This is a genomic window from Streptomyces cupreus (assembly GCF_014257025.1).
Lineage (GTDB): Bacteria > Actinomycetota > Actinomycetes > Streptomycetales > Streptomycetaceae > Streptomyces > Streptomyces cupreus.
On record NZ_JACMSF010000001.1, the window covers coordinates 170754 to 227087 of the forward strand.

Annotated in this window: 52 protein-coding genes and 1 pseudogene (2 of these 53 running past the window's edge); 27 read left to right on the forward strand and 26 right to left on the reverse strand. The window is 72.0% G+C overall.

Annotated elements, in window-relative coordinates:
- The 3 genes in view from H4N64_RS00695 to H4N64_RS00705 are tightly spaced (at most 54 nt apart) and all read left to right on the forward strand, a layout consistent with a single transcriptional unit that may run on beyond the window.
- A protein-coding gene (locus H4N64_RS00695) for a hypothetical protein (protein ID WP_186279850.1) crosses the window boundary here: on the forward strand, positions 1 to 1696 show its 3' portion. It extends 428 nt beyond the left edge of the window; the window shows 1696 of its 2124 coding nt (coding positions 429–2124); its start codon lies beyond the left edge, outside the window; the stop codon is at positions 1694 to 1696.
- A gap of 54 nt (positions 1697 to 1750) precedes the next feature.
- On the forward strand, positions 1751 to 3298 hold the full coding sequence (locus tag H4N64_RS00700) for a DUF6519 domain-containing protein (RefSeq protein ID WP_186279852.1): 1548 nt from the start codon (positions 1751 to 1753) through the stop codon (positions 3296 to 3298).
- Positions 3298 to 4185, forward strand: coding sequence for a peptidoglycan-binding protein (locus H4N64_RS00705; protein WP_186279854.1), 888 nt, complete (start codon positions 3298 to 3300; stop codon positions 4183 to 4185). Before H4N64_RS00700 ends, H4N64_RS00705 begins: the two co-directional genes overlap by 1 nt.
- A gap of 1 nt (position 4186) precedes the next feature.
- On the opposite strand, the gene paaK is transcribed toward H4N64_RS00705, so the two are convergent.
- Positions 4187 to 5500 carry a phenylacetate--CoA ligase PaaK gene (gene paaK, locus H4N64_RS00710; protein ID WP_186279856.1) on the reverse strand — a complete coding sequence of 438 codons (1314 nt, stop codon included), beginning with the start codon at positions 5498 to 5500 and terminating at the stop codon, positions 4187 to 4189.
- 214 nt (positions 5501 to 5714) lie between these two features.
- On the opposite strand from paaK, the gene paaA reads away from it, so the two are divergent.
- The 5 genes from paaA to paaE are packed head-to-tail and all read left to right on the forward strand — an operon-like array spanning position 5715 to position 9428.
- Complete coding sequence (paaA, locus tag H4N64_RS00715) at positions 5715 to 6701, forward strand: 1,2-phenylacetyl-CoA epoxidase subunit PaaA (RefSeq protein WP_186279858.1); 987 nt, start codon at positions 5715 to 5717, stop codon at positions 6699 to 6701.
- Positions 6698 to 6985 (forward strand): 1,2-phenylacetyl-CoA epoxidase subunit PaaB, encoded by a 288-nt coding sequence (paaB, locus tag H4N64_RS00720; protein ID WP_186279861.1) that lies wholly within the window; start codon positions 6698 to 6700, stop codon positions 6983 to 6985. Before paaA ends, paaB begins: the two co-directional genes overlap by 4 nt.
- A 9-nt stretch (positions 6986 to 6994) precedes the next feature.
- A complete protein-coding gene (gene paaC, locus H4N64_RS00725; protein WP_186279863.1) occupies positions 6995 to 7822 on the forward strand; it encodes a 1,2-phenylacetyl-CoA epoxidase subunit PaaC in 828 nt (275 codons plus the stop codon).
- On the forward strand, positions 7816 to 8322 hold the full coding sequence (gene paaD, locus H4N64_RS00730) for a 1,2-phenylacetyl-CoA epoxidase subunit PaaD (RefSeq protein WP_186279865.1): 507 nt from the start codon (positions 7816 to 7818) through the stop codon (positions 8320 to 8322). The genes paaC and paaD overlap by 7 nt, the downstream gene beginning before the upstream one ends.
- Positions 8322 to 9428, forward strand: a complete 1107-nt coding sequence (paaE, locus tag H4N64_RS00735; RefSeq protein ID WP_186279867.1) for a 1,2-phenylacetyl-CoA epoxidase subunit PaaE — start codon at positions 8322 to 8324, stop codon at positions 9426 to 9428. Before paaD ends, paaE begins: the two co-directional genes overlap by 1 nt.
- Positions 9429 to 9571: 143 nt before the next feature.
- Here the strand turns inward: paaE and H4N64_RS00740 are convergent, their stop codons facing one another.
- Together H4N64_RS00740 and H4N64_RS00745 are read right to left on the reverse strand one after the other, a co-directional pair.
- Positions 9572 to 11746: a TerD family protein gene (locus H4N64_RS00740; RefSeq protein WP_186279869.1), complete on the reverse strand. Its 2175-nt coding sequence runs from the start codon at positions 11744 to 11746 to the stop codon at positions 9572 to 9574.
- Positions 11747 to 11835: 89 nt separating this feature from the next.
- Positions 11836 to 12222, reverse strand: a complete 387-nt coding sequence (locus H4N64_RS00745) for a DUF5997 family protein (protein WP_186279870.1) — start codon at positions 12220 to 12222, stop codon at positions 11836 to 11838.
- 57 nt (positions 12223 to 12279) lie between these two features.
- Here H4N64_RS00745 and H4N64_RS00750 point away from each other — a divergent pair, with 57 nt between their 5' ends.
- Positions 12280 to 13014, forward strand: coding sequence for a LysR substrate-binding domain-containing protein (locus H4N64_RS00750; RefSeq protein WP_186279872.1), 735 nt, complete (start codon positions 12280 to 12282; stop codon positions 13012 to 13014).
- A 221-nt stretch (positions 13015 to 13235) separates the two neighbouring features.
- Here the strand turns inward: H4N64_RS00750 and H4N64_RS00755 are convergent, their stop codons facing one another.
- The 4 genes from H4N64_RS00755 to H4N64_RS00770 all read right to left on the reverse strand — a co-directional run bounded on the left by H4N64_RS00755 (position 13236) and on the right by H4N64_RS00770 (position 17861).
- Positions 13236 to 16058, reverse strand: a complete 2823-nt coding sequence (locus H4N64_RS00755) for a beta-L-arabinofuranosidase domain-containing protein (RefSeq protein ID WP_186279874.1) — start codon at positions 16056 to 16058, stop codon at positions 13236 to 13238.
- A gap of 132 nt (positions 16059 to 16190) precedes the next feature.
- On the reverse strand, positions 16191 to 16949 hold the full coding sequence (locus H4N64_RS00760; protein ID WP_186279875.1) for a hypothetical protein: 759 nt from the start codon (positions 16947 to 16949) through the stop codon (positions 16191 to 16193).
- 59 nt (positions 16950 to 17008) lie between these two features.
- Positions 17009 to 17482 carry an HAD family hydrolase gene (locus H4N64_RS00765; RefSeq protein ID WP_336246606.1) on the reverse strand — a complete coding sequence of 158 codons (474 nt, stop codon included), beginning with the start codon at positions 17480 to 17482 and terminating at the stop codon, positions 17009 to 17011.
- Positions 17385 to 17861 (reverse strand): Lrp/AsnC family transcriptional regulator, encoded by a 477-nt coding sequence (locus H4N64_RS00770; protein ID WP_186279876.1) that lies wholly within the window; start codon positions 17859 to 17861, stop codon positions 17385 to 17387. The genes H4N64_RS00765 and H4N64_RS00770 overlap by 98 nt, the downstream gene beginning before the upstream one ends.
- A gap of 195 nt (positions 17862 to 18056) precedes the next feature.
- Here H4N64_RS00770 and H4N64_RS00775 point away from each other — a divergent pair, with 195 nt between their 5' ends.
- The gene (locus tag H4N64_RS00775; protein WP_186279878.1) at positions 18057 to 19553 is read left to right on the forward strand and encodes an FUSC family protein; all 1497 of its coding nucleotides are present in this window, start codon (positions 18057 to 18059) and stop codon (positions 19551 to 19553) included.
- A gap of 15 nt (positions 19554 to 19568) precedes the next feature.
- On the opposite strand, the gene H4N64_RS00780 is transcribed toward H4N64_RS00775, so the two are convergent.
- Positions 19569 to 20654, reverse strand: coding sequence for a helix-turn-helix domain-containing protein (locus H4N64_RS00780; RefSeq protein WP_186279881.1), 1086 nt, complete (start codon positions 20652 to 20654; stop codon positions 19569 to 19571).
- A 100-nt stretch (positions 20655 to 20754) separates the two neighbouring features.
- Between H4N64_RS00780 and H4N64_RS00785 the strand changes: the two are divergent.
- Positions 20755 to 21989: pseudogene (locus tag H4N64_RS00785) on the forward strand (MFS transporter).
- Positions 21990 to 22047: 58 nt separating this feature from the next.
- Positions 22048 to 23076 carry a beta-propeller fold lactonase family protein gene (locus tag H4N64_RS00790; protein WP_186279883.1) on the forward strand — a complete coding sequence of 343 codons (1029 nt, stop codon included), beginning with the start codon at positions 22048 to 22050 and terminating at the stop codon, positions 23074 to 23076.
- A gap of 74 nt (positions 23077 to 23150) precedes the next feature.
- On the opposite strand, the gene H4N64_RS00795 is transcribed toward H4N64_RS00790, so the two are convergent.
- The 4 genes from H4N64_RS00795 to H4N64_RS00810 form a co-directional block, all read right to left on the reverse strand.
- Entirely contained in the window at positions 23151 to 24074 is a 924-nt protein-coding gene (locus H4N64_RS00795; RefSeq protein ID WP_186279885.1) for a sirohydrochlorin chelatase, read from the reverse strand.
- A 118-nt stretch (positions 24075 to 24192) separates the two neighbouring features.
- The gene (locus tag H4N64_RS00800) at positions 24193 to 25170 is read right to left on the reverse strand and encodes a BadF/BadG/BcrA/BcrD ATPase family protein (RefSeq protein ID WP_186279887.1); all 978 of its coding nucleotides are present in this window, start codon (positions 25168 to 25170) and stop codon (positions 24193 to 24195) included.
- On the reverse strand, positions 25167 to 25844 hold the full coding sequence (locus tag H4N64_RS00805) for a uracil-DNA glycosylase (protein ID WP_186279889.1): 678 nt from the start codon (positions 25842 to 25844) through the stop codon (positions 25167 to 25169). The genes H4N64_RS00800 and H4N64_RS00805 overlap by 4 nt, the downstream gene beginning before the upstream one ends.
- Before the next feature lie 73 nt (positions 25845 to 25917).
- Positions 25918 to 27003: a WD40/YVTN/BNR-like repeat-containing protein gene (locus H4N64_RS00810; protein ID WP_186279891.1), complete on the reverse strand. Its 1086-nt coding sequence runs from the start codon at positions 27001 to 27003 to the stop codon at positions 25918 to 25920.
- Between the two features lie 268 nt (positions 27004 to 27271).
- On the opposite strand from H4N64_RS00810, the gene H4N64_RS00815 reads away from it, so the two are divergent.
- Positions 27272 to 27835 (forward strand): Rv1733c family protein, encoded by a 564-nt coding sequence (locus H4N64_RS00815; protein WP_186279893.1) that lies wholly within the window; start codon positions 27272 to 27274, stop codon positions 27833 to 27835.
- Between the two features lie 8 nt (positions 27836 to 27843).
- On the opposite strand, the gene H4N64_RS00820 is transcribed toward H4N64_RS00815, so the two are convergent.
- Positions 27844 to 29799 carry a HEAT repeat domain-containing protein gene (locus H4N64_RS00820; protein WP_186279895.1) on the reverse strand — a complete coding sequence of 652 codons (1956 nt, stop codon included), beginning with the start codon at positions 29797 to 29799 and terminating at the stop codon, positions 27844 to 27846.
- Positions 29800 to 29892: 93 nt separating this feature from the next.
- Positions 29893 to 31557: an acyl-CoA dehydrogenase family protein gene (locus tag H4N64_RS00825; protein WP_186279897.1), complete on the reverse strand. Its 1665-nt coding sequence runs from the start codon at positions 31555 to 31557 to the stop codon at positions 29893 to 29895.
- A gap of 75 nt (positions 31558 to 31632) precedes the next feature.
- Here H4N64_RS00825 and H4N64_RS00830 point away from each other — a divergent pair, with 75 nt between their 5' ends.
- On the forward strand, positions 31633 to 32391 hold the full coding sequence (locus tag H4N64_RS00830) for a PaaX family transcriptional regulator C-terminal domain-containing protein (RefSeq protein ID WP_186279899.1): 759 nt from the start codon (positions 31633 to 31635) through the stop codon (positions 32389 to 32391).
- Positions 32392 to 32454: 63 nt separating this feature from the next.
- Here H4N64_RS00830 and H4N64_RS00835 read toward each other — a convergent pair whose 3' ends face one another.
- Positions 32455 to 33228 (reverse strand): pectate lyase, encoded by a 774-nt coding sequence (locus H4N64_RS00835; RefSeq protein ID WP_186279901.1) that lies wholly within the window; start codon positions 33226 to 33228, stop codon positions 32455 to 32457.
- 333 nt (positions 33229 to 33561) lie between these two features.
- Here H4N64_RS00835 and H4N64_RS00840 point away from each other — a divergent pair, with 333 nt between their 5' ends.
- The 3 genes from H4N64_RS00840 (at position 33562) to H4N64_RS00850 (ending at position 39748) form a co-directional block, all read left to right on the forward strand.
- Positions 33562 to 34854, forward strand: coding sequence for an extracellular catalytic domain type 1 short-chain-length polyhydroxyalkanoate depolymerase (locus tag H4N64_RS00840; protein WP_186279903.1), 1293 nt, complete (start codon positions 33562 to 33564; stop codon positions 34852 to 34854).
- Between the two features lie 146 nt (positions 34855 to 35000).
- A complete protein-coding gene (locus H4N64_RS00845; protein ID WP_186279904.1) occupies positions 35001 to 35465 on the forward strand; it encodes a hypothetical protein in 465 nt (154 codons plus the stop codon).
- 8 nt (positions 35466 to 35473) lie between these two features.
- Entirely contained in the window at positions 35474 to 39748 is a 4275-nt protein-coding gene (locus H4N64_RS00850; RefSeq protein ID WP_186279906.1) for a cation-translocating P-type ATPase, read from the forward strand.
- Here H4N64_RS00850 and H4N64_RS00855 read toward each other — a convergent pair.
- Complete coding sequence (locus tag H4N64_RS00855; protein WP_186279908.1) at positions 39745 to 41073, reverse strand: nucleobase:cation symporter-2 family protein; 1329 nt, start codon at positions 41071 to 41073, stop codon at positions 39745 to 39747. The two genes, H4N64_RS00850 and H4N64_RS00855, sit on opposite strands and share 4 nt — an antisense overlap.
- Before the next feature lie 133 nt (positions 41074 to 41206).
- Complete coding sequence (locus H4N64_RS00860; protein WP_186279910.1) at positions 41207 to 42550, reverse strand: FAD-dependent oxidoreductase; 1344 nt, start codon at positions 42548 to 42550, stop codon at positions 41207 to 41209.
- A gap of 199 nt (positions 42551 to 42749) precedes the next feature.
- Here H4N64_RS00860 and H4N64_RS00865 point away from each other — a divergent pair, with 199 nt between their 5' ends.
- The gene (locus H4N64_RS00865; protein WP_186279912.1) at positions 42750 to 43229 is read left to right on the forward strand and encodes a DUF6214 family protein; all 480 of its coding nucleotides are present in this window, start codon (positions 42750 to 42752) and stop codon (positions 43227 to 43229) included.
- Between the two features lie 10 nt (positions 43230 to 43239).
- Here H4N64_RS00865 and H4N64_RS00870 read toward each other — a convergent pair whose 3' ends face one another.
- The 5 genes from H4N64_RS00870 to H4N64_RS00890 form a co-directional block, all read right to left on the reverse strand.
- Complete coding sequence (locus H4N64_RS00870; RefSeq protein ID WP_186279914.1) at positions 43240 to 43908, reverse strand: TetR/AcrR family transcriptional regulator; 669 nt, start codon at positions 43906 to 43908, stop codon at positions 43240 to 43242.
- A gap of 158 nt (positions 43909 to 44066) precedes the next feature.
- Entirely contained in the window at positions 44067 to 44789 is a 723-nt protein-coding gene (locus H4N64_RS00875; RefSeq protein ID WP_186279916.1) for an HAD family hydrolase, read from the reverse strand.
- A gap of 9 nt (positions 44790 to 44798) precedes the next feature.
- Complete coding sequence (locus tag H4N64_RS00880) at positions 44799 to 45521, reverse strand: phosphatase PAP2 family protein (RefSeq protein ID WP_186279918.1); 723 nt, start codon at positions 45519 to 45521, stop codon at positions 44799 to 44801.
- 79 nt (positions 45522 to 45600) lie between these two features.
- On the reverse strand, positions 45601 to 46128 hold the full coding sequence (locus H4N64_RS00885; protein WP_186279920.1) for a DUF5134 domain-containing protein: 528 nt from the start codon (positions 46126 to 46128) through the stop codon (positions 45601 to 45603).
- Positions 46129 to 46309: 181 nt separating this feature from the next.
- Entirely contained in the window at positions 46310 to 46477 is a 168-nt protein-coding gene (locus H4N64_RS00890; protein WP_186279921.1) for a hypothetical protein, read from the reverse strand.
- A gap of 53 nt (positions 46478 to 46530) precedes the next feature.
- Between H4N64_RS00890 and H4N64_RS00895 the strand changes: the two genes are divergently transcribed.
- A complete protein-coding gene (locus tag H4N64_RS00895; RefSeq protein ID WP_186279923.1) occupies positions 46531 to 47070 on the forward strand; it encodes a MarR family winged helix-turn-helix transcriptional regulator in 540 nt (179 codons plus the stop codon).
- A gap of 22 nt (positions 47071 to 47092) precedes the next feature.
- On the opposite strand, the gene H4N64_RS00900 is transcribed toward H4N64_RS00895, so the two are convergent.
- Complete coding sequence (locus H4N64_RS00900; protein WP_186279925.1) at positions 47093 to 47857, reverse strand: VOC family protein; 765 nt, start codon at positions 47855 to 47857, stop codon at positions 47093 to 47095.
- Positions 47858 to 47934: 77 nt separating this feature from the next.
- On the reverse strand, positions 47935 to 48327 hold the full coding sequence (locus H4N64_RS00905; protein ID WP_186279927.1) for a VOC family protein: 393 nt from the start codon (positions 48325 to 48327) through the stop codon (positions 47935 to 47937).
- Between the two features lie 73 nt (positions 48328 to 48400).
- Here H4N64_RS00905 and H4N64_RS00910 point away from each other — a divergent pair, with 73 nt between their 5' ends.
- Positions 48401 to 48937 carry a GNAT family N-acetyltransferase gene (locus H4N64_RS00910; protein ID WP_186279929.1) on the forward strand — a complete coding sequence of 179 codons (537 nt, stop codon included), beginning with the start codon at positions 48401 to 48403 and terminating at the stop codon, positions 48935 to 48937.
- Between the two features lie 3 nt (positions 48938 to 48940).
- On the opposite strand, the gene H4N64_RS00915 is transcribed toward H4N64_RS00910, so the two are convergent.
- A complete protein-coding gene (locus H4N64_RS00915; protein WP_186279931.1) occupies positions 48941 to 49624 on the reverse strand; it encodes a glycerophosphodiester phosphodiesterase in 684 nt (227 codons plus the stop codon).
- Between the two features lie 392 nt (positions 49625 to 50016).
- Here H4N64_RS00915 and H4N64_RS00920 point away from each other — a divergent pair, with 392 nt between their 5' ends.
- The 5 genes from H4N64_RS00920 (at position 50017) to H4N64_RS00940 (ending at position 54615) form a co-directional block, all read left to right on the forward strand.
- A complete protein-coding gene (locus H4N64_RS00920; RefSeq protein WP_186279933.1) occupies positions 50017 to 51414 on the forward strand; it encodes a DUF6421 family protein in 1398 nt (465 codons plus the stop codon).
- Between the two features lie 35 nt (positions 51415 to 51449).
- Positions 51450 to 52202 (forward strand): SDR family oxidoreductase, encoded by a 753-nt coding sequence (locus H4N64_RS00925; protein WP_186280240.1) that lies wholly within the window; start codon positions 51450 to 51452, stop codon positions 52200 to 52202.
- On the forward strand, positions 52199 to 53269 hold the full coding sequence (locus H4N64_RS00930) for an aminotransferase class V-fold PLP-dependent enzyme (protein ID WP_186279935.1): 1071 nt from the start codon (positions 52199 to 52201) through the stop codon (positions 53267 to 53269). The genes H4N64_RS00925 and H4N64_RS00930 overlap by 4 nt, the downstream gene beginning before the upstream one ends.
- 73 nt (positions 53270 to 53342) lie before the next feature.
- A complete protein-coding gene (locus H4N64_RS00935; RefSeq protein ID WP_186279937.1) occupies positions 53343 to 53915 on the forward strand; it encodes a transglutaminase domain-containing protein in 573 nt (190 codons plus the stop codon).
- A gap of 13 nt (positions 53916 to 53928) precedes the next feature.
- Positions 53929 to 54615, forward strand: coding sequence for a B3/B4 domain-containing protein (locus tag H4N64_RS00940; RefSeq protein ID WP_186279939.1), 687 nt, complete (start codon positions 53929 to 53931; stop codon positions 54613 to 54615).
- A 33-nt stretch (positions 54616 to 54648) separates the two neighbouring features.
- Here the strand turns inward: H4N64_RS00940 and H4N64_RS00945 are convergent, their stop codons facing one another.
- Positions 54649 to 55377: a lysophospholipid acyltransferase family protein gene (locus H4N64_RS00945; protein ID WP_186279941.1), complete on the reverse strand. Its 729-nt coding sequence runs from the start codon at positions 55375 to 55377 to the stop codon at positions 54649 to 54651.
- Positions 55378 to 55573: 196 nt separating this feature from the next.
- Here H4N64_RS00945 and H4N64_RS00950 point away from each other — a divergent pair, with 196 nt between their 5' ends.
- On the forward strand, positions 55574 to 55939 hold the full coding sequence (locus tag H4N64_RS00950; protein ID WP_186280242.1) for a thioredoxin family protein: 366 nt from the start codon (positions 55574 to 55576) through the stop codon (positions 55937 to 55939).
- A 115-nt stretch (positions 55940 to 56054) separates the two neighbouring features.
- On the forward strand, positions 56055 to 56334 hold the 5' portion of the coding sequence (locus H4N64_RS00955; RefSeq protein ID WP_186279943.1) for a flavin reductase family protein. It continues 230 nt past the right edge of the window; only the first 280 of its 510 coding nucleotides appear in the window; its start codon is at positions 56055 to 56057; its stop codon lies off the right edge, out of view.

The window sequence follows — 56334 nt, forward strand, 5'->3', positions numbered from 1 at the left end:
TGTGGAGCTGTCCCGGCTGGTCGCCCACAACCAGTCCGTGAAGCTCCACCGGGACACGGGCCGGGGGCGGCTTCTGGACCTCCGCGACAACTCCGCGCTGGATCTTGCGGGCGGCCCGTTCGGTTCGACGGCCCACACGGTCGATGTTCGGCGGGCCAACTCAAACAAAAGCAAGGGCGGTTGGACGCCCGCCGGAGTCGCCCTCTTCGTCTGGCGGCTCAAGGCCCACTCGCTGACCTCGTCCCCGGCGTACTGCGTCGACCGAGCCCGCAACCTCTACACCTTCTCGATTCTCGGCAACGACACCCCGCTGGTCACCAAGCCCTTCCCGGAACCGTCGCCCACCCACATCGCCACGATCGACAACGTCCCGGCGTTCGTCCGCCGCCGCCAACTCCACGACCGGCTGCTGGACTACTACGGCCCCGGCAAGAGCTTCGTCATCCGGCGCGACGGCGAGGACAAGCCCGTACCGCCCTCCGACATCGTGGTCGCCGACCTGTCCGACTGGCGCTATCGGCCCAGGCGGGGGCAGGTGGCCGTCGACCCCGAACTCGGCCGGATCGCCTTCGGCGCCCGCTCCGCGCCCCGGCAGGGCGTGTGGGTGGACTACCACTACGCGTCCGCCGCGGACATGGGCGGCGGCGAGTACGACCGCCACGACCGGGTGCCGCGTCCCGACGCCGTTGTCTACCGCGTCGGGCCGGGACAGCCGTACCGGCAGATCATGGACGCCTATCGGGCGTGGCAGAGCGAGCGCGGTCCGGAGCGTGCCGGCGTCATCGAGATCACCCACAGCGGCGCCTACCAGGAGCAGTTGGACTTCGACCTCGACCCCGGTGACCGTCTCGAACTGCGGGCGGCGGAGGGGGCGCGGCCGGTGATCCGGCTGCTGGACTGGTACAGCAACCGGCCCGACGCCCTCAACATCCGTGCGGTGGGCGACAGTTGCGCCCCGCACGAGCGTCCGCGGATCACTCTCGACGGACTCCTTGTCGCCGGGCGCGGCATCAACGTCACCGGGCCCATGGGTGCCGTGGTCGTACGCCACTCGACGCTCGTGCCCGGCTGGTCCCTTGAGCCGGAGTGCGCCCCGCACTCGCCGGAGGAGCCCAGCATCGTCCTGGAGCGCACCACCGCCTGTCTCCAGGTCGAGCACAGCATCCTCGGCACCATCGAGGTCATCGGCGACGAGGTGAGCGAGGACCCCCTCGACATCCATCTGCGCGACAGCGTCCTCGACGCCACAGGACACGACCGGGAGGCGCTCTCGGCACCCGACTGCCGGCACGCCCACGCGGTCCTCCATCTGCACCGCACCACCGTGATCGGCGAGATCCACACCCACGCCGTGCGGATCGCCGAGAACTCGATCCTCACCGGCAGGCTGCACGTGGCCCGCCGCGGCATCGGCTGCTTCCGCCACTCGTACGTCCCCGCCGGGTCCCGTACGCCCCGCAGGTACCGATGCGTCACGGACGTACGGCCGTTGTTCGTCTCCGAGCGCTACGGCACGCCCTGGTACGGGCTGCCCGCGGACCGGTGCCCCGAGGAGATCAGGCGCGGCTGCGACGACGGCGCCGAGATGGGCGCCTTCCACGACCTGTACCGGCCCCAGCGCGAGGACGGTCTGCGGGCGCGGCTCGCGGAGTACACGCCGGCCGGCACGGACGCCGGGATCTTCTTCGTGACGTGAGCCGCACCGACACCGACGTGAACCGCACATTCCTGAACCAGGGGGACCCCCTTCATGCACGCTGACCTCTCCCGCCTCATGTTCCGCCCGGAGCGGCACTACTCGGCGGTGATCGCCCAGCAGGGCCGTGTCCAGCTCGACGCCGACACCAATGAGCAGACCGCGATCCAGCTCCACCAGGCCCGTACCCTCGCCGCCGACCTGATCGGGCGGCACGGCGGGCCGCGCGACGCCGCCGGCTTCCGTATCGAGTACGTGGGCGGACGGCACGAGATCGACACCCTGTTCATCCACGGCGGCCGCTACTACGTGGACGGCATCCTGTGCGACGCCGACCGCCCCGCGCCCGGAGTGCCGGTGCCCGACGAGCACGCCGAGGAGCAGGAGACCGCAGCGCCGCCCACGCACTGGACGTACTGGGACCAGCCCGACGCCCACCTGGACCCGGAGCGTCCCGGCGACCGGCTGCCCTCGCCCGCCCAGGCGCCCTTCGTCGTCTACCTGAAGGTGTGGGAGCGCTCGGTGAGCGCCGCCGAGGACCCGGCGCTGCGCGAGGTCGCCCTCGGCGCCGCCCTGCCGGACACGACCGCCCGAGTGAAGATCGTCTGGCAGGTGCTGCCCCTGTCGCTGGCCGCGCTGGACATCGAGGACGCCGAGCCGTCCAGGGAGGTCGTGCGCGCCGCCTTCGACAAGTGGGCCGCCCGCCGGTCCGCCCCCTCCGCCCACCTCGCCGCCCGCAGCGAACGGCCCGACCACGCCGACGAGGACCCCTGCCTGGTCAAGCCGGACGCCCGCTACCGGGGCCCGGAGAACCAGCTGTACCGCGTCGAGATCCACGCCGGGGGAGCCGCGAAGGACGCCACCTTCAAGTGGTCCCGCGAGAACGGCTCGGTGGTCTTCCCGGTCGACGAACTCGACGGCACCTGGGTCCAGTTGGCCTCTCTCGGCCACGACGCCAAGTTGGACCTGGACGTCGGCGACCTCGTGGAGTTCACGGACACCGCCAGTGCCTCGCGCCTGGAGGCCCTTCCCCTGCTGCGCGTCGAAGAGCTCGACCTGCCCGGCCGCCGTGTCCGTCTCTCCGCCGAACCGGAGCCCGGTGTCGGCCGCCTGCCCCACCTGCACCCCTTCCTGCGACGCTGGGACCACCACGAGGGCCCGAAGCGCAAAGGCCGCACGTCCGTTCTCAAGGACGGCGCCATGAAGATCGAAGAGGGCGAGTGGCTGCCGCTGGAGGACGGTGTCGAGGTCTACTTCGCCAAGGACGGCGCCTACCGCACCGGCGACCACTGGATCATCCCGGCCCGCACCGCCACTGGCAGCGTCGAGTGGCCCCTCGACCCGGCCCGCCGCCCGCTGCTCCAGGCGCCCACCGGCATCGCCCGCCACTACGCGCCCCTCGCCCTGGTCAAGGGCGAGCACGGCGCCGTCGATCTGCGTCTCGCCTTCGGCCCGCTGGCCAGCAGCGTCCCGGCGGCCGACGAGGCGGCGCTCGCGGCGGAGGAACAGGCCCGCCGCGAGGAACAGGCCGCGGAGGATCCCTCCGGCGGACGGTCGCAGACCACGGCCGAGGCCGAGGCCGCGGCGGAAGGAGACGAGTGATGGCCAGGCCGCTGAGCGCGTCCAAGATGGTGGAGATCCTGCGCGCGGAGGGCCTGACGGTTCACGAGGTGCGCAGTTGGCGCACCCACAACCGCAACAGCAAGGGCCCCTGGGGCCCGGTGAACGGCGTGATGATCCACCACACCGTCACCTCCGGCACCAACGCCTCCGTCGACATCTGCTACGACGGCTACTCCGGCCTGCCGGGGCCGCTGTGCCACGGCGTCATCGACAAGAAGGGCCATATCCACCTGGTCGGCAACGGCCGCGCCAACCACGCCGGACTCGGCGACAGCGACGTCCTGCGCGCCGTGATCAACGAGTCCAGGCTGCCCGCCGACAACGAGGCCGACACCGACGGCAACCGGCACTTCTACGGCTTCGAGTGCATCAACCTCGGTGACGGCAGGGACCCTTGGCCCGAGGCGCAGAAGGAGGCCATCGAGAAGGTGGCGGCCGCGATCTGCCGCCACCACGGCTGGAGCGAGCGGTCCGTCATCGGGCACAAGGAGTGGCAGCCGGGCAAGCAGGACCCGCGCGGCTTCACGATGGACGGCATGCGCAAGCGGATCGCCGGGCGCCTGGGCGGCAAGACCCCGGCGCCCGACCCCAAGCCGGCGCCGCCGAAGCCGTCGTACGAGCCCTTCCCGGGCAGCGGCTTCTTCCACATCGGGCAGCACTCGCCGATCATCACGGCGATGGGGCGTCGGCTGGTCGCCGAGGGGTGCGGCCGGTACGAGGAGGGCCCCGGTCCGGAGTGGACCGAGGCCGACCGTCGCTCCTACGCCGCCTGGCAGCAGAAGCAGGGCTTCAAGGGCAAGGACGCGGACGGCATTCCCGGCCGGGTGAGCTGGGAGCGCCTGAAGGTGCCGAACGGGCCCAACTGAGCTACTCCTGGCGGAGATCCTTGACGCGCTTGAGCTTGCCGAGCGAGCGCTCCAGGGTCTCCGGCTCGACGATCTCCACGTCGACGCTGACCCCGACGCCGTCCTTCACCCCCTGGGCGATGGCCCCGGCGGCCGCCCGCCGCTGCTCGGGGCCGGCGTCGGGGCGGGCCTCGACGCGGACGGTCATATGGTCCATCCGGCCGCGCCGGGTGAGTTGGATCTGGAAGTGCGGGGCCACCGCGGGGGTGCGCAGCACGATCTCCTCGATCTGGGTGGGGAAGACGTTCACCCCGCGCAGGATGATCATGTCGTCGCAGCGTCCGGTGACCTTCCGCATCCGCCGGAAGGCGGGCCGTGCGGTGCCGGGCAGCAGCCGGGTCAGATCACGGGTGCGGTACCGGATGATCGGCAGCGCCTCCTTGGTGAGCGAGGTGAACACGATCTCGCCCTCCTCGCCTTCGGCCATGATCTCGTGCGTGACCGGGTCGACCACCTCCGGGTAGAAGTGGTCCTCCCACACATGCAGCCCGTCCTTGGTCTCCACGCACTCCTGCGCCACACCGGGACCGATCACCTCGGACAGCCCGTATATGTCCACGGCGTGGATCGCGGTGCGCTCCTCGATCTCGCGGCGCATCTCCTCCGTCCACGGCTCGGCGCCGAAGATGCCCACCTTCAGGGAGGTCCCCCGTGGATCGACGCCCTGCTTCTCGAACTCGTCGAGCAGGGTGAGCATGTAGGACGGGGTGACCATGATGATCTCGGGCCGGAAGTCCTGGATGATCTGCACCTGGCGTGCCGTCATGCCGCCGGAGGCGGGGATCACCGTGCAGCCGGCCCGTTCGGCGCCGTAGTGCGCGCCGAGTCCGCCGGTGAACAGGCCGTAGCCGTAGGAGATGTGCACCTTGTGGCCGGGACGGCCGCCGGCGGCCCGGATCGAGCGGGCGACCACGTCCGACCACATCGACAGGTCGTTCTCGGTGTAGCCGACGACTGTGGGGCGGCCCGTGGTCCCACTGGAGGCGTGCACACGGCGGACCTGGTCCATGGGGACCGCGAACATGCCGAAGGGGTAGGTGTCCCTGAGGTCGGCCTTGGTGGTGAAGGGGAATCGGGCGAGGTCCTCCAGCGCCCGGCAGTCGTCGGGGGTGACCCCGGCCTCGTCGAACTTCTTGCGATACAGCTCGACATGGTCGTAGGCATGGCGCAAGGTCGCCCGCAGCCGGTCGAGTTGGAGCTCCCTGAGCTGGTCGCGGGTGAGCCTTTCGCCGTCGTCCAGCAGGTCGTGGGGGAGGGGTTCGCCCAGGTTGCTCATCGCGACTCCTTCGTTGTGTCCTGGACCGTGCGGCTGCGGCCCCGGAACTCCGCCACCATCCTGTGTCCCAACCGACCATTCGGTCTGCATTCGGTGCACAGGCCAAACAATCAGCCGTGTCACCCTCTGTCAAGGGTGGCGAAGGGTCTTGCCGAGGGCCCGGAAAGGCGTCACACTGGTACCGAACGAATGGTCGGTTGGGGAGCTGGCGCAGATGACCACGACACACCACGCCGAGGCCTCGCCCCCGGAGTCCCCGGAGTCTCCGGAGACGCTCCAGGAGCACTTCGACGCCACGATCGCGCGCGACCAGCGGATCGAGCCGCGCGACTGGATGCCGGACGGCTACCGCAAGACGCTGGTCCGGCAGATCGCGCAGCACGCCCACTCGGAGATCATCGGCATGCAGCCCGAGGGCGAGTGGATCAGCCGCGCGCCGTCGCTGCGCCGCAAGGCCATCCTGTTCGCCAAGGTGCAGGACGAGGCGGGACACGGCCTGTATCTGTACTCGGCCGCGGAGACGCTCGGCGCGGATCGCGCGGACCTCACCGACCGGCTGATCGAGGGCCGCCAGAAGTACTCGTCGATCTTCAACTACCCGACGCTGAGCTTTGCCGACGTCGGCGTGATCGGCTGGTTCGTGGACGGCGCCGCGATCTGCAACCAGGTCCCGCTGTGCCGCAGCTCCTACGGCCCCTACGCGCGCGCGATGGTCCGGATCTGCAAGGAGGAGTCCTTCCACCAGCGGCAGGGCTACGAACTGCTGATGACGATGATGCGCGGCACCGACGCCCAGCGCGAGATGGTCCAGGACGCGGTGGACCGCTGGTGGTGGCCCTCGCTGATGATGTTCGGCCCGCCCGACGACGCCTCCCCCAACTCGGCGCAGTCGATGGCCTGGAAGATCAAGCGGCACAGCAACGACGAACTGCGTCAGCGCTTCGTCGACATGACCGTCCCGCAGGCCGACAAGCTCGGTGTGACGCTGCCCGACCCGGAGCTGAAGTGGAACGCCGAGCGCGGTCGGCACGACTTCGGCACCCCGGACTGGGACGAGCTGATGCGGGTCATCAAGGGCGACGGACCCTGTAACGACCAGCGGATGGAACGGCGCAGAAGCGCCCACGAGGAAGGCGCGTGGGTGCGCGAGGCGGCCACCGCCCACGCGGCCAAGCGGGCCCGGAAGGAACCGGCGGCATGAGCAACGAGAGCTGGCCTCTGTACGAGGTGTTCGTGCGCGGCAAGCGCGGCCTGAACCACGTCCATGTGGGCTCGCTGCACGCCGCCGACGACGCGATGGCCCTCACCCACGCCCGCGACCTGTACACCCGGCGCAACGAAGGCGTGTCGATCTGGGTCGTGCGCTCCGAGCACATCGCCGCCTCCACCCGCGACGAGAAGGACCCCTTCTTCGCCCCCAGCGCGGACAAGGTCTACCGCCATCCGACGTTCTACGACATCCCCGACGATGTCCCGCACATTTAGGAGCCGGGGATGAGTGAGGACCACGTCTACCTGACCCTCGCCGAGGGGCACGAGGACGACGCCCGCTGGGCGTACGGCACCGGTTTCGAGGACCCCCTGCACGGCGTCGACACCACCGTGCCCGAGGGTGTCGACGCGAGCGAACTGGCCGCGTCCTGCGTCGCGTTGGCCGACGACGCGCTCGTCTCGGCCCAGCGCCTCGCCGAGTGGATCACCCGCGCCCCCGAGCTGGAGGAGGAGGTCGCGCTCGCCAACATCGGCCTCGACCTGCTCGGCCAGGCCCGTCTGCTCTACTCCCGCGCCGGACAGGCCGACGGCACCGGCCGCGACGAGGACGCCTACGCCTACTTCCGCGACGCCGACGACTTCCGCAACGTCCGGCTCGCCGAACTCCCCAACGGCGACTTCGCGTTCTCCATCGTGCGGCTCCTGGTCCTGTCCAGTTGGCGGCTCGCCCACTTCGAGCGGCTGGTCTCCCACCCCGACCCGGTGCTCGCCGCCGTCGCCGCCAAGGGCGTCAAGGAACTGGCCTACCACCGGCAGTACGCCGCCGAGTGGGCGGTCCGCCTGGGCGACGGCACCGAGGAGTCCCACCGCCGGATGCGCAAGGCCATCGAGCAGATCGCCCCCTACATCGGCGAGTTGTTCACCGCCTACGACGTACGCGCCGAAGTCGTCGCCGTGCTGCGTCAGGTGACCGAGGAGGCCGGACTGCCCATGCCGGCCTACCGGCCGTCCGCCGGCTGCGGCCGCGACGGCGAGCACACCGAGCATCTCGCCCCCCTGCTCGCCGAGTTGCAGAGCGTGGCCCGCGCCCACCCGGAGGCGACATGGTGACCCTCCAGCTCGACGCACGGCACGCCCGGCACATCGCCGAGCGGGTGCCCGACCCCGAGCTGCCCATGCTGACCCTCGCCGACCTGGGCGTCCTGCGCGAGGTGACGCTCACCGAGGACGGCGCCGTCGTCGCCGACCTCACCCCCACCTACTCGGGCTGCCCCGCCATGGCCGAGATGCGCGCCGACGTCGCCGCCCGGCTCCGCGAGGCCGGGTACACGCGCGTGGAGATCCGCACCGTCCTGAACCCGCCGTGGACCAGCGACTGGATCACCCCCGAAGGCCGCCGCAAGCTCGCCGAGCACGGCATCGCCCCGCCCGGCGCCGCCCCGCGCGGCCCGGTGCCGCTGACCCTGTCGCCCACCCGGCGCACGGTGCCCTGCCCGCGCTGCGGATCCGCGGACACCGAGGAGACCTCCCGGTTCGCCGCCACCTCCTGCAAGGCGCTCTGGCGCTGCCGCGCCTGCCGTGAGCCGTTCGAGTACGTCAAGGAGATCTGATGGCCCCGACCGCCCCCGCCGAGGCCGTGAAGCCGCGCCCGCGCCGCCGTCCGGTCTTCCATCCGCTGCGGGTCGCCGCGGTGCAGCCGCTGTGCGAGGACGCCGCCGCCGTAGGCTTCGAGATCCCGCCCGAGCTGGCCGAGGAGTTCGCCTTCGCGCCCGGCCAGTCCCTGACCCTGCGGCGCGAGATCGACGGCCGCGACGAGCGTCGCTCGTACTCGATCTGCACGCCCGCCGGAACGGCCCCGCGCATCGGCGTCCGGGTGGTGCCGGGTGGCCTGTTCTCCTCCTGGCTGGTCAACGAGGTGCGCCCCGGTGACACGGTCGAAGTCATGGCCCCCACCGGCAACTTCACCCCCGACCTGACCACCCCCGGCCACCATGTGCTGCTCGCCGCCGGCTCCGGCATCACCCCCATGCTGTCCATCGCCGAGTCCGTCCTGGCCGCCGACTCCCGCTCCCGGGTCACCCTCTTCTACGGCAACCGCCGCACCGGCACGGTGATGTTCGCCGACGAACTGGCCGACCTGAAGGACCTGTACCCGAGCCGCTTCCAGCTCGCCCACGTCCTGTCCCGCGAGCCCCGGGAGGCCGAGGTGCTCTCCGGGCGCCTCGACGCCGACCGGCTCTCGGCGCTCATCGACGGCCTGATCGATGTCGAGGCGGCCGACCACTGGTGGCTGTGCGGCCCGCACGGCATGGTCCGTGACGCCCAGCGGGTCCTCGACGGACTCGGCGTCCCGGCCGACCGCGTCCACCAGGAGCTCTTCTACGCCGACGACGAGCCCGTGCGCGAGGTGCACCACTCGGAGTCCGGGCCGACCGGCCCCGTCAGCCAGGTCACCGTCGTCCTCGACGGCCGCTCCACCACCTCCGCCCTGCCCCGCGAGCGGACCATCCTCGACGGCGCCCAACGCACCCGCCCCGACCTGCCGTTCGCCTGCAAGGGCGGTGTCTGCGGCACCTGCCGCGCCCTGGTCACCGACGGCAAGGCCGACATGCGACGCAACTTCGCCCTCGAACCGGCGGAGGTCGACGCGGGGTACGTCCTGACCTGCCAGTCGTACCCGGTGTCCGAGACGCTGACGGTGGACTACGACAGCTGAAAAGGCCTCCGGCCGTCCCCCGTGAGGGGACGGCCGGAGGCCTCAAGCCGAGGGCGAGGAAAGCGAAGGGACTATCATCGAATCCGTTTTCGCGGAGGTAGAAGGAAGCCCCCTCATGGCCTCGCCACGGCTCACGCTATCAGTCACCCCGGGATCATGTCGCGCAGATTTTCGAGGGTCACGATCCGCGAGTCCGGATGCAGCCCCTCGGGCCGCTGGAGCCCGATGTAGGTGACCGGATGGTCCGGGACCTCCTCGCCGTCCCACGCCGTCACGGCACCGCCCGCCATCAGCTCCGTCAGGTAACGCACCGTCAACTGCTCCCGCTCGACGATGCCCCGCAGCAGCGTCGCCACCGAGACCTGGTTGCCCTCGACCCGGTTGGACGTCGGCGTGCCCCTCAGATACAGGTGCAGCCACTTGGCCCGCCACCGACCGTCGGCCCCGCGCAGGAAGGCGAGCGGCAGCGCCACCCGGCCCGGCCCGCGCAGCTCCGACTTCATCCGCACGGTCCGCGGCTCGAACGGCCGCCCCTTCTGCTCGCCCTCCCGCAGCATGAACCCGAAGAAGGACTCCTCGACCTCCTCGAAGCCCTCCCCGGAGTAGAGGTTGACCTGCGGCACGACGAACGTCCCGCGCACCGCACCCAGCCGGAGGTTGATGAACTCCGAGGCCCCGTGGGGCGCTTCGGTGATGTCTCCGGAGTGCTCGCCCTCCACCTCCGTGAGGTTGGTGTACGACAGCCAGCAGACGGTCGCGTAGTCGTCGTCCAGCATCAGCGCCGACAGGTCGTAGTCGGTGTCACGGCGCCGCTGCTTCCAGTACACGAAGAACCGCAGCAGCTCGCCCTCGACCGGCGAGAGGGAACCGCGGGGCAGCACACCGAGCCCGGCCGCCGTGGCCCGCCCGCTGAGCGGCAGCGCCACGTCCAGGACGTCCGGGTCGACGAGCAGCTGCCCCGGGTCCGGCAGTCGGCGCCGGATCTCGGCGTCCAGCGCCGCGATCAGACGCTCGCGCTCGGCCGCCGGCACGGGCGCGCGCAGATCGTCCGTCACCCAGGCACGGCCGAGCCGGTTGATGAACACCCGGCGCCGGCCCGTCTCTTCGGCCCGGTTGTGCAGATGCTCGCGCACCGACAGCAGGACGCGCGCCGACACCTCCGGGGCGACCGCTTCGGCGGCGGCCACGACGGCGTCCCGCTCCTCCTGCGCACCGCAGGTACGCAGCAGCCGGTCCAGCGACCGGAACAGCCGCCCGGGCGCGCCCTTCAGCAGCTCCGCGGCCCCGGCGACATCGTCCGCGCCGAGCAGTTCCTCGACCCGGCGGTCGAAGGACGGCGCCTTCCGCTCGCCGCGTGCGACCGCGAACACCTCGGCGGCGTGCGGCCACCGCGGATACTCGTGCGGGTGCAGCCGCTCACCGAGCCGCTTGAACGCCTCGCGGTGCACGGGTACGTCGGCGAGCTTGCCGGGCGCGTCCGCCACGACGGAGTCGAGCCCCGCGAGCAGTGCGCGGCGCGCCGGACGGGACAGCGCCCGGAACCGGGTCGGCTCCTGGAGGGTGACATCACCGTCGGACAGCGCGCAGGCCAGCCGTAGTACGTCCGTGACCGTGTCCAGCAGCAGCCCGGCCCCCGCCTCCAGACGCGCCCGGTTGACCACGGCCCGGTTCTCCCGCACCGGGATCGCCTCGGGCTGCGGCCCGTCGGCGCAGATCCCGGCGAGGATCGCGAGATCGGCGAGGTGCTCGTCGCCCAGCGGGGTGGTGGACCCCGCGAGCGCCCGATACAGGCCGCCGACCTCGTCCGCGAGTTCGCCGCCCAGGTGCAGCACGGTCACCCGGTCACCGCCGGCGGCGATCAGCTCGTCGTGGGCGGCGAGCATCTCGGCGTAGGAGTGCTGGTAGCGGCCGTACGAAGGGAGGGTGAGCAGGTTCACCACACCGCTGCTCAGCTGGGCGAGGATCTTCGGCCGTACCGACTCGTCGGCGAGGGCCTTGACGATGCAGTCCCGCCAGAAGTCGAGGGTGTCCGGCACGTTCGCCGGGAAGTCGACGAAGTAGACGTTGTGCCGGACGTGGTCGCCCACCATCTTCCGGACGGTGTCGAGCGTGCGCTCGGCGGTGGCGGCGACCGTGTCAGCGGACAGCCCCGACAGGTGCTCCAGCAGTTCCGCGGAGAGCTTGAAGCCCACGGACATCAGAGCGGCGTCGAACTGCCGCGCCACGACATCGCCCCGCACCGAGGACCCCGCGGGTTCCGAGGGCCGGGGGAGACGGTGGGTGTGCCGGACGACCAGCGATTCCAGGCTGCGATCCATGCCGGGATGCTCCCAGAACCGCACGCGTGCACGCATGCGGGTTTTTCCCGGCAGGGACCCGCCCGTGGGTCGGCGACCCGTCCCGTCGGTCAGGACTCCCGGCGCTCGGCGTCCCGCTTCTTCAGGCGCGCGGCCTCCTTGCGGACCTCCGCCTGGGTGGCGCGCTCCTTCTGCAGCCACTCCGGCTGCTCCTGCTTCAGCGCCTCGATCTGCTCGGTGGTGAGCGGCTCGGTGACCCCGCCCCGGGCGAGGCCCGCGATGGACACACCGAGCTTCGCCGCGACCACCGGACGGGGGTGCGGGCCCTTGGCGCGCAGCTCACGCAGCCACTGGGGCGGTTCCGCCTGGAGCGCGTTCAGTTCGGCTCGCGAGACGACACCCTCCTGGAACTCCGCGGGGGTGGCCTCAAGGTACACACCCAGCTTCTTGGCGGCGGTGGCCGGCTTCATCGTCTGGGTGGTCTGGTGCGACGTCATGCCTCAAGGGTATCGAGTGGGTGAACGACCGCCGACCACGGCCGGTAACCTGGCCAGGTGACAGGCTCGGAAGCACCCCCATCGTTCCGGCTCGCGTACGTTCCCGGAGTGACACCCTCGAAGTGGGTGCGGATCTGGAACGAGCGCTACCCCGATGTCCCCCTGGAGCTCCTCTCGGTCACCGCGGCCGAGGCGCCCGAGGTACTGAGGGACGGCGGCGCCGACGCCGGTTTCGTCCGGCTCCCGGTCGACCGTACGTTCTTCAGCGCGATCCCCCTCTACACCGAGACCACGGTCGTCGTGGTCCCCAAGGACCACGCCGTGGCCGCCGTCGAGGAGGTCACCGCCGAGGATCTCGCCGACGAGGTCGTCTTCCATCCGCTGGACGACGTCATCGGGTGGGAGCGGCCGCCCGGACAGCCCGGCTTCGAGCGCCCCGCCACCACCGCGGACGCGATCGAGCTGGTCGCGGCCAACGTCGGCCTGCTCGTCGTGCCCCAGTCGCTGGCCCGTCTCCATCACCGCAAGGACCTCACCTACCGCACCCTGGTGGACGCCCCCCAGTCGAGCATCGCCCTGTCCTGGCCGGAGGAGGCCACGACCGACCAGGTCGAGGACTTCATCGGCGTCGTCCGCGGCCGCACCGTCAACAGCACCCGCGGCCGATCGGCACCGCAGGCCCAGGAGCAGCCCAAGCGCAAGCGCCCCGAGGCCACGTCAGCCCGCCGCAAGCCGACCCCGGCCAAGAAGAGCACCCCCACCCGCCGCGGCAAGCCCCGCCGCAGGTCCTAGCCCGCCTCCAGCTGGCGGGCCATGAGGGGTGCCGCAAGGCGGGCGAGGCCGCCCGGGCCGCCCCGGACACCATGTCGAGCAGCCAGGGCATGTCGTACGCCGCCATCCGCTCGGGAGGGAGCGGGATGACACGTTCCACGGACACGCCGATCGTCATGGGGCCTCCAGGATCCCCGTGCCGGGCGGCGGACGCACCCGATGCGCGCCCGCCGCCCGCGGGGTCAGGCGGCGAAGGTGGCCCGCTCCGCCGTACGCACCACCGTCCGCCCGTCGGCCGCGCCCAGCAGCCCCGCCGTGACCCACGCGTCCACGGTGGACCGCACCCGCGCGAGCAGCGCGCTCTTGCCGCCGAACGGTGCCCCGGCCCAGATCTCGTCCAGGAGGGTGGTGCCGTCGGACCGTGCCGGGTTGGCGACGCCGGAGTCGGTGTTGCCGAAGACCACCCCGGGTTCCGCGCGCCGGAAGTAGGCGTGCGTCGGGTCCTCGGTCCCCTCGAAGAACGGGGCGAACTCGGTTCCGTTCAGGGTGTAGTGCAGCGGTTTGCCGGTCACCGGGGTGAGGGAGGGAAGCAGGTCGCCGGAGAGACCGGCGTTGCGGTAGAGCCCCAACTCCAGGTAGCCGGTGGCGGAGTTACGGCCGACCAGGTTCACCGGGCCGTAGAACAGCGTCTGCAACGACGGGTCGTCGAGGGCCTTCTCCACCCGGAGCCGGAAGGGGACGGCGATCCGGACGACATCGCCGCCGCGCCAGGTGCGGGACACCGTGACGTAGCCGCCGGGGGTCGGAGTGCCGGACACCGCACGGCCGTTGACGGTGACGCGGAACCCGGCCGTCGCCCAGGACGGCACCCTGAGCTTCAGCTCGAAGGCCGCGCTTCCGCCCGAGAGGGTCAGGGTGGTCCCCTGCTCCCTGGGGTAGTTGGTGGTCTGGGTGACCGTGAGGCCCTTCTCCGCCCAGGTCAGCGTCGACGGGCTGTACAGGTTGACGTAGAGGGCGCTGCCGTCGGCCTTCCGGAAGTACACCGAGTCCTGGTACTTGGTGGCGCTCTCCATGCCGGTGCCCTCGCAGCAGGTGGTGCCCTGCTTGGGCGTGTAGTCCCGCACATGACCGGGCGTCAGCCCGATGAAGTAGGTGACGAGCGGTTTCTCCGCGTCGGCCTTGTCCTGCTTGGAACCGAGCACCTGGTTGTACAGCGCCCGCTCGTAGTAGTCCATGTACTTCGGCGCCTGATCATGGAAGAACAGCGTGCGGCTCAGCTTGAGCATGTTGTACGCGCAGCAAGTCTCCGCCGTCGTGGCACTGATCGTCCCCGCGATGACGTCCCGCGCCTTCCAGAACTCGCCCGTGCTGGTGCCGCCGATGCCGTACATACGGTGCGGTACGACCATGTCCCAGAAGTTCCTGGCGGCGTCGAGGTAGCGCCGCTCGCCGGTCGCGTCGTACAGCCTCAGATACCCGGTGAAGATCGGTATGTGCTGGTTGGCGTGCAGGCCGTCCAGGATGTCGGTGTTCGCGGCGCAGGAGTCGATCAGCCGGTCCAGGTCGAACAGCTGGGCCAGTGCGAGGTGTTCGGCCTTGCCGGTGATCGCGTGCAGATCGCAGACGGCCTCGACGATGCCGCCGAACTCGCCGCTGGAGAACAGGCCCCACATGCGTTGCCGCGTGGACTCCGGCAGCTTGGACAGCCGCGAGTACATCCAGCCGCACATGCCGGACGCGAGGTCGAGGGCGCGGGCGTCGTCCGTGGCGAGGTAGGCGTCGAGCACACCTCTGAGGATCTTGTGCGCGGTGTAGTACGGCGCCCACACCTTCGTGTAGTCGCTGCTGGTCCTCGACTCCAGGTCGATGAACTGCGTCTCCGGGTAGGCCGCCAGGAAACCGGCATGGCTGGGCCCGCCCCAGGTGCGGCGCAGCGTGGCCGTGAGGTTCCGGCCGGAGGCATCCGCGAAGGTCCCGCCGGACGTCTCGTCGAAGGCGTACGCCGCCAAGTCGCCGCGTCCGGCGGAGGAGTCGGTGGCACGCCCGCTCTGCAACTCGGTGATCTCGGCGGCCGTCAGGGCCCGCGACCAGATGTTGAACTCGTCGTAGGCGCCCGCGAAGACGGGGTCGGCGGCGTAGTTCGAGCGGCCGAGCCAGTTGTTCACGGGGGTGCCGAGCGCGGCCGGGGTGAGGGTCATCGCGGTGTTGCGGGCGACCTCGGTGCCGTTGACGTGGAGGATGCCGGTGCCGCCCGCGATGGTGACGGCGAGGTGGCTCCACTGGTTCAGCGGGAGCGCGGCGGTGCCGTTCAGGCCCTGCTCGGCGCCCGGGCCCGAGGTGGTGATGGCGAACCGCGGTACGCCGTCGGCATTGCGGGCGGCCAGGTACATGTACCGGGTGGTGTTGTCGCCGAAGTCGAAGACCCGGGCCCAGTTGCCGTCGTGGGTGGGCTTCACCCACGCGGACAGGGTCACCGCGGATGTGCCGCCGAGGACGCCGGAGGGCAGGTCGACGTACTGGTAGGAGCCGCGCACGTTCTCGGCGGCCGTACCGAACCTCCCTGCTGTGCTGAGCACGACCGGGTCCTTGCGCAGCGCCTCGCGCACCTCGGTGAGCGCGCCGACCATCGTGCGGAGTCGATCGGCGAAGACCTGCTCGCCGGTGCCGGCCCAGGCCTGGGCGAGCATCGTTATGAAGTGGCCGGTGTAGTGCCCGCGGAGATTGCCGTTGGCCTCCCCGTCCAGGCCCTCCCAGCCGCCGGGGGCGACCGCGTCTGCGGTGGGCAGACCGGCGTTGGCGCGGAAGACCTGGAGCAGCCGGTTGACGTCGTAGCCGCGGGCGTGGTCGAGCATCAGTTTGCGTTTGTCGGCGAAGACGCCCTGGCCGAGGGTGACTTGGTCGAGTGCGAAGGGCTGTACGGTCCAGGCGGCCGGGGCGGCCGTGGCGGCTGGTGCCTCGGCAACGGCCGCCGCGGCGCGGGCCGTTGGGGCGAGGGAGACCGCGGGTGCGGCCACGGCGAGGGCCGCGGTCTGGAGAAGGGATCGTCTGGAGAGGGGCGGTGCCATGTGTGCTCCTCCACGAGTCCACGTCGTAATCTACAGGTGGTCGATATATCGAACGCTGTGCGAATAGTCGACCAGACGATAGGAACGGGGCGCGTGGGGGTCAACGGGTCTGGAGCGGTCAGTTCCGGCCGTTCAGTCGGAAGAGACGCTCGGGATGTTCGTGGCGACCTTGTTCACGGGCGCGATGAGCAGCCATATCGCGGCCAGGGCGACGAGTGCGCCGGCCCAGATCTCGTAACTGCCCGACAGCCACGGCACGGAGAGCAGGAACGGCACCCCGTAGACCCTCAGCCAGCCCACGGCCCCGCGCGGTGTCCAGCACTCCTCCGTCTCGGCGCCGAAGCCGACGGACAGACCGCCGATGATCCCGCCCATGAGCCCGGTCAGCAGCAGAGCGCCCCCGGTCAGCGGCCAGCGCACCACGGGCACCCACTTCTCGATGTCCTCCAGCGACCCGGCGGCGCCAAGACCCATGACAAGACCGGCGATCGGGACGCCCATCAGGACCAGGTTCGCGATCCGCAGCGTGTTCCACAGCCACTCGGGATCGCCCCAGCCGTCGGGTGCCAGACCAGCAACCCTCGGCGGTTCACTCCCGGCGTCGGCGATCATGCCGCCGCGCAGCCATCGCGCGGCCCGCCACAACAGCACCGCCCACAGCACCCCGCAGGCCAGCGCCGCACCACCGACCGCCAGCGCCTGCCGCAGCCCGGCCGGGTCGGGCTGCCACCACAGCAGGCCCCCCGCCAGCCACCCGAGCAACACCGCGGCACCCGCGGCCAGTCGGGCGGCCATGGTGAACAGTCGGCCGGTCCGCTCCGCACGTTCACGGCTCGTGTGCAGTCGTCTGAGCTGATAGAGGTGGATCAGCTCGCCTTGCCGCGCCTTCATCGGCGCAGGCCGAGGGCGTTGAGTATCCGGGACACGCAATCATGACCAGCGAGACCGGCTCAGGGTTGCCCGGCACCGGCCGGCCACTCGTACGCCGCCCGCGCCGTGAACTCCGGCTGACCGCCGCGCAGCAGGAGCCCGGCCGTCGCGAACTCGGGGGCGTCGGCCTGCGCGGCGACGTACGGGATCGCGATGCAGCGCATCCCGGCCGCGTGCGCGGCGGCGCCCGGGGCGGCGTCCTCCAGGACCACGCAGTCGGCGGGCTCGGCGCCCAGGCGGCGGGCGGCCTCCAGGAAGACGTCGGGGGCGGGCTTGCCGTGGTCGAACTCGTCGGCGGAGTTCTTGGCGGCGAGGAGCTCCTCGACCGAGGCCCGCGGTCCATAGCGGGCCTTCCAGTGCCGCCGAGAGTGCCCATGGGATCCAGCATGCCCAGAGTCATGTGCGGGCCGAGCGGCCCACCGACTCCACCAGCGGCAGCAGCCGGTGCGCCACCCGCTCGCGCAGTGCCACCTCGGTCCGGGTGCGGACCACACCGGGCAGGCTGATCAGCTTCTGGATCACGTCCTCCAGATGCGCGTTGTCACGCGCCACCACCCGGGTCAGCAGATCCCCGCCGCCCGTGATCGAGAATGCCTCCACGATCTCCGGTACGGCGGCCAGCGCGTCGCCCACGTCGTCCAGGTGGCCCTGGGTCACCTCGATGTGCACGAACGCGAGGACCGGGTGGCCGAGGGCGCCGGGGGACAGGGTGGGCCCGGTGCCGGTGATCACACCGTCCCGTTCCAGACGGTCGAGCCGGGCCTGGAGGGTGCCTCGGGCGATCCCGAGGATGCGGGCGTACTCGCGCACGCTGGTGCGCGGCTGCTCCAGCAGCAGCCGCAGGATGCGGGTGTCGAGCTCGTCCACGGCCATCGGGCCGGCCTCCTCGCGCATGGTCCGTTGGCCCGCCCCTGGGCGGCCCCGGACCGAACCGTATGTGCCAATGGCCCAGCCTATTCGACACGACTTGAGCCAGCAGCCGGGCGGATGCTGCAATGAAACCGTCGATGGCGCTGCGGACCCCGCGGCGCCTTTTTCATGCCATGTCCGAGCAGGGGGCGGGAAGCAGTGCTGAAGAGGGTGTTCATGGCGCCGGACCCGGGCCGTGCGCGGCTGCGCTTCGCCGTGCGGGCCGTCGTCGGCATCGGTCTCGCGGTCGTCGTCTGCGGCCTCGCCGGACACTCCCTCGTCGGCGCCGTCACCGGCGGCCTCGCCGCGCTGCTCGCCCTGTTCACGGTCACGGACTCCACGGTCCGCGGCCAGGCGGTCACCACCGCGCTGCTGCCGCTCGTCGGCCTGCCCGTGCTCGCCGCGGCGGCCGAGCTGCACGACCAGCCGCTCGCCCGCGACGTCACCTTCCTCGCGGTCGTCGGCGCGGGCGTGTACGCCCGCCGCTGGGGCCCGCGCGGCCACAGCCTCGGCGTCTTCGCGTTCATGACGTACTTCGTGGCGCAGTTCCTCCAGGCGACCCCGCGCCACCTCCCCGAGCTCTACGCCGCCGTACTCCTGTCCCTGCTCGTCGCCTTCGGCGTGCGCTTCGGACTGTGGTGCTACGAGCGCCGACTGCCCCCCGCCCCCGCCCTCGTGCCCGCCGCGCCCGGCGGCACCGGCCTCGCCCGGGTGACCACGCGCCAGGCCGTCCAGGCCACCGCCGGAGCGGGCTTCGCCCTCGTGGTCGGCCAGTTGGTCTCCGGGGAGCGCTGGTACTGGGCCGTCGGCGCCACGTGGTGGGTCTTCGTCAACACCACCTCGCGCGGAGAGACCCTGGTCCGCGGCTTCCGCCGGGTCCTCGGCACGGTGATCGGCATCGGCCTCGGCCTCGCGGTCGCCGTCCCCGTGGACGGCGCGCCGATCCCCACCGCCGTCATCCTGGCCGTCTGCGTCTTCGGCATCTTCTACACGGCCGCGGTCTCGTACACCTGGATGATGCTCTGCGTGACTCTGCTCGCCGAGCTCCTCTACGGCCTGCTCGGCGTCCTCGATCCCGCGCTGCTGGCGCTGCGGCTCGCGGAGACCGGGGTCGGCGCGCTCGGCGCCGTGCTCGCCGTGCTGTTCGTCCTGCCCGTCACCACGCACGCCGTCACCGACGCCTGGATCCAGCGCGCCCTGCGCTGCGTCCACGCCGCGACCGCCGAGGCCGCCGCCCGCCTCGCGGGCTCCACGACGGCCGACCCGGCCTCGCGGGTGGCCGAACTGGAGCAGCTGCTCGGCCGGGTCCGTCTGTCGGTCGCCCCGCTGGTCCACCCACTCAACCCGATGCGGGGCCGCAAGCGCCGCGCCCGCACGGTGCTCGCCCTGCTCGACGACTGCGCCCGTGAGATCCGCGGCCTGGTCGCGGTGGCCGCCGACCCCGTGGCCTCCCACGACGCCCGCCTGGCCGCCGCGTGCTGGCGCGTCGAGGCCGCTGTCGAGGCGCTCACCGGCGGTGCGGACATCACCGCTCCCGCCGGGCAGCCGTCGGCGGCGGAGCCCGCGCTGGCCCATCTGCACGGTCTGGAGCGGGCCCTGGCGGAGCTGGCGACGCCGCTCAGAACGGCCTCGGGCTCCCCGCTGGTCGGCGCCTGAGGTCCGAGGCGCCGGTCAGCGCAGTACCGCCGCCAGCAGGTCGGTGCCCAGTGCCGTCAGGTCGGGCAGATTGAGGGTGTGGCGCACGTAACGGCCCTGCCGCCGGGCCGTGAGCAGGCCCGCGCGGCGCAGCACGGCGAGGTGGCGGGAGACCTCCGGGGCAGAGAGCTCCCAGGTGTGGGCCAGCTCGCCGGTGGTGTGCGGACCGCGTGCCAAGGTGCGCAGCAGCCGCAGCCGTATCGGATGGGCGAGTGCCTCAAGGCGCAGGGTGACCGTCTCCAGCGAGACCGGCTCCGACGGACCCGGCTCGGCCACCGGGTACTGCACCACCGGCTGCCAGCCGGGCGCGTGGACCACCACCAGGTGCGGGCGGTTGAAGACGCTGGGGATGAAGGTGACCCCGGTGCCGTGCGCGGCGGTCGCCTTGTCCTGGAGCTTGTCCACGACGATGCAGTCGCCGTCCGGGGCGAGGGAGACCGCGCCGGAGACCGAGGCGAGCGCCGCCCCGACGCCCTGGCGCCTGAGCAGGTCGTTCTTCACCCGCAGATCGGTGGCGAGCCGCACGGCGACGCCCGCCCAGGCGGCGTCGAAGAAGGCCTCGGCGCACTGTTCGAGGGTGTGGCGCACCCGCGCCCGCACCGTGGCCGGGCCCGCGAGCAGCCGTTCCGCGAAGGCCTCCTGCCGCGCCCCACGGGCCTGGGCCAGGTCCAGGGCCCGCTCGCGTGCGGCGGCGTCGCTGAGCGGCGACGGAGCGGGGAAGGGGACCCGGTTGCCGCCGCATGTGGTGACGAGCGCGGCGGTCACAAACGTCTCGTCGTCGATCCGGTCCACGTCGTCCAGCTCCTCGGCGAGGGTCGGCCGAGGCCGGGCGGGGAACAGGAAGTCGGCCTGCGAGGAACGCCAGAGGAACTCCGCCTCGCGCAACCGCTCGGCCGGCTCCGGCTCAAGACCGGCCCAGACGTCCGCGGCCCAGTCGGCGTGCTGCGGATGATGCCCTGGCTCGGCCAGCACGTGCAGCATCGCGGTCAGCTCGGCCAGTGGGGAGGCGGCGAACCGCAGCCGCTCGGACGGCAGCCCGCTGATGTCGATCCTCAACGTCATCCGATCATCATCGCCGCCCGGACGGCCGACGACGCCATCGGTTGACGGTGTCCGTCAACCCACGTGCCCGGCCCCGCGGCCGGACGCACCGTTCGACACCATGGCAACCACCAGCAAGATCCGGCCCCGCGCCCTCGTCCGCGCCTCCGGAGGCCCCCCCTACGCCGTCGCCCTGGCCGTGGACGCGCTCGGCACCGGCCTGCTGCGGCCCTTTCTGCTGCTCTACGGGGTGACGGTGCTGAAGCTGTCCGCACCGGCCACCGGTATCGCCATGACGGCCGGCATCGTCGCGGGTCTGGTGTGCATGCCCGCCGTGGGCCGCTGGCTGGACCGGGGAGCCCGCAGCACCGTCGTGGCGGCGTCGATGCTGGTACGGGTGTTGGGCGTGGTGCTGCTGCTGGCCACCCCTCAGGGCCACGTCTGGCTGTTCACGGCGGCGGCCCTCTTCCACGGCATCGGCACCAGGCATGGCCCGCCGCCCACGCCGCCCTCGTGGCCACCGTCGCCCACGGCCGGGAACGCGACGCCGCCCTCGCGGCGGGCCGCGCCCTGCGCAACGCAGGCCTGGGCGTGGGCGCGCTCATCGCCACCGTGTGCCTGGCGGGCGGCACCACCGCGTTGCGGGCGCTCGCGGCTGCCACCGGCCTCGCCTATCTCGCCGCGGCGGCCTTGGCGTGGTCGGTCCACTTGCACGCGCGTCCGGCCGCTGCCGAGGCCCAGGAGGCGGGGGATGTTCCCGCGCCCCGGATGCCCGCCCTACTGGCCGCCAACGTGGTCTACGTCTTCTGCCTCAACGTCCCCGAGATCGCGCTCCCACTGGTCCTGGTGACCCAGCTGCACGCCTCCCCGGTGTGGTCGGCGGCCATCTTCGTGGCCAACACGGTGCTGGTGGTCACCCTCCAGCTCCCCGTCACCCTCCTGCTGTCCCGCTAATCCCGGAGAGCCGTGCTGGCCCTCGCCGGAGTCGTCCTCACCGCCTCCTACCTCGGTTTCCTCGCGGCCACCTCACTGGGAAACGGCTGGGGCGCCCCGGCCGTCGCCGTGGTGTCCGTGCTCTGCACCATCGGCGAGATCATCTACGCCGGCAGCGCCACCGCACTCGTCACCGCCCTCGCCCCGCCCCAGGTCCTGGGCCGCACCCTCGCCCGCTTCGAACTCTCCACAGGGTTCGGCCTCGCCGTCTCCCCGGCGGCCATCACCGCCCTCGCCCCCCACGGCCCGACCGCCCTGTGGGGCGGCCTCGCCGCTGCGACACTCCTGTCCGCGTCCGCCGTCGCCACCGAGAAGGACGGCTCCGCCCGGCGGACGTCGCCACATGCGGGTGGCTTGGTCTAGACCGCGCTTGATCGACTGCTACCGTCACCACCGGAGGGCACCCGACCGAAAGGGGACAGTGGTGGCAGACGGTGACAGGCGGGCCTTCATCGGGTCGTTCACGGCGGCCGGGGGGCCGGGGATCGTGGTGGCGGCCGTGGACGCCGACGACGGGGCACTGACCCCTCTGACCGGCGCGCACGACGTCCCCGACCCCGCCTACCTGGCCCTGGCACCCGACGGCGGCACGCTCTACGCGGTCAGCGAGACGACCGAGGGAGCCGTGGCCGCGTACCGGGTGAACGGCACAGAGCCCGAGCTCATCGGCCCACCCACCCTCGTGGCCGGCAGCGGCCCCACGCATCTCGCCCTGTACGCCGGACACGTCCTGACCGCCAACTACGGCTCCGGAAGCGTCAGCGCCGTGCCCGTGCGCCCCGACGGCTCCCTCGCGGGCGCCCCCTCCGCCGTCCTGCAGCACACCGGCTCCGGCCCGCACACACCCCGCCAGCAGGGCCCGCACGTCCACCAGGTCCAGGCAGACCCGAGCGGCCGCTGGGCCGTCAGCGTGGATCTCGGCACCGACTCGGTACGGGTGTGCACCCTGACGGACGGCCGCCTGGAGGTCCACGGGGAGTACGCGCTGCGCCCTGGCTCTGGCCCCCGCCACCTGGCCTTCCACCCGGACGGCACATACGCGTACGTGATCAACGAACTCACCCCCACCGTCACCGTCTGCCGCTGGGACGCCGCCGACGGCTCGCTGAAGCCGCTGTCCGAGACGCAGGTGCTGCCGGGCGCCCCGGCGGGCGACGCCTATCCCTCGGGCATCGCCGTCGCGCCCGACGGACGCTTCCTGTGGACCGCGACCCGCGGCGAGGACGTCCTGTCCGCGTTCGCCGTCGAGGGCGAGGCGCTCCGGCTGCTCGGCACCGTGCCCTGCCGGGGCCACTGGCCCAGAGCCCTCACCGAGGCGGGCGGCTTCCTGTACGCCGCCAACGAGCGCTCCGGCGACGTGGCCTGGTTCGCGGTGGACCCGGCGTCGGGACTGCCGCGCTACGGCGGCTCCATCGAGGTTCCGGCGGCGTCCTGCGTGGTCATCGGCTGACCCGGCGCATGACGAAGGGCCCGCTCCGTCGCGTGGAGCGGGCCCTTTCGTCGTGCCGTGAGCGTGGCCGGGCCTCAGCGGGCCGGCGTGCCCTGCGGCTGCTGGGGGGCGATGCCCAGCGCCGTCGTGTACTTGGCCAGGGCCAGCTTGCCGATGGCCGGATAGGCGCCGAGCGGCTCGGCGGCGGAGCAGCCCGCCTCGTTGGCCGCGTCCTCGATCAGCGCCGAGTCGATCTCCGGCCCTATCAGGTACGGCGCGAGCGCGAGCTGCTGCGAGCCGGAGCCGCGCAGCTGCTCGGCGACGGAGGCGATCGAGCCCTCCTGGTCCAGGGCCGCCGCCATCACCGGCACCGCGAGGCGCGCGGCGAGCAGCATGCCGGTGATCCCGGCCGCCTGCACCGCCTCCTCGCCCCCCACGGACGCCAGGATGATGCCGTCAGCGGCGGTCGCCACGGTGAACAGACGGGCGCGGTCGGCGCGGGCCAGACCGGCCTCCGACAGACGCACGTGCAGCGCCTCGGCGAGCAGCGGGTGCGGGCCGAGCGCGTCGGTCAGATCGGCGGCGACCCGGCTGTCCATCACGGCCTGGCGGACCTGGCGCAGCAGCGCACTGTCCGGACCGGCCAGCAGCGGAACCACGACGGCCACCGGACCCTCGGGCGCCTTGGCCTCCACGCCCGCGGCGACCGCCTGCTCGTAACGGGCGGTGCGCTCCTGGGTGGTGTGCGCGAGCACGGTCTGGAGCGTGGCGAACTCCGCGTCGTCCCCGTCGAGATACCCGATCCGGGCGTCAAGGCCGGGCAGCTCGGAGCGGGCGATGCTCACGACCTCCTCGGCAAGACTGCGCGTGGCGGCGCCCGGCGTGCCCGGCACCGCGAGAACGAGCGCGGGCGCGCCTTCGGGAGCCGCCAGGGGCTCGGGTCGGCGGTGCCGCCCGGGCTGACGAGGTCGCGGCATTCGTACTGGCAGGCCGGACGCGGGCCCAGTGGGGGAGCTCATGGCGACGCATGTTACTGGCTTCCTGGGCTCCCCTGTTCGGGGAGGGTGCAGGTGAGCGGTTTCCGTCCGGTTTTGTCTGATGAGTTACGCGCGTTGCGGAACCGGACGGCGTAGGCGATCAGTCCGCCTTGTCGGTGACCACGTAGAGCATCGCCCCATCCCTCGGCAGAGTGAGCGTCCCCGACGCCAGCTCCGTCGCGATCCGGAAAGCCCCGTGCAGCGGGCTCCCTTCGGCCGCCACCCGCCGGGCGTGCGGCAGGCGCCGCGACAACTCCGCTTCCAGGGGTACGAGAAGGGGGTCCCCCATCTTGAACAGTCCGCCGGTGAGCGCGACTTGGGGCTCCCCCTCGGCCGGGCAGACGGCGGCCGCGGACTCGGCCATGTGCCGGGCGGCGTCCCGCAGGATGCCCGCCGCCACCGGGTCGCCCGCGGCGCAGGCGGCCACCTCAGGTGCGAAGGAGGCGAGGACGGCGGGGCGGTCGGGCCGCGGGTACAGCTGTCCTGGCAGTCCGGGCAGCGGGCCGAACAGCTTCTCGGCGCGGGCCAGCAGGCCGCTCGAACCACCGGGGCGACCGTCGTAGGCCCGCAGCGCCGCCTCCAGCCCCGCCCTGCCGATCCAGGCCCCGCCGCCGCAGTCGCCGAGCAGATGCCCCCAGCCGTCGGCCCGACGCCAGTGCGTCAGGTCGGTGCCGATGGCGATCAGGCCCGTACCGGCGGCGAGGACGGCACCGGGCCGGGGCCCCAGGGCGCCGGTGTAGGCGGTGACGGCATCGGCGACCAGCGCGACCCTGCGGATCCCGAACTCCCGCGCCAGCGCGGCCGGCAGCTCCGCGCGCAGTGCGTCCCCCAGGGTGGCGAGGCCCGCGGCCCCGATCGCGGCGGCGCGCACCTGCGCGAGCCGGGCCTCGGCGGTCGACTCCCGCACCAGGGGCACCAGTTGTTCCATGAGGTGCCCGGCGTCGATCCCGCGCTCTCCGGTGCGCACCGGCTCGCGGGACTCCCGCTGGGCCAGTACGCCCCGTTCGACGGTGCCGACGACGACCCGCAGCCCGGAGCCCCCGGAGTCGACGGCGAGGAGTCCGCGGGCCTCGGTCACGGCAGGCGCCAGTCCACCGGCTGACCCCCCTGCCTGATCAGCAGGTCGTTGGCCCGGCTGAACGGCCGCGAGCCGAAGAAGCCGCGGTCGGCCGACATGGGGGAGGGGTGGGCGGACTCCACCGACGGCAGGGAGCCGAGCAGCGGGCGCAGATTGCGGGCGTCACGGCCCCACAGGATGGACACCAGCGGCTTGCCGCGCGCGGCAAGTGCCCGTATCGCCTGCTCGGTGACCTCCTCCCACCCCTTGCCGCGATGCGCGGCCGGCTTGCGCGGGGCCGTGGTCAGCGCCCTGTTGAGCAGCAGCACGCCCTGTTGCGTCCATGGCGTCAGATCGCCGTTGGACGGCTGCGGCAGCCCGAGGTCGGTGTGGAGCTCGCGGTAGATGTTGATGAGGCTGCCGGGCAGCGGTCGCACCTCGGGTGCGACCGAGAACGACAGTCCCACCGCGTGTCCCGGGGTCGGATACGGGTCCTGTCCGACGATCAGGACCCGCACTTCGTCGAAGGGCTGCTGGAAGGCCCGCAGCACATTCGGTCCGGCGGGCAGATAGGTGCGTCCCGCGGCGATCTCCGCGCGCAGGAAGTCGCCCATCTCGGCGATCCGTCCGGCGACGGGTTCCAGGGCCTTCGCCCAGCCCGGTTCGACGATCTCATGCAAGGGTCGTGGTGCCACGGGCGTCACCCTACTGCCGTACACACAGCGGCGATCAACCGGTGGCCAAGGCCCGGACGTAACCCGGTGCGGCTCATCCGACCACCGCCGCGCGCACGCACAGCACGTCCGGCAGATGCGAGGCCAACTGCCGCCAGCTGTCGCCGTCGTCGGAGGAGGCGTACACCTCGCCGTTGCGGTTGCCGAAGTACACGCCGGCCGGGTCCGCGTCGTCGGTGCACAGGGCGTCGCGCAGCACCGTGCCGAAGTGGTCCTCCTGCGGCAGCCCCGCCGACAGCGCCTCCCAGGTCTTGCCCGCGTCCGCCGTACGGAAGACCCGGCACCTGCGTCCCGCGGGCACCCGGTCGGCGTCGGCGTTGATCGGGAACACGTACGCCGTGTCACCGCGGTGCGGATGGGCGGCCGCGGCGAAGCCGAAGGTGGACGGCAGCCCCTCGCCGATGTCCGTCCAGGTCGCGCCGGCGTCGTCGCTGCGGTACACCCCCCAGTGGTTCTGCAGATACAGCCGGTCCAAGTTCGCCGCGTCGCGCGTCACCTTGTGCACGCACTGGCCGAACTCCGGGTTGGGATCGGGCAGGAACACCGCGGAGACACCGGAGTTGGAGGGCACCCAGCTCGCGCCGCCGTCCGAGGTGCGGAACACGCCCGCGGTCGACACCGCCACCGTCACCGACCGCGGGTCACGCTTGTCGGTCAGCACCGTGTGCAGCCCCTCTCCGCCGCCGCCCGGCACCCACTGGGAGCGGGTGGGGTGCTCCCACAGCGGGCGGACCAGCTCGAAGCTCTCGCCGCGGTCCTCCGAGCGGTACAGCGCGGCCGGTTCCGTGCCCGCGTAGACCACGTCCGGCTCGGCCGCCGCCGGGTGCAGCTGCCACACCCGCTCCAGCGAAGCCCCCGTGTCCTTGGGGAACTTGACGGCCGGCTGGGGCGGTTCGGTCCAGGTGCGGCCCAGGTCGTCGGAGTGGAACACCGACGGGCCCCAGTGCGCGCTGTCCCCGCCGGCCAGCAGGCGCGGGCTCTCCCCGCGGGTGTCGATGGCGACCGAGTACACGGCCTGTGCGTTGAAGTAGGGGCTCTGGTCGAACTCCCAGGCGTCACCCCGCTTCCGCCCGATGAACAGGCCCTTGCGTGTGCCCACGGTGAGCAGTACCTCGGTCATGCCGATCACCTTCCGCGACGTCTTTGTCTCAGACAGGGGCCAGTCTGCACCCCGCCACTGACAGCCACCTCTGGAAACGGCTTCGTCGCAGGTCAGGGCGGCGATGATAGCCCGCGGCCCGGGCGGGTGGGGCGGTTTCCCAAAGACGCGGGTGCGGGTTTCGGGCGCGTGCGACGGTCGGGGACCGGCAGATGTCGTGAGCATCGGGACGCCGTCCGTCGTATGGGAGGGCGGTCCGGTCGGTGTGCGCATGAGGAGGAACCCCGCGATGGCGCTGCGAGGTCCGAGGGTGTGGCTGTGGCGCTGGCGGCGCAATCCGCTCAAGCGCACCGCCGACGCGGTGGAGTCCTGGGTGCTGCTCGGGGCCTGGGCGGTCACCGTCCTCGTGGGCGTGACCGTCGGGTTGGCGACGGCCGGTTCCGTCGAGCGGGGGTTGGCCCGGGAGCGCGCCGAGTGGCGTCCCGTGCAGGCCCGGCTGACCGATCAGGCGCCCGATGTCTCCAACGGCGAGCAGATGTGGGCGAAGGTGGGCTGGACGGCCCCGGACGGCACCCACCGCACGGGACAGGCCCGGGTCCGCCCGGGCAGCGAGGCGGGGGCCGCGGTCACCATCTGGACGGACCGCACGGGCCGCCTGGTCACCGAGCCCGCCACCCCCACCCAGGCCCGATTGCGCGCCGCCCTCTCCGGGGGACTGGTGGGGGCGAGCGCGGCGATCGTGCCATTCGTGGGCGGCCGGATGGTGCGCGGACGCCTGGAACGGCGGCGGATCGATCAGTGGGGTGCCGAGTGGGCCCGGTTCGGGCCGCTGTGGCGACGGACGACGGGGTGAGTGAGCCCCTACAGGCGCACCAGCACCTCCCGGCACAGCCTCAGCAGTTCCTCGTCGTGCGGAATGTCATGGCTGCCGTAACCGTCGGAGTGGGCCGTGTGGCGCCGGGGCGCGGTGAGTTCCGACTCCACGAGATCCCGTAGCGGCGCGCCTGCCGGACCCATGGTGAGCAGACACACGGCGATCGAGCGGCGCAGGTGCGGCCTCTGCTCCCACGAGGAGCGCAGCACGGGATCAAGCGCTTCCGCCTCGCCGCCGATCTGCCACAGGGCGCAGGCCGCCGAAGCCCGTCGCTCCGCCCGCCCTGCGGACTCGGTCGCCCGGCGCAGCTCCGGCAGCGCGGCACGGGCCGCCTGCCCCATCCGCCCCAACGCCTCCACGGCCACGCCCCACCGACGGGAGTCCGGGTGCGCCAACTCCCCGAGCAGGACGGGCAGTACGGCCGAGACGTCCCCCTCGATCGACCACAGGGCGGCCGCCGCGGGGACGGCGAACTCGGTGTCCAGCAGCCGCGACAGCGCCGGTATCGCCTCCCGCGCGGCGGATCCCCACGCGCCGAGCGCCGGGACCGCGTACTCGACGACCCCGCCCTCCAGCAGCCGCAGCGCCTCGGGCACCGCCTCCGAGTCCCCCAGCACCGTCAGCGCCCGCAGCAGCGGCGCCGCCCGTGTCGGCGTCTCGGGATCGTCGAGGGCGAGGGAGCCCAGACGGCGCCGCAGCGCCGGTGCCAGCGGTGCCGCGTCGGCGCCCAGCCAGGAGAGCTCATGGCCCAGGCCGTCCGGCACCACGGCCCCGGCCAGCACCTCGCCCAGTACCGGCACGGCCCGTGGATCCCCGCACCTGACCAGCGCCCTGAGCGGATCACCCAGCGTCGGCGAGCCGCGCTCCCACTGCCGCACCCACAGCTCGGGACGGGCCGTCACCAGCGCGTGCAGATCGTCGGCGGCCGGAGCGGCGAGCCCGAAGAGCTGCTTCAGCGCGGACACCGCCGCATCCCGCAACCGGTCCTCCTGCGCGGACAGTTGCGCCCCGATCAGCGCGACCGGCTCGCTGAAGTCGGCCCGCCAGGTACGGAACAGTCCGCCGGACATCCACACCGCGTTGCACCGATCCGCCCAGTCCGGGCTGCTCAACTGCCCGACCAGCAGGGCGATCCGGTCGGCGGTCCGGCCGTCGAGCGCGTTGTGGAGGGTGCGCAGCAGTTGGGAGCCCTCCTCGTCGGACGGCCGCAGGCGGCGCAGACGTCCGACGAGCGTGTCGGTGAGCGGGCGGGCGCACATCGCCTCCCGGCGGGCCCGCCGTTCGGACCGCTCCCGCAGCAGTCGGACGGCGGTGGGAACCAGGTCGGCGGGTATCCGGTCGGGCGCGCACCCGGCGAGTTCGCCGAGCGCGGCCAGCCGCAGCTCCGGCCCGTACGGCAGCGCGGCCTGTGCTGCCAGGAGGTCCACCGCGGCGTCGGCGTGCGCGGGGTTCCTCCGGGCGAACAGTCCCAGGCTCTCGGTGAGGGCGAGCAGGACCGGGTCGTCCCGCTCCACCCTGATCCGCTCCCGTAACAGGTCCAGCACGCGCGCCGGTGGGTCCAGGAACCGCACGAGCGCGTCGGCAGCCGTCCGGCGCACCCCGGGATCCGGGTCGCCGGCGAGCCGGCCGAAGACCTCGGCGCCGGCCCGTACGGCCGACGGACCGTCGCCTTCCCCGCCGATGCTGACCAGCAGCTCCACGACGGCGCCCCGGTCCGGCAGATCCGGGCGCGCCGCCAGCGCGAACAGGAACGGAACGCAGGCGAGCGTCGAGTCGTACACGTCTCCCTGGTGGTGCACGGTGCCGTACAGACCGTCGAGCGCGATCTCACGCTCGGCGGGGTCCGTCGAGGCCAGGCCTCTCAGCAGTGCGGGCACGTCCTCGGCGCTGCCGTACGCATGTCGCATCGAGGCCCAGTCGACCTCGTCGATCCCCGTGAACACGTAGTCCTCCCCAGGCAAGTGCCACCTGGTTCGGAGTGTGCACCACAGCACTGACAACGGGGCGGAATCGGGAGGTGACTGTGTGCGATCCGGTCAGTGCGGTGCGGGCAGGGCCCGGTCCAGGATGCCGCCCAGGTCCGCGCCGTCGGGCAGGGTGCCGAAAGCGTGGCCCCAGTCGCCGCCCAGGCGGGTCGCGCAGAACGCGTCGGCGACCGCGGCCGGGGCGTGCCGGACCAGCAGGGACGCCTGGAGCGCCACCGCCATCAGCTCCACCAGGCGCCGGGCGCCGGTCTGCGAGGCCTTGGGCAGCATGACCTTCAGCCGGGTCACGGCCGCGTCGAGACGGGCGTCCGCCCCCTGGGCCAGGGCGAGTTCATCGAACAGGGCCTCGGCCGCGCCCTGCTCCTTGCCGAGCGCCCGCAGCACGTCGAGGGCGTTGACATTGCCCGAGCCCTCCCAGATCGACAGCAGGGGAGCCTCGCGGTAGTGGCGCGGCATGCCCGACTCCTCGACGTAGCCGTTGCCGCCGAGGCATTCCAGGGCCTCCGCGGTGAAGGCAGGACCCCGCTTGGTGACCCAGTACTTGCCGACGGCGGTGGCGATCCGCCGGAACGCCGCCTCGGCGCCTGATCCGTCGTCTCCGCGCACCGCCCGGTCGGCCGCTCCCGCCAGCCGCAGGGTGAGCGTCGTGGCGGCCTCGGACTCCAGCGCGAGGTCGGCCAGAACATTGCGCATCAGCGGCTGATCGAGCAGCCGCGCGCCGAACGCGCTGCGGTGCCGGGCGTGGTGCCCGGCCTCCACCAGCGTCTTGCGCATCAGTGCCGCCGACATCATCACGCAGTCCAGACGTGTGCAGTTGACCATCTCGATGATGGTCTTCACGCCCCGGCCCTCGGGACCGACCAGCCAGGCGACGGTCCCGTCGAACTCCGGCTCGCAGGAGGCGTTGGAGCGGTTGCCCAGCTTCTCCTTCAGGCGCTGGATACGGAAGGTGTTGCGGGTGCCGTCGGGCAGGATCCGCGGCACCAGGAAGCAGGACAGACCGCCCGGCGCATGCGCCAGCACCAGGAAGACGTCGCACATGGGCGCCGAGGTGAACCACTTGTGGCCGCGCAGGGTGTACACGCCCGGTTCGGCGGTGGGCGCGGCCGTGGTGGTGTTGGTCCGGACATCGGAGCCGCCCTGCTTCTCGGTCATCCCCATGCCCGCGAGCAGACCCCGCTTCTCGCTCGGCACGCGCAGCCCCGGGTCGTACTCCCTGCTGGTCAGGAGGGGTTCGTAGATCTTGGCGAGGTCCGGCTGGGCGCGCAGCGTGGGGACGGCGGCGTACGTCATCGACGTGGGGCAGCCGTGTCCGGCGTCGGTGTGCCCCCACACCAGACCGCCCGCGGTACGGGCGACATGGGCGCCCTTCCGGTCGTCGGCCCAGGGCGCCGCGGCCAGACCCTCGGCGACCGCCACCCGCATCAGGTCGTGCCAGCTCGGGTGGAAGTCGACCTCATCGACGCGATGGCCGTACCGGTCGTGCGTGCGCAGCTCGGGCTCACGCCGGTTGGCCTGGTCGCTCCACTCCTGGGCCGCGACACCGCCGGCCTCGCGGCCGAGCCGCCGGATGTCGTCCTCGGCCCACCCGGCGCCCTCGCGCCGCAGTCCTTCGAAGAGGGCCGCGTCCTCGGAGGCGTCGTAAGGGGCCAGGGGAGGGGGTTGGTTGGTGACGTCGTGCGTGGCGTACGGCTCGTGCTCGGGTGTCAGGACCATGCGGTGAGTGTTGCACTTCGGCTACAGCCGCAGCAATAGTGCAACATGAAGATCGGCGCCGTACAGTACGTGCTCATGCGGACGAACGAGACGGCGGAGGCGGGAGAACTCGCCCTGCGCCCACTGTCCGCCCGCTCGGTCGTCCTGAGCCTGCTGCTCGGCAGTCATCCGCCCGAGTTGCCGGTGAAGGATCTCGTGCGCGGCGTGGAGCCCTTCGGGGTGGGGGCTTCCACGGTGCGGGCCGCGCTCAGCCGGATGGTGGCCGCCGGGGATCTGCACCGCGCGGACACCGTCTACCGGCTCAGCGACCGGCTGCTGGAGCGCCAGCGCCGCCAGGACGAGGCTGTGTGTCCCCGCACGCGCGCGTGGGGCGGTGACTGGGAGATGGTCGTGATCACCGCGACCGGCCGCGGCGCCGCCGAACGCGCCGAACTGCGCACCCGGCTGACCGCCCTGCGGCTGGCCGAACTCCGCGAGGGCGTCTGGCTGCGCCCCGCCAACCTGCCCCGCCCCCTGCCGGCCGACCTCGACCCGGTGAGCCGGCACTACACCGCACGACCGGCCGCCCCCGCGCGCGAGTTGGCGGAGACTCTGTGGCCACTGGACGCCTGGGCCGCGTCAGCCCGGGCGCTGCTCGCGCACATCGCCGAGGCGGACCGCCCCGCCGACCGGTTCACGGCCTTCGCCGCCGTCGTACGCCATCTGCTGGCCGATCCGGTGCTGCCGCCCGAACTCCTGCCTGCCGACTGGCCGGGGGCGCCGCTGCGCGCCGCCTACACCGGCTACCAGCGCGAGGTGACCGAGCAGGTACGCGCGCGTGCCGGGCGGGAATGACACGGCGGCCGTGCGAAGCGCCGTGCGGGGACGCTTCGTACGGCCGCCTTCACCGCGGGGGGATCAGCGGTAGGTGATGTCGGAGGCCGAGTACAGACAGTTGGTGCTGTCTGGGCCCGTGCCGACCGCGGTGTTGTTGTTGTACTTCTGGCAGGGGATGACCTTGCGGCTCGCGTCGTTGAGGATCGTGATGCCGCGCAGGGTCGCCACGTCGTTCCGGTTGACGTTGATGCCGACCAGGCGCGCGGTGGTCCCTGTGCCGGTCACCTCGATGTTGCTGAGGTTGACCTTGCGCGTGTACTGCGTGGAGCAGTCGCCGCAGGAGCGGTAGAGCGTCTTGAACTCGCTGACCGCGAAGTTGGAGATGTTCACCGTGCCGGGACCGTTGTGCTGGAAGACCTTATCCGCCGCCTTCTTCGCGCCGCCGCCGGTCACCGTGTAGGTGGAGCCGCCCCGGAAGGTCGCCGCGTCCTCGCCGACGTCCTCCCACCAGACGTTCTGCAGGGTGCAGTTGCCCTCGCAGTGGATGCCGTCGGCGCCGGGCGCGCCGATGATGACGTTCTTCAGCGTCGCGCCGGCCGCGAGCCGGAAGATCGGGTCCTGGCCTTCTTCCTGGCCGTCGCCGGCCAGGTCGCCGCTGCCGTAGTACCGCTTCATCCCGCCGTCGACCGTGCCGGACACGGGGATGGTGGCGCTCACCGGCCGGCTGCTGGTGGGGGTCGGCCAGGTGGCGGCGTGCGCCGCCGGAGCCGTTCCTGTCGTGGTCATGCCAACCGTGACGCCGAGTGAGGCGAGCCCGCCGATCAGGGCGCGACGCCTGGTGTGCCGTGAAGTCATGTCCCGATGCCTTCTTCTGAGTGGGGGTCAGATCTGTCGGCTCTTGTCGTGAACGGAGTTCGTGATTCTGAACACCATCCATGAACTGTGCGACCGATTGCGCCCGTTGGGGCGCCGGTCGGTCGCACTGTTGAACGGAAGGTAGAGGGTAAGCGCTTTCTGGTCAACGCTTCACGCGCGACAGTTTCGGCCGCCGTGGTCGGCGGGCCGAGCGAATTCGTTCGAAGCGTGGGAGCGCTTCTATGGCGGCCATGTGCATGCCACGATGCCCTGCCCAGACGTACCGCACTCGCCGATCCACGTCCACGAGCCGCCACCAGAAGGGACAAGGACGTGCCCACCCCCACCAGAAGATCGCTGACGTTGGTAGCTCGCCTTGCGGCGCTCGCCGCCCTGTTCGTCACCACACCCGCCGCCCGCGCCGGGACCACCGACGTCGTCCCCGCCGCGACGCTCACCGAGGTGACGAACTTCGGCACCAACCCGAGCAACCTCCAGATGTACGTGTATGTCCCGGACACCGTGACCGACCGTCCCGCGGTTCTGGTCGCCGTGCACTACTGCACCGGATCCGGCCCGGCCATGTACTCCGGCACCGAGTACGCCTCGCTCGCCGACCGCTACGGGTTCATCGTGATCTACCCGTCGGTCACCCGCGCCGGCAAGTGCTTCGGCGTCGCCTCCCCGCAGTCCCTGACCAGAGGCGGCGGCAGCGACCCGGTGGGCATCAAGTCCATGGTCGACTGGGTCACCGGCACCTACGACGCCGACACCTCGCGGATCTACGCCACCGGCATCTCCTCCGGCGCGATGATGACCAACCTTCTGCTCGGCGTTTATCCCGATGTCTTCAAGGCGGGCGCAGCCTTCGCGGGCGTCCCGTTCGGCTGCTTCGCCACCACCGACGGCTCCGAGTGGAACAGCGCCTGCGCGAACGGCACGATCACCCGCACCCCGCAGGCCTGGGGCGACCTCGTCCGGTCCGCGTACCCCGGCTACACCGGCCCCCGGCCGCGTATGCAGCTCTGGCACGGCACCGAGGACGACGTGCTGCGCTACCCCAACTTCGGGGAGGAGATCAAGCAGTGGACGAACGTGCTCGGCCTCGGCCAGACCCCGGCCGCCACCGACACGCCCCAGTCCGGCTGGACCCGCACCCGCTACGGCGGCACCGGTGACCAGGCCCCCGTCGAGGCGATCAGCCTCCAGGGCGTCGGCCACAGCCTCTACAGCTACGGCGTCATGGGCCCGCTCGCCATCGCCTTCTTCGGCCTCGACGACGACGGCCCCGCACCGCAGCCCCCGGCCGGCCCCTGCAAGGTGAGCGTCACCACCAATGCCTGGAACACCGGCCTGACCGGCTCCGTGACGATCACCAACACCGGCTCGACAACCGTGAACGGCTGGAAGCTGGGCTTCACCCTGCCCACGGGGCAGACCATCACCAACGGCTGGAACGCCACGTACACCCCGGCCTCCGGGGCGGTCACGGCGACGAACGCCTCGTACAACGGCACGATCGCGCCGAACGCGAGCGTCAGCATCGGCTATCAGGCGACCCATACGGGCAACAGCGCGGCCCCGGGCGCCTTCTCGCTGAACGGGACCGCCTGCACGGCCGGGTGAGCTCACAGCCGTCGGGGGGCGGGTCCCCCCGACGGCCGGAATCGGGCCGGCGCCTCCTTTTCGGATTCCGAATCCCGGGAACCCGCCGGATCAAGAAGAGATCCGCAGGTGTCCTGCGGAGATCGGCTCGGGAGGCGAGAAGAGTCATGGCACACGAGACATCGTCGACCACACTGCCGCAGCCGCTGCGCATGACCGTTTCGGCGCTCGGCAAGGTGCCGGGCGCGGGGACCGTGGGCAAGGCGGCCGAAGGCGCGCTCGACGCGATCGGCACCGTATCGCCGCGCGGGCGGCGGATCGCGGTATACACCGGGGCCGGTCTGCTCGGCGTCGCGGGCCTGGTGGAGTGGCCCGTCGCTGTCACCGTGGCGGCCGCGGCCTGGCTGACCCAGCCGCGACCTCATGAGGAGTCGGCAACCACGAGCACGACATCCGCGCCGACCAGGAAGGCTCCGGCCAAGAAGGCGTCGGCCAGGAAGGCTCCGGCCAAGAAGGCGTCGGCCAGGAAGGCTCCGGCCAGGAAGGCCCCCGCAACCAAGAAGGCGTCGGCCAAGAAGGCCCCGTCCGGCAAGCCGTCCACCGCCCGCCGCAGCAGCCGCACCACGAGCTGAGGCTTGCCATGGGCCTGCTGACAGGACCCGCCGCCGCTGCCGGACTGGTGCTGGGCGCCCCCCGGTTGCTGGCGCGCGGAGCCGCGCCCGCCGTGGGGGCCGCCGCCGGCGCCGTGGCCGGGACGGCGCGGGCCGGGGTGAGGAGTGCTGACGCCGTTGTCAGGGTGACCCGCGTCGCCCGTAACGCGCTGCCGGGCGGCGAGGACCACTGGCGCTCGGGCAGGCGGGCGCACTTGGCACTGCGGCCCGTGTCGGACCGGGCGCGGCGGGAGGGTGGGACGGCCCCTGCCGCGCGGCGCGTGGCCAGGGCCCTCGCCGAGCATCCGGAGGTGGCGTACGCCTACTGGGACGGCGGACTGGCCCGCCTGGTGGTGGTCGCGCGCGAGGAAGCCGTCACGGACCGGGTGCTGGAGAGGGCGAGCGCCCTCGCCGAACGCCACGGACTCGGCCCGGGCGACGATTCGGTCGAGGACATCACGCACCCCGGCGACCCCGCCGGCATCCGCACCGCCGCGGCAGCGCTCCTGGCCGACGCCATCGGCACCGGTGCCGCGCTCACCACGTACGCGCTACGGCTGCCGCCCTCGCCCCGCTTCATCACCGCGGCCGTGACCCTGCTGCGCGAGAACCCCCGCTTCCGCGGCCTGCTCCGCGAGCGCTACGGCCGTTCCCGCACCGACCTGCTCCTGGCCGTCGCCAACGCCGCCGCGCACGGCGCGGGCCAGACCCCGACCTCCCTGCTGCTGGATGGCACCCTGCGCGCCTTCCAGCTCGCGGAGACCGTGGCACGGGCCGCCGCCTTCGACACCGTCCACGACCGGCTCTGCTCACCCGACCGCGTCGACGTGTCCCCGGACGTCTGTCCCCGCCCGCCCCTGCGCTCCACGCCCGCCCACGAGTACGCCAACCACGCCGAGACCGGCAGTGTGGCCGGCGCCCTCGCGACCCTGCTGGTCAAGCACGACGCCGCCGACGCCGCCGAGGCCGTCCTCGCGGGCTCGCCCAAGGCCGCCCGCTACGGGCCCGCCGCCTTCAACGCCGTCCTCGGCTGCGCCCTGGCCCGCACCGGAGTCCTCGTCCGCGACCCCGAGCGGGTACGGCGACTGGAGACCGCCCACACGCTCGTCCTGCACCCCAGCGCCCTGTGCACCGACGGCGAGGCGGGCGCGGACCCCTGGACCGAGGCCGTCCTGGACGCCGCCCGCCACGCCGGTCTGCGCGTCGTGGTCGTCGACCATCCCGCCCTGGAGGACTTCACCGCCCTCGCCGACCGCGTCGTACACCACCGTCCGCTGCCCGACGTGGTCGAGTCGCTGCGTGAGCACGGAGGCGTCGTCACGGTCGCCCGGCCGGAGTCGGCCGACGACAGCGACGTCCTGAAGGGGCTCCTGGGCTCCGACGTGGCCGTCGCGCTCGCGGACCGGGACGCGGCCGTGGTGTGGGGCGCGGACGTCGTGGCCCCGGGCGGCCTCGCCGACGTATGGCGACTGCTCACCTCCGTCCCCGCCGCCCGCAAAGTGGGCAGCAGATCGCAGACGCTGGCCAGGTCCGGTGCCGCGCTCTCCGGGCTGCTGGTGGCTATCAGCGAGTCCCGGCGCGGCCGGCGCGCCCCCGTCCCGGGGCTGCGGCACGCTCCCGTCGACCTCAGCGCAGCGTTCGCCCTGGTGTCCGGAGCGCGGGCCGCCGTCGGCGTGGCGGCGACCCGCGCTCCGCACCCCCGCGCGCGGGTGGCCTGGCACGCCCTGCGGCTCTCCGACGTACGGTCCCGGCTGCGCCGCCGGGCCGAGGGGGAGCTGTCGGTCGTGGAGCAGGCGACGACCCGCGTCCACCGGGCGGCCGATGCCGCGGGACGCGTCCCCGTGCTGGCCCCGGTCCGCTGGTCGGTGCAGCTGGCGCGGGCCGTACGCGGCGAGCTGGACGATCCGCTCACCCCGGTGCTGGCGGTCGGCTCGGCGGCCTCGGCGATCCTCGGCTCGGCGGTGGACGCGCTGCTCGTCGTCGGCGCCCTCGACCTCAACGCCCTGGTCGGCGGCGTGCAGCGGCTACGGGCCGAGCGTGCCCTGGCCGGGCTGGTGGCCGAGCAGAAACGGCGGGCCCGCCTCGCGCCGGACGGATCCGCGGACGGGGCGACGTCCCCGCGCACCGTCGACGCCGCCAAACTCATCCCCGGCCAGATCATCGAGCTCAAGGCCGACGACGTGGTCCCCGCCGACGGGCGTCTCCTCTGGGAGGACGGCCTGGAGGTCGACGAATCCGCGCTCACCGGCGAATCGCTGCCGGTCGACAAGCAGACGGCCCCCACTCCGCACGCGCCCGTGGCCGACCGCCGCTGCATGGTGTTCGAGGGCACGACCGTGGTCGCCGGCCAAGCCCGGGCCATGGTCGTGGAGACCGGTGACCGCACCGAGGCCTCCCGTGCCGTCTCCCTCGCCGCCCGCAAGCCCCCGTCGGCCGGGGTGCAGGCCCGGCTCCAGGAACTCACCGCCAAGGCCCTGCCGTTGACCATGGCGGGCGGTGCCGCGGTGACCGGACTGTCCCTGCTGCGCGGCACCCCGATCCGACAGGCGGTCAGCGGCGGCGTGGCGGTGGCGGTGGCCGCCGTTCCCGAGGGACTGCCGCTCGTCGCCACGGCCGCCCAACTGGCCGCCGCACGCCGGCTCAGCCAAAGGGGCGTCCTGGTACGGGCCCCGCGCACCCTGGAGGCCCTCGGCCGGATGGACACCCTCTGCTTCGACAAGACGGGCACCCTCACCGAGAACCGCCTCCGCCTCGTCCGCGTCACCGACGCCGAGGGCACCACCGGAAAGCCGGACGAGAAGAGGAGCGCGGACGTCCTGCGGATCGCGGCCCGCGCCTGCCCGGTCCTCGACGGTGACTCGGACCGCCCGGTGCACGCCACCGACGAGGCCGTCCTGGACGCGGCCGACAAGGACCCCGACTGGACACAGACCGGGGACCTGCCCTTCGAGGCCGCCCGCGGCTACGCCGCCGCCGTGGGCCACACCAAGGACGACGACCGCATGCTTGTGGTCAAAGGCGCCCCGGAAACCGTCCTGCCCGCCTGCCGCGACCTGCCCGACCACGCCACCAAGGCCGCCCAGACCCTGGCCCGCGACGGCCTGCGCGTCCTCGCGGTCGCCCGGCGCGGGCAGCGGACGGAAGACGCGGCCGTACTCGAAGAACCCCTGCGGGACCTGGAGTTCACCGGCCTGCTCGGCCTGGCCGACGTCCCGCGCGAGACTTCCCAGGCGCTGGTGCACGGGCTGCGCGAGGAAGGCGTACGGCCGGTCATGCTCACCGGCGACCATCCACAGACCGCACGCGCCATCGCCGTGGAGCTGGGCTGGCCCGAGGACACGGCCGTGGCCACCGGCGATGAACTGGCCCACGCCGACCGGTCGGAGCGGGCCCGCATGCTGCACGACGTCGGTGTCGTGGCCCGGGTCGCGCCGGAGCAGAAACTCCAGGTCGTGGAGGCGCTGCGGGACGCGGGCCGGGTGGTCGGCATGGTCGGCGACGGCGCCAATGACGCGGCCGCCATCCGCGCCGCCGACATCGGCGTCGGCATCAGCGCCCGGGGCTCGGCCGCTGCCCGCAACGCGGCCGACCTGGTGCTCACCGACGACGACCTCACCGTCCTCATCGAGGCGATCGCCGAGGGCCGCGCCCTGTGGCACAGCGTCGCCGACGCCATCGCCATCCTCATCGGCGGCAACGCGGGTGAGGTGGGCTTCGGGATCGTCGGCACGCTCCTCGCCGGGTCCGCGCCGCTGTCCACCCGGCAGATGCTGCTGGTCAACCTGTTCACGGACCTGTTCCCGGCGATGGCCGTCTCGGTCACCCCGCACCAGGACCCGAGCGACGAGGAGACCCACGACGACAAGCCCCTCGGCACTTCTCTGCTCGGCGCCCCGCTGATGGAACAGATCCGCCACCGAGCCATGACCACGACCCTGGGCGCGGTGGCCGCCTGGCTCATCGGCCGCTTCACCCCGGGCTCGGCCCGCCGCTCCACGACGATGGCCCTGTGCGCGGTGGTGGGTACCCAGCTCGCCCAGACCCTCGCCGACCGCCGCGACAGCCCCTTGGTCCGGGTCACCTCCCTCGGCTCCGCCGCCGTCCTGGTGGCCGTGGTCCAGACCCCGGGCGTCAGCCGCCTGTTCGGCTGCACTCCGCTCGGCCCGATCGCCTGGACCGGGGTGGCCGGGGCGATCGCGCTGGCGCTGGCGGGCCAGCGGGCGCTGCCGCCACTGGAGGAGATCGTACGGCGGTTGAACCGTTAGGCGACTTCCTCGCGTGCCGTCACTTCGACAGACGTCTTCGAGGGAAGGTGGTTGAACAGCAGGTTCAGCACGATCGCCGTCAGACACCCGGCGCTGATCCCGCTGTGCATCACCGTCTGGAACCAGTCGGGGAACTCGTCGTAGATCGTCGGCACACCCACCGGCAGCACACCCATCGCGACCGAAACCGCCACCACCGTCAGGTTGTTGTTGCCCTTGAAGTCGACCTGGGCCAGGGTCCTCAGGCCGCTCGCGGCCACCGTCCCGAACATCACCAGACCGGCACCGCCCAGCACCGGCGCCGGTATCGCCGCCACCACCGCGCCCAGCTTGGGCAGCAGACCGAGCAGGACGAGGATGCCGCCCGCGGCGGCGACGACCCAGCGGCTGCGCACCCGGGTCATGCCGACGAGGCCCACGTTCTGCGCGTACGCCGTGTAGGGGAAGGTGTTGAAGACGCCGCCGAGCACGGTCGACAGGCCGTCCGCGCGCAGTCCGTCGGACAGGGACCGCGAGTCGACCTTGCGGTCGGTCATCTCGCCGACCGCGATGAAGTCACCGGTCGTCTCGGTCATGCACACCAGCGCGACGACCAGCATCGACACGATCGCCGACGCCTCGAACGTCGGCGCGCCGAAGTGGAACGGCGTGCTGATCCCCACCCAGTCCGCGTCGGACACCCCGCCGAAGTCCGTGAACCCGAACGGCACGGCGACGGCGAGCCCCACGACGATGCCGACCAGCACGGCGATCCGGCTCAGGAAGACCGGCGCGAACCTCTGCACGCCCACGACCACCGCCAGCACGAACGCCGCAAGCGCGAGGTTCTTGGGCTCCCCGAAGTCCTCCGAACCGGCGCCGCCCGCGGCCCAGTTGCCCGCGACCGGCAGCAGGGAGATGCCGATGATCAGGATCACCGTGCCCGTGACGAGCGGCGGGAAGAAGCGCAACAGCCTGCCGAGCACCGGTGCCAGCAGCATGATCGCCAGCCCCGCGACGATCACCGAGCCGTAGATCGCGGGCAGTCCGCCGCCCGTCGTACCGATGATCACCATCGGTGATACGGCCGCGAAGGTGCAGCCCTGCATGATCGGCAGCCGTACGCCGAAGCGCCAGAAGCCGATGCACTGGATGAGCGTGGCGATGCCGCACACCAGGAGGTCGGCGGTGATCAGGTACGCCAGGTCCGCGGGCGGCAACTTCATCGCGCCGCCGACGATCAGCGGGACCGCGACGGCGCCCGCATACATCGCGAGGACGTGTTGGAGGCCGAAAGCGGCCAGTTGGCGGGCGGGTGGGACTTCGTCTACGGGGTGCGTGGTCATGGGCGAGACCGTAGGCCCCTTGAACAGTTTGTTGATTTCTGATGTGTTTCCGGTCCGTGTCCCGCTGCGGGCCGGTGGGGGCTGGTCGCGCCCGCGCGGCGGTAGCCGCACATCGCTTGCAGCCCCGCGCCCCTCAGCCTGCGTTTCCGTGCGCGGCAGTCAGTAGTGAACGCCAGTCCGCGAGCTTCACCACCCGCCTGCCCAGCCTCGCCCCCAGCTCCGCCTCCGCCTCTTCGATCGCCTGCCAACCCGCCCACGTCACCGGCTCGACCCCCTCCGCCCGCAGCGCCGTCAGCGGATCCTCGGGGACCTCTTTGCCCACGAGCACGGCGGCGTCCTCGATCAGCGACGTCACCGTCTCCTTCGCGCACGGGCGGTTGGTGCCGATGACCCCCGTCGGGCCCCGCTTGATCCAGCCGGCCACGTACTCGCCCGGCGTGACCACGCCGTCGCGCAGGACGCGCCCCGCCAGATTCGGCACCGTTCCGGTCGCCGGGTCGAACGGGAGGCCCTCCAGCGGCACTCCGCGATAGCCCACCGAGCGCAGCACCAACTGGGCCGGGAGCACCTCGAATCGGCCGGTTCCGGTCACTCCGCCCTGGCCGTCGGGCGCCGTCCGTTCGAAGCGGACCGCGCCCACGCGCCCTTCCTCGGCGAGGAGTTCGACAGGGCGCAGGAAGAAGCGCAGGTGGATCCGGCGGCCCGCGCCCGTCGGCGGGGTATCGGACCAGCCGCGCAGTACCTCCACGTTCCGGCGCTGGGCGCCGGGCAGGGCGGAAGGGTCGGACCAGGCCGGGTCAAGGGCGGCCTCCGCCGGGTCCACGGTGACGTCCGTGTCCGGCAGGGAGCCCAGCTCGCGCAGTTCCTTGGTGGTGAAACGGGCCTGGGAGGGGCCGCGCCGGCCCACCATGGCGATGTCGGTCACCCGGCTCGCGCCCAGCGCGGTCAGCGCCGTCTGGGGCATGTCCGTCGGGGACAGTTCCGCCGTACCCCGGGCCAGCATGCGGGTCACGTCCACCGCGACATTGCCCACGCCGATCACCACGGCCGACAGCGCGCCGCGTACAAAACCGTCGTCGACGGCGTCCGGATGGGCGCTGTACCAGGACACGAACTGGGTCGCCGACCAGCTGCCCGGCAGATCCTCGCCGGGGATCCCGAGGTGACGGTCGGTGGCGGCGCCCACGCAGTACACGACCGCGTGGTACAGCTCGCGCAGCCGGGCGGCCGGAATCCCGCCGGCGCCGATCTGCACCCCGCCGAGGAACCGCACCCGCTCGTGCTCCAGTACGGTCCGCAGGTTGTTCTGCAGGGACTTGATCTTCTCGTGGTCCGGGGCCACGCCGTACCGGACCAGGCCGTACGGGCAGGGCAGACGGTCCAGGACGTCGACGCGCACCGCGGGATCCTGCTGGACAAGACCCTGCGCGGTGTAACACCCGCTCGGCCCTGAGCCGACGACGGCGACATGCAGCACGGCGAAACTCCTCACCCGTGGGTTCTCAGGAGAGCGCTGGTGCTTCCAGCATCGCATCCGCGGTGCTGTGCTGACAGGGTGCAGGCGCGGAGTGGCCTTGCGTGTCCCTTCGATTGGAATGTGATGATGCGGTTACGTTCCGTGTGTGCTGGAAGCATCCTTTCTTAATCTTTCTGATCGTTGTCCGACGGACGGCCAGGTGTCCGTGTGGCCCGCGTGGGAAGTGCAGGAGAGCGAGGGCGTGACCTCGTGGTTCCAGGTCCGTCTCGCGTTCGCCGACGGTGCCCGGGTCGACGCGCTGGCCGTGGTGTCCGAGGGGTGCGTCTCCATCGAGGACGTACGGGCGCAGCCGGCGCTGTCCCTGCACGATCTGACGGAGCTCGCCGACTGGATCGAGGAGCCGCTGTTCGAGGCCTGCGGGGTGGCCGAGGAGCCGCGGAGCGAGGCCGACGGCGGCGAGGGGGAACCGGTCGGGTCGCGGCGTGCCCGGCCCGCCTGGCCGCGTGGCGTCGAGGGGCGGTGGCTGATCGCCCAGGAGTACCGGGCGGCTCAGGAGGAGGGGTTCGATCCCGTCCTGGCGGTGATGTGCGCGACGGGGCACAGCCGCCGCAATTCGCTCAGACTGATCTCCCAGGCGCGCGACGCGGGCTTTCTGACGCCGCGTCATGCTCGGCGCTGAACGGGAAGACTCAGGTCGGCGGATTCTCCCCGGTCGCGAAGAAGCGCGACAGGTCGGTGTCGTGCGGGCCGTCGGCCGGGGTGGCAGCGTCCGGTGGGATCCCCATCTCCCAGTCGAGCCGGTAGCGCTTGAACAGCTCGGCCCGCAGCACCGGCACGGGCATCGGCACCCCGGGGACCAACGCCGCGTAGACCGCGCCCATGAGCAGGGCGCGCAGCATCGGGTAGTCGGTGTCGACGTTCATCGAGCCGTGCCGGGCGCAGGTGTCCCGCAGCAGTTCGGCGAGACGGCGCTGTTCCGGGCACTGGACGAAGCCCTCGGCCTGGAGGATGCCGGCCATGTGCTGGCGCATCAGCACCGGCCGGTCCCGGGCCAGCCCCAGGATCGCGTCGATGGCCCTGGCCATCCGCTCCCGGCCGTCCTCGGTGCGCGGTTCCCGCTCCAGCGCCTCCTCCAGGGTGCAATGCATCAGCCGGTGCACCGCGGACTGGACGAGCTGGCGTTTTCCGGGGAAGTAGTACGAGACCAGACCGCGCGCCGAACCGGCCCGGTCCGCGATGTCGCCCAGGGTCGTGGCCTCGTAGCCGTGCTCGCTGACGAGCTCGACCGCCGCCTGAAGGAGCCGCTCCCGAGAACGCCGCCGCAGTTCTTCATTGACCGAGGCGCTTCGCGGGGACATGCTGTAACTCCTGCGTTGACTGGCTGCCAGCCAACTATACTCAGCGTGTCCGGTCAGGCTCTTCGCCGACCGGGTTCGGGTTGCCGCCTGCCTTGGGCGACGCGGGGGATCGCCCAAGGAAGGCGTGCACTCCCCTTGATGGTGGCCTGGGCGACTTCTCAGGCGCCGATCCCGGAGTCCGCGGGCGGACGGCCCTCGAGCAACTCCAGCACCGGCCGCAGTCCGTCCGGCCGTTCGGACACCGGCAGATGGTCCACGAAGTGCACCCCGCATCCCAGCGCCGCGGCACCGCCGTCCGCCCTGCGGTCGTCGCCGACCATCAGAACCTCGCGCGGATCGGCGTCGAGCTCGGCGCAGGCGGCCCGGAACAGCCGGGGGTCCGGCTTCTGGATGCCGTGTTCGAAGGACAGGACGTAGGCGTCCACATACCGGTCCAGGCCGTGCTCACGGAACACCGGCCGCAGGTCCCAGCCGATGTTGCTGACCACCCCGACCCCGACCCCGCGCTCCCGCAACGCGCCGAGCACCTCGGCCGCGTCGGGGTAGGGATCCCAGGCGGCGGGCGTCATATGGCGGTCGTAGAGCGTGTCGTGCAGCCGCTCGTCGGGGAGCGGGACGTGCCGGGACAGGCCGGTGTATGCGGCGCGGTGCAGCTCCTGGCTCTTGTCCCTGACGCCCCAGACGCTCGCGACATCCTCCGGCAGCCACGCCGGACTCCGTCCGCCCGGCAGTGCTCCCATCCGCTCCAGCGCCTCCGCGGCCTCGGTCAACTCCGGCTCGGTCAGCTCCACTTGCCGCTCGGCGAGCGCCCCGCGCAGCCAGGACTCGGCGGACTCGACACGGAAGAGGGTGCCGGAGAAGTCGAACAGGACGGCGGTCATGTTCGAACCCTACGGGGAAGACGATCGCCGACGCGGGAAGATCGGCTGAGTGTCCGGACCGTCGGACCGTCGACGGCCGTACACGATCACCGCCGCGGCCACCAGCGCGGCGCCCATCAGCCAGCCGCCGACGACGTCCGACGCCCAGTGGACGCCCAGCCACACCCGGGTCAGGCCGACGCCGACCACGGAGACCACCGCCACCGCCACGGCCGTACGCCACACCGCGCGGCCGGCGCCGTGGCGGTGCAGCAGATACAGCAGGAGGCCGCACACCACCGTGGCGGTCATGGCGTGGCCCGAGGGGAAGGCGGCGTAGTGGGCGGAGTCGACGGGGTCGGGCCAGACGGGACGGGAGCGGTCCATGGCGGCCTTCATGCCCTGCTGGAGCGCGGAGCTCAGCGCGGTGGTGACGGCCAGCCACAGGGCCGCCCAGCGCGCCGCGTGCCGCAGAAGCAGCCACAGCACCGCGACCGCGCAGAGGATGCGCATCGTCCACGGATCCCAGACCCAGTCCGTCAGGATCCGGAACGCCTGCGTCAGCCCGGACTCGTCGACCGCCCAGCGATGCGTGGTCTCGGCGATGTCGCCGTCGAGGGTCATCAGGGGGTGCCACCGGACCGCGACCAGCGCCAGCAGCAACGCGGAGCACAGCGCGAGGGCGCCGGCCCAGCGGACGGCGGGCCTTCGGTCTGACGATCGGGGCGGGGAGTCGACGGACTGGGTGTGCATACTGCGATACTCGCCGACTTCTGGGGCGCGAGGCCAACACTGGCGGGGCACAAGCCTGAAGGGATACCGGTCACGGGCCTCACATCGTGAGCAGCATGGCGACCATGGCGATCCCCATCGACAACCGGCACGCCCGTGCCAACTCCGGCCGGTCGCCGAGGCGCACGGCACCGCCGCCCGCGGTGACCGGGACCAGCCGGACGCCGGTCAGCAGCACGTACCCGGTGAAGTAGAGCAGGAGCGCCCCCGTCACGAGGGGGACGCCGGAGGCGCCGTGGCCGGGGGAGGCGGCCATCGCGACCGCCATGTAGACCATGGCCGAGGTCCCGACCAGATGGTGGAGATGATGCGCGCTCGCCCGCGCCGCCCACAGGGCGCGCAGCCCCGCCGCGCCGAACACGACCGCGTAGACCGGCCAGGTCCACGACGGCGGGGTGAACACCGCGGCGGGCACGGCCATCGCGGCCATGCCGAAGCCCATCAGCGCCTCGCCGCCCGCGGCCCGGCGCTGTGCCTCGACGTTGCTGCGCATACGCAGCAGACAGTAGGCCCCGGTCGCCGCGCACAGCGCGATCAGCAGCCAGCCGGGCGAAGCCGGTAGATGCACGCGCCCTCCCCGCTCGACGGTGCCGGGCAGTCGCCCGCGGTCGGTCGGAGAATGCCCGGGCCATGCGGCGCGCACCCAAGCGCAAGGGTGTACACGGGGAGCATTCACGGGAGCACGGCAGGTCACCCATATGTTTCACGAGTAAAACACCTTCCAAGGTTATGGGTCAGATCAGCCGCAACTACTGGCTCGGCAGCGTCGGTGTGACCCCGATGGCGCCCCTCACCACGGAGCTCAGCGGCTCCCACGAACCCGGCACCCGCGGGCCACCGTCGACGCCGCCTCCGGCGAGTGGTGGCGGCGCGCCCTGCCACAGGAGCGGGTCGTGCTCGCCGAACAGTCCGGACACCGTACGCTCGCCGCGACCACCCGGCACCACAGATCGACGGAGGGCGTACGGCGATGACGGCAGCCGAAGCGGCAGGGCCACGGGGAGGGCGGGACGACACGGTCGCCGCCGTCGTCCGGCAGTGGCGGGCCGTCCACCCCGGCCTGGACACCGGCCCCATGGAGATCATCGGCCGCATCAACCGCTGCGCCGCACTCCTCCAGCAGGCCGAGGACGCGCCGCTGCGCCGGGCCGGGCTCAGCCGCCCCGAGTTCGACCTGCTCGGCGCGCTGCGCCGCACCGGGCACGAGCTGACCCCGGGCGAGCTGGCACGGGAGACCTTCTCCTCGGGCGCGGCCGTCACCAAGCGCCTCAAACACCTCACCGAGCGCGGCCTGGTGGAGCGCCGCGCCGACGCCCGCGACCGCCGCGTCTCCCATGTCCGCCTCACCGACGCGGGCCGCGACCTCGTGGACGGCATCCTGCCTGAGCAACTCGCCTACGAGACGGCCGTACTGTCCGACCTGGAGGCGCCCGGGCAGGACCAACTGGCTGCGTTGCTCGGCGAGTTGCTGATGCGACTGGAAGGGCGGCTGGGAGCTTTGCGCGTCTGAGGGATGGTCATCGCGCCGCGGCTCAGTCGTAGTCGGAGGCGCGGTAGACGCCGAACATCGCGCCCTGCGGATCCCGCAGCACCGCGATCCGCGGGCCCTCGGGCACCGAGGTCGGCTCCATGAGGATGGTTCCGTCGGCCTCGGTCGCGGTGGCCGCTGTGTCGTCGACGTCCGCCACGGCGAAGTACGGCAGCCAGTGCGCGGGCACCTCGTGCGGGAACTTGTCGTCCATCGTCACCAAGCCGCCGAAGTCGGCGCCGTCGATGCCCCACTGGGTGTAGTGCTCGGAGGCGTTGACGCTCCAGCCGAACAGCGTGGTGTAGAAGTCCACGGCGCGCTCCGGGGCGCGGGTCATGAGCTCCACCCAGCCCAGGGATCCGGGCGCGTTGAACAGGCCCGCGCCCGGGAAGGAGCGGGCCTGCCACATCTGGAAGGCGGCCCCGGTCGGATCGAGTGCCACGGCGAACCGGCCCACATCGAAAATGTCCATCGGCCCGACCAGCACCGTGGCGCCCTCCGCCGCCGCCTGCGCCGCCGCGGCCTCCACATCGGCCACCAGGAAGGACACGTTCCAGGAGACGGGCTGCGACTGCTGATACAGCGGGCTCAGCGCGGCGACCGCCTTGTCCCCGAGGTGGGCCACCGTGTAACCGCCCGCCTCCTGGCGCGGATCCGTCTCGGGACGCCAGCCGAAGAGGCGGCTGTAGAACCGCTTGGCGGCGTCGAGATCGCTGGTCCCTAGCTCGGTCCAGCAGGGCCCGCCGGCCACCGGCCTGTCGAGCTTCATGGCGTTCCTTCCGAGAGGGCGACCCCTCCAGCACGCTAAGCCCCCACGCCGGACCCGAGCCATCGGAAGCAGCCGGGCTAGATCCCGGGCCGGTACCGCAGCGGATGGTCCTTCGGTGTCTCCACCAGGGCGATCCGCGTGCCGTCCGGATCGGTGATCCACATCTCGATCAGGCCCCATGGTTCGCGCACCGGCGGCCGTACGATCTCGACGCCCTTCGCCCGCAGCTCCTCGTGCGTCGCCTCCGCGTCCTCGACCTGGAGCCAGAGCTGGAGGGCGGGGGAAGGCGGAGTCTCGGAGCGGCCGGACACCTCCAGGAAGCCGCCGCCGAGGAAGTAGACGGTGCCGCGCTCGGGGCCCGTACCGAACTCGCGCTGGATGGCGAGGCCCAGCTGATCTCCGTAGAAGGCGCGGGAGCGGTCGGGGTCGACGGGACGGAGCAGGATTCTGCTGCTGAGTACATGCACCATGATCCCGGAGCGTAGCGGGGGCGGGTTACCCTCGTCCCTGCCCGCGCAGTGCCGAGAAGTGGAGACACGCCCCATGGAGACCGCCGCCGCACTGACCTTCCGTGACGCCACCGACGCCGATGTCGACGCGCTGGTCGCGCTGATCGAGTCGGCCTACCGGGGCGATTCCAGCAGGGTCGGCTGGACCACCGAGGCGGACATCCTCCAGGGGCAGCGCACCGACCCGCAGGGCGTGCTGGAGGTCATCAAGGCCCCCGACAGCCGACTGCTCACGGTCGAGCGGGACGGCCGTGTCGTCGCCTGCTGCCAGCTCGAACACCGCGGTACCCACGCCTACTTCGGGATGTTCGCGGTCAGCCCCACCCTCCAGGGCGCGGGCCTCGGCAAGGTCGTCATCGCGGAGGCCGAGCGCGCCGCCCGCGAGAGCTGGGGCGCCACCGAGATGCATATGACGGTGATCTCCGTGCGCGAGGACCTCATCGCCTGGTACGAGCGCCGCGGCTACCGCCGTACGGGGAGGATGACGCCCTTCCCGTACGGCGACGAGCGTTTCGGCATCCCGCAGCGCGACGACCTCCAGTTCGAGCTGCTGACCAAGGAACTCGGCTGAGCGTCAGGCCGTGAAGCGTCCCGTGCGCTTGATCTCCGGGTAGTCGGTGGTCGCGCCGTCCAGGCCCAGGGCGCGTACGAGACGCAGATGGTCCTGGGTGTTCACCACCCAGCCGATGATTTTGAGGTCCGCCTCGCGGGCCGCCTCCACCACCTCCAGGGTGAGGCGGCGGATGTTCAGGCAGACCGTTCCCGCACCCGCCTCGACGGCTCGCTCCACGATGTCGGTGCCGAAGCGGCTGCCGATCAGCGCGGTGCGCACCCCCGGCACCAGGCGGGCGATCTCGGCGACCGCCTCGTCGTGGAACGAGGACACCTCCACCTGGGAGACCAGGTCCCGTCGCTTCATCACCTCGGCCAGCGCCCGGGCCGCGGCCACGTCCTTGATCTCGGCCTGAAGCGGCGCCGTCACGGCGTCCAGGACCTCGTCGAGGACCGGCACCCGCTCGCCCTTGCCCGCGTCCAGGGCGCGCAGCTCCGCGAGGGTCTTCTCGGCGATCGGGCCACTGCCGTCGGTCGTGCGGTCCACGTCGGTGTCGTGCATGACGACGAGGTGACCGTCCTTGCTCAGATGCAGATCGAGTTCGATGACGTCGAGGCCGGCCTGCTGGGCGGCGACGAAGGAACGGAGGGTGTTCTCGGGTTCGACACCCATCACTCCGCGGTGACCGATGGTAAGGAAGTTCAAGGTTCGACTCGCTTCCGTCGACGGCGGCTCGGCGCGCGCACGACCGGAGCGGGGCGTTCGCGCGGCAGGGCCGCAGCCTAACCGCCGGGGCCCCGGATGAAACCTGTGCGTACACCGGGGATCGGCCCCGTGGACGCAAGGATCCGGCCAGTACCTGGTCGGCCGCCATGCGCGCCCCGGGCGGCCGGTCACCCGGCCGTGGGCGAGTCTCGCGGGCATTGACCGGCTGAAAGATTGCGTCTACCCCGCGAGAGTGCCTTCACCCCGTACCACAGGAAAAAGTTCGGTGACGATGGGGTCGGGCAGGATAATTTCCCGAGGTCCCACTTGCTGGGAGGAACCTCGTGCGCATACGGTGTCCTGACGAGAGGTTCTCCCGTGGAGGATGGGACATGACGGAAATTCTTGTGCAGTCGGGTGTGGGGGAGCAGGTTCGTCCTGCGGCCAGGGTGGTGGAGCACCCGGCATGGCCCGTGCTCAAGGATGCCGTGGAGCAGATCCGGCCATGGCAGTCCAAGGACGGATCGATCGACCTCCAGGCCGAGGGCGCCCCGGCCGCCGCCGACGCCGAGGCCGCCGTGGCCCGGATCGTGACGGCCGTCGAGGAGCTGTCGCCACTGCTCCCGCACGACGCCGACTACCACCAGGCCCTGGTGAAGGACCTGCGCCGCTGGGCCGAGGGCGGCTTCGAGGCGCCGGACTTCCTGGACTCGCTGCTGGCCTTCCAGCCCGCCGCGAACCGCGCGGACGGCCTCCAGCACCTGGTGGTCTTCCCGATGTACACGCAGAACGGCAACCCCGACCGCAATCTCGAAGCGGTCGTGCTGCGCATGGTCTGGCCCGACTGGCTGGCCGAACTGGAGCGCACCCGCTACGACAACCCGCTGTTCTGCGGCATCAAGTTCGAGGACTTCACGGCCGGTTACGACACCAACTCCGCCGTGCTGTTCCCGGAGACCATAGCCGTGCGCGAGGCGCCGGAGCGCTTCACCTGGGGCGGCATCTTCTGCGACCGCGAGGCCGCCCGCTTCCGCCGGGTCACCGAGGCCTCCGTCGACATCCTGGGCCTTCAGCTGCCCGAGGACATCGCCGCGATGATCCACGACCAGAAGCGCTGCGAGGAGGCCTTCGTCCTGTGGGACATGGTCCACGACCGCACCCACAGCCACGGCGACCTGCCCTTCGACCCGTTCATGATCAAGCAGCGCCAGCCGTTCTGGATGTACGGCCTGGAGGAGCTGCGCTGCGACCTCACCGCCTTCAAGGAGGCCGTGAAGCTGGAGGCCGACGGCGTCCCGCAGGCCCGTGACGTGCAGTACGCCGTGCTCTTCGACCGTATGTTCCGCTTCCCGGTCACCGGTGAGCGCGTGCGCAACTACGACGGCCTCGGCGGCCAGCTGCTCTTCGCCTACCTGCACAAGCACGACGTCGTGCGCTGGACGGACAACAAGCTGTTCATCGACTGGCAGCGCGCCCCGCAGGTCACCAACCAGCTGTGCGCCGACATCGAGAAGCTGTACCGCGACGGCATCGACCGCCCCAAGCTCGTCCACTGGTTCGCCGGGTACGAGCTGGTCTCCACCTACCTCGCCCCGCACCCCGGCTCCAAGTGGGCCAAGGGTCCGGACGCCCTGGACCTGACCCAGCCGCCGCGCAAGCTCGTCGATGACGTGCTTCCCGACGAGTTTCCGCTGAGCATGTTCTATGAGGCCCTGTCCAAGAAGCTGAAGAACGTGATCGCCTCCACCAAGGGCATCACGGCGGACGGCGCCGAGCGGGTCGCCGCGTGAGCGACCGTACCGAGGACCTGGCTCAGGAGGGCAAGATGGCGAACGGGAACGGGCCGCTCAGCGGTGCGGTGATCGCGGTGGCAGGCGCGGGCGGACCGGCCGGGCGGGCGGCGCTGCTGCGCCTCGCCGAGGCGGGCGCCACTGTCGTCGGCTCCGACAACGACCCGGAGCGGCTGGCGGCGGCCGTGGACGCGGCCAGCTACGCGCACGGCGGCGCCACCGTCGTCGGCGACACGGTCGATCTGCTGGACCTGAAGTCCACGCACGAGTGGGCCACCCGCATCGAGAAGGACTTCGGCCGTGTCGACGGCCTGGTCCACCTCGTCGGCGGCTGGCGCGGCAGCGAGACCTTCACCAAGACCAGCCTGGACGACTGGGACTTCCTTGAGCTGCTGCTCATCCGCACCGTGCAGCACACCTCCCTCGCCTTCCACGAGGCGCTCCAGCGCAGCGACCGGGGCCGGTACATCCTGATCAGCGCGGCCGGCGCGTCGAAGCCGACCGCGGGCAACGCCGCGTACGCCGCGGGCAAGGCGGCCGCGGAGGCGTGGACGCTGGCCATGGCCGACTACTTCAAGAAGGCCGGGGGCGAGCAGGGCGCGACGTCGGCGGCTGCCATCCTGGTGGTGAAGGCGTTGGTGCACGAGGCGATGCGCGCCGAGCGGCCCAACGCGAAGTTCGCGGGCTTCACGGACGTCAAGGATCTCGCCGAGGCCATCGTCGGCGTCTGGGACAAGCCCGCCGCGGAAGTGAACGGACAGCGTCTGTGGCTCACCGAGAAGCCGTGAACCCCCCGAAGACCGATGCGCGTCGCCACCACGACCCGGAGCTCCGCGGTTTCGCCAGCGACAACTATGCCGGCGCCCACCCGGAGATTCTCGCCGCGCTGACCCTCGCCAACGGCGGCCACCAGGTCGCCTACGGCGAGGACGCGTACACGGAGAACCTCCAGGGGATCATCCGCAGCCACTTCGGTCCTACGGCGGAGGCGTTCCCGGTCTTCAACGGCACCGGTGCCAACGTCGTCGCGCTCCAGGCGGTCACCGATCGCTGGGGCGCGGTGATCTGCGCCGAGAGCGCGCACATCAACGTCGACGAGGGCGGCGCCCCCGAGCGGATGGGCGGCCTGAAGCTGCTCACCGTGCCCACCCCGGACGGCAAGCTCACCCCTGAGCTGATCGACCGGCAGGCCTGGGGCTGGGAGGACGAGCACCGCGCGATGCCGCAGGTCGTCTCGATCACCCAGAGCACGGAGCTCGGCACGCTGTACACGCCCGACGAGATCCGCGCCATCTGCGAGCACGCCCACGCGCACGGCATGAAGGTGCACCTCGACGGCTCCCGGATAGCCAACGCGGCGGCCTCGCTGAACGTCCCCATGCGGACCTTCACCAACGCCGTCGGTGTGGACATCCTCTCCCTGGGCGGCACCAAGAACGGCGCCCTGTTCGGTGAGGCGGTCGTGGTGATCAACCAGGACGCCGTCCGCCGTATGAAGCATCTGCGCAAGCTGTCCATGCAGCTAGCCTCCAAGATGCGCTTCGTGTCGGTGCAGCTGGAGGCGCTGCTGGCCAAGGACCTGTGGCTGCGCAACGCCCGGCACGCCAATGAGATGGCGCAGCGGCTCGCCGAGGGCGTCCGCGCGGTGCACGGCGTGGAGATCCTCTACCCGGTACAGGCCAACGGCGTCTTCGCCAAGCTTCCGCACGACGTGAGCGAGCGCCTGCAGAAGCGGTTCCGGTTCTACTTCTGGGACGAGGCCGAGGGAGTCGTGCGCTGGATGTGCGCGTTCGACACCTCCGAGGACGACGTGGACGCGTTCGTGGCGGCGCTCAAGGAGGAGATGGCGCGCTAGCCCACTGCATAAATATGCGATCACCCGAAAAAGAATTGACTCTCGGGTGATCGCATTCCTATGCTCTGCGGCCATGGCGCTCATCCAGGAAACCCCCGACCTCTCCGCCTACTTGGCCGCTGACGAGGTCATCGACCACGATCATCCGGTGGTACGGCGGACGGCCGCGCACCTCGCCGGGCGGGCCGAGGACTCGTATGCCTATGCGCGGCTCGCGTTCGAGTTCGTGCGCGACACCATCCCGCACTCCCAGGACTCCGGCGACCTGCGCGTCACCTGGCGTGCCTCCGACGTGCTGGAGCAGGGCACCGGCATCTGCTACGCCAAGGCCCATGCGCTGGCGGCGCTGCTGCGGGCCGAGGACATCCCGACGGCGCTGTGCTATCAGAAGTTCGACGTGGTGCACGGTCTGGTCGCCGTCCGGTTCAATGGCGCCTGGCATCGACAGGACCCCCGGGGCAACAAGCCCGGCGTGGACGCGCAGTTCTCCCTGAACGGTGAGCGGCTGGCCTTCCCGGTCGACCCGAAGTCCAATGAGTTGGACTATCCGGTCCTGTATGCTAAACCGCACCCGGCCGTCCTCGGTGCTCTCCAGGGCGCGACCGACCGACCGCATCTGTGGCAGACGCTCCCGACCGCACTCTGAGGCAAGGCCGACCATGACCCTCACGCTGACCGTGTCCGACGAGGTGCGCACCCTCGCGCCGGGCTTCACGCACGTCGCCATCGAGGCCCACGGACTCGTCAACGGACCCAGCACCGCCGGAAGTTCCGAACTCCTCGACGACGCGGCCCGCCGTCTCGCCGTACGTCTGGACGGCCGTGCCCCGCACGAGGACCCGCACATGGCGGCCTGGCGGGAGGTGTACACGGCCTTCGGGTCCAAGCCGTCGCGCACCCGCAACTCGGCGGAGGCGCTGGCCAAGAGGGCGCTGTCGGGTGCCGGGCTGCCCCGGATCAATCTGCTCGTCGACCTCTACAACGCGATCAGTGTGGCGCATCTGATCCCGGTGGGCGGCGAGGACCTCGATCGCGTCCAGGGCGGAATGCGGCTGATCCGGGCCACCGGCGACGAGTCCTTCGTGACCGTCGCCGACGGCGCCGAAACCGTCGAACACCCCGACGCCGGCGAGGTGGTGTGGTGCGACGAGGCCGGCGTGACCTGCCGTCGCTGGAACTGGCGCCAGGGCCCGCGCACCCGCCTCACCGAGGAGAGCGTCTCGGCGATCTTCCTGCTGGAGAGCCTCGCACCCATGCCGCTCGCCGAGGTGGAGCGGGCAGCTGCTGAACTCGCCGAGCTACTGGAGAAGTTCAGCCCAGGAGCCCAGATCGCCATGCGCCCCTAGGGGACGGTCCGGCAGCGCACCTCAAGTGCGCTCTCAGCGGGCTTCGCCCTCGCGGACCTGCTCCGGAGTGGGGGCCGTACCCCCGAGGTGCGCGGGCATCCACCAGGTGTCGCTCGCGTCCTTGGGGCGTACGGGGTAGGCGCGCTGGGCGGCCTCCAGGAGCTCCTGGACCCGCTCGCGCAGTTGCCGGGTGATCGCACCCGCGTACTTGTCCTTGGATGCCTCGATGGCCTCGCCGACGCGGATCGTGATCGGGGTGTGGCTGCGCTTGAAGTTGCGCGGGTGGCCCTTGGTCCACAGCCGCTGGGTGCCCCACACGGCCATAGGGATCAGCGGGACGCCGGCCTCCTGGGCGAGCCGGGCGGCGCCCGACTTGAAGCTCTTCAGCGCGAACGACTGGGAGATCGTCGCCTCCGGGAAGACGCCCACGATCTCGCCGGAGCGCAGCGACTCCAGCGCGTGCTGGTAGGCCACCTCACCCTGCTTGCGGTCCACCGGGATGTGCTTCATCCCGCGCATCAGCGGACCGGAGATCTTGTGCCGGAAGACGGACTCCTTCGCCATGAAGCGCACCAGGCGCTTCTGGGGGAGCGCGGCCAGGCCGTTGAAAATGAAGTCCAGGTAGCTGATGTGGTTGCTCACCAGCACGGCGCCGCCCGAGCGTGGGATGTTCTCCGAACCCTTGCAGTCGATCTTGAGGTCCCACGCCTTGAACATCGTGAGGGCGAGACCGACGACGGGACGGTAGACAAGCTCTGCCATGGACGGGGTGGACCTTCCTTCTCTGCCTGGGAAGGGAGCTCCCGGCGGAAAGTTACGCAGCCGTAGGTTTACGGCATCTCGCAGATCGTGCCCCAAGAACGCACGGGGAGCCAGTCCTGGTGCCGGGGAACGGCGAGATCCTCGTCACGTCACCCGATAGGGGCGGCCACTCGCACCTGGGAATCATCGCGGTCCCCTGAGCGCTGGAGCAGTCGACGACAGGAGGAGGGCAAGGGTGCGCGAGCGGGACGAGGACACGCGGCTGGGGCCGGACGAGTTGGGCGGGCGACTCGGCGAGCTGGCCACTCTGGTGCAGTTCTCCAGCGCCTTCTGCGCGCCCTGCAGGGCCACGCGGCGCGTGCTCGGCGAGGTGGCCGCGATGGTGCCCGGCGTCGCCCATGTCGAGATCGACGCCGAGGCCCGGCTGGAGCTCGTACGGGAGCTGGAGATCCTCAAGACGCCCACGGTGCTGGTCCTCGACGCCCACGGACGCGTGGTGCGGCGCGCCGTCGGACAACCGCGCAAGGCGGACGTGATCGCGGCCCTCGGCGAGGCGGTGTGAGAGGCGTGATTCCGACAGTGAGTCATCTCCCACATCCCCTGGCGCACTTGACTGTACGGGCCATCTATCGTCAGTCTGACGGGATGTCCCCGGCGCCCCATCTCCCCAGGTGTTCATGACCGCCACGCCCGACGTCGACGCCACCCGGCTCGCCTCGCCCGAACTGCTGCGCTCCGTCTTCCGGCGGCACGCGGCGGGAGTCGCGGTGATCACCGCCCACGGCGAGCAGGGCCCCGTCGGCTTCACCGCCACTTCCCTGGCCTCCGTCTCGGCCGAGCCCCCGATGCTCTCCTTCGGTATCGGCACCGGGTCCTCCTGTTGGCCCACACTGTCCCGGGCGGAGCGTGTCGGCGTACATCTGCTCGGCGAGCACCAGCGAGACCTGGCCGCCACCT

What these genes read in the sequence shown, in the direction of transcription:
- H4N64_RS00830 (WP_186279899.1), top strand. Translation starts at nt 31,633, where the DNA reads ATGCGGACGAACGAGACGGCGGAGGCGGGAGAACTCGCCCTGCGCCCA.
- H4N64_RS00755 (WP_186279874.1), bottom strand. Translation starts at nt 16,058, where the DNA reads ATGGCACCGCCCCTCTCCAGACGATCCCTTCTCCAGACCGCGGCCCTC.
- H4N64_RS00940 (WP_186279939.1), top strand. Translation starts at nt 53,929, where the DNA reads ATGACCCTCACGCTGACCGTGTCCGACGAGGTGCGCACCCTCGCGCCG.
- paaE (WP_186279867.1), top strand. Translation starts at nt 8,322, where the DNA reads ATGGCCCCGACCGCCCCCGCCGAGGCCGTGAAGCCGCGCCCGCGCCGC.
- H4N64_RS00810 (WP_186279891.1), bottom strand. Translation starts at nt 27,003, where the DNA reads ATGACCGAGGTACTGCTCACCGTGGGCACACGCAAGGGCCTGTTCATC.
- H4N64_RS00700 (WP_186279852.1), top strand. Translation starts at nt 1,751, where the DNA reads ATGCACGCTGACCTCTCCCGCCTCATGTTCCGCCCGGAGCGGCACTAC.
- H4N64_RS00895 (WP_186279923.1), top strand. Translation starts at nt 46,531, where the DNA reads ATGACGGCAGCCGAAGCGGCAGGGCCACGGGGAGGGCGGGACGACACG.
- H4N64_RS00925 (WP_186280240.1), top strand. Translation starts at nt 51,450, where the DNA reads ATGGCGAACGGGAACGGGCCGCTCAGCGGTGCGGTGATCGCGGTGGCA.
- H4N64_RS00920 (WP_186279933.1), top strand. Translation starts at nt 50,017, where the DNA reads ATGACGGAAATTCTTGTGCAGTCGGGTGTGGGGGAGCAGGTTCGTCCT.
- paaA (WP_186279858.1), top strand. Translation starts at nt 5,715, where the DNA reads ATGACCACGACACACCACGCCGAGGCCTCGCCCCCGGAGTCCCCGGAG.
- paaK (WP_186279856.1), bottom strand. Translation starts at nt 5,500, where the DNA reads ATGAGCAACCTGGGCGAACCCCTCCCCCACGACCTGCTGGACGACGGC.
- H4N64_RS00760 (WP_186279875.1), bottom strand. Translation starts at nt 16,949, where the DNA reads ATGAAGGCGCGGCAAGGCGAGCTGATCCACCTCTATCAGCTCAGACGA.
- H4N64_RS00945 (WP_186279941.1), bottom strand. Translation starts at nt 55,377, where the DNA reads ATGGCAGAGCTTGTCTACCGTCCCGTCGTCGGTCTCGCCCTCACGATG.
- H4N64_RS00835 (WP_186279901.1), bottom strand. Translation starts at nt 33,228, where the DNA reads ATGACTTCACGGCACACCAGGCGTCGCGCCCTGATCGGCGGGCTCGCC.
- H4N64_RS00770 (WP_186279876.1), bottom strand. Translation starts at nt 17,861, where the DNA reads ATGGCCGTGGACGAGCTCGACACCCGCATCCTGCGGCTGCTGCTGGAG.
- H4N64_RS00845 (WP_186279904.1), top strand. Translation starts at nt 35,001, where the DNA reads ATGGCACACGAGACATCGTCGACCACACTGCCGCAGCCGCTGCGCATG.
- H4N64_RS00935 (WP_186279937.1), top strand. Translation starts at nt 53,343, where the DNA reads ATGGCGCTCATCCAGGAAACCCCCGACCTCTCCGCCTACTTGGCCGCT.
- H4N64_RS00745 (WP_186279870.1), bottom strand. Translation starts at nt 12,222, where the DNA reads ATGACGTCGCACCAGACCACCCAGACGATGAAGCCGGCCACCGCCGCC.
- H4N64_RS00855 (WP_186279908.1), bottom strand. Translation starts at nt 41,073, where the DNA reads ATGACCACGCACCCCGTAGACGAAGTCCCACCCGCCCGCCAACTGGCC.
- H4N64_RS00875 (WP_186279916.1), bottom strand. Translation starts at nt 44,789, where the DNA reads ATGACCGCCGTCCTGTTCGACTTCTCCGGCACCCTCTTCCGTGTCGAG.
- H4N64_RS00705 (WP_186279854.1), top strand. Translation starts at nt 3,298, where the DNA reads ATGGCCAGGCCGCTGAGCGCGTCCAAGATGGTGGAGATCCTGCGCGCG.
- H4N64_RS00900 (WP_186279925.1), bottom strand. Translation starts at nt 47,857, where the DNA reads ATGAAGCTCGACAGGCCGGTGGCCGGCGGGCCCTGCTGGACCGAGCTA.
- H4N64_RS00880 (WP_186279918.1), bottom strand. Translation starts at nt 45,521, where the DNA reads ATGCACACCCAGTCCGTCGACTCCCCGCCCCGATCGTCAGACCGAAGG.
- H4N64_RS00910 (WP_186279929.1), top strand. Translation starts at nt 48,401, where the DNA reads ATGGAGACCGCCGCCGCACTGACCTTCCGTGACGCCACCGACGCCGAT.
- H4N64_RS00825 (WP_186279897.1), bottom strand. Translation starts at nt 31,557, where the DNA reads ATGGTCCTGACACCCGAGCACGAGCCGTACGCCACGCACGACGTCACC.
- paaD (WP_186279865.1), top strand. Translation starts at nt 7,816, where the DNA reads ATGGTGACCCTCCAGCTCGACGCACGGCACGCCCGGCACATCGCCGAG.
- H4N64_RS00850 (WP_186279906.1), top strand. Translation starts at nt 35,474, where the DNA reads ATGGGCCTGCTGACAGGACCCGCCGCCGCTGCCGGACTGGTGCTGGGC.
- H4N64_RS00795 (WP_186279885.1), bottom strand. Translation starts at nt 24,074, where the DNA reads ATGAGCTCCCCCACTGGGCCCGCGTCCGGCCTGCCAGTACGAATGCCG.
- H4N64_RS00780 (WP_186279881.1), bottom strand. Translation starts at nt 20,654, where the DNA reads ATGACGTTGAGGATCGACATCAGCGGGCTGCCGTCCGAGCGGCTGCGG.
- paaB (WP_186279861.1), top strand. Translation starts at nt 6,698, where the DNA reads ATGAGCAACGAGAGCTGGCCTCTGTACGAGGTGTTCGTGCGCGGCAAG.
- H4N64_RS00815 (WP_186279893.1), top strand. Translation starts at nt 27,272, where the DNA reads ATGGCGCTGCGAGGTCCGAGGGTGTGGCTGTGGCGCTGGCGGCGCAAT.
- H4N64_RS00740 (WP_186279869.1), bottom strand. Translation starts at nt 11,746, where the DNA reads ATGGATCGCAGCCTGGAATCGCTGGTCGTCCGGCACACCCACCGTCTC.
- H4N64_RS00905 (WP_186279927.1), bottom strand. Translation starts at nt 48,327, where the DNA reads ATGGTGCATGTACTCAGCAGCAGAATCCTGCTCCGTCCCGTCGACCCC.
- H4N64_RS00870 (WP_186279914.1), bottom strand. Translation starts at nt 43,908, where the DNA reads ATGTCCCCGCGAAGCGCCTCGGTCAATGAAGAACTGCGGCGGCGTTCT.
- paaC (WP_186279863.1), top strand. Translation starts at nt 6,995, where the DNA reads ATGAGTGAGGACCACGTCTACCTGACCCTCGCCGAGGGGCACGAGGAC.